The sequence below is a fragment of the Paenibacillus sp. 1-18 genome (assembly GCF_000520755.1).
Classification (GTDB): Bacteria; Bacillota; Bacilli; order Paenibacillales; family Paenibacillaceae; genus Paenibacillus; species Paenibacillus brasilensis.
This window is the reverse complement of sequence record NZ_ASSB01000324.1, coordinates 1-51977: the sequence shown is the minus strand read 5'-3', so window position 1 is coordinate 51977 and position 51977 is coordinate 1. Positions and strand designations below refer to the sequence as shown.

45 protein-coding genes and 3 pseudogenes are annotated in these 51977 nt (G+C 46.3%); 30 read left to right on the top strand and 18 right to left on the bottom strand.

The window, feature by feature from the left end:
* Both L693_RS0121030 and L693_RS0121025 read right to left on the bottom strand, forming a co-directional pair.
* A pseudogene (locus L693_RS0121030) lies at positions 1–572 on the bottom strand (ATP-dependent helicase); the annotation flags it as partial.
* Entirely contained in the window at positions 569–2224 is a 1656-nt protein-coding gene (locus L693_RS0121025) for an SWIM zinc finger family protein (protein WP_025719708.1), read from the bottom strand. The pseudogene L693_RS0121030 and the gene L693_RS0121025, both read right to left, overlap by 4 nt.
* A gap of 205 nt (positions 2225–2429) precedes the next feature.
* On the opposite strand from L693_RS0121025, the gene L693_RS32190 reads away from it, so the two are divergent.
* The 8 genes and pseudogenes from L693_RS32190 (at position 2430) to L693_RS32485 (ending at position 6858) form a co-directional block, all read left to right on the top strand.
* Positions 2430–2831: an alpha/beta hydrolase gene (locus tag L693_RS32190; RefSeq protein WP_331281099.1), complete on the top strand. Its 402-nt coding sequence runs from the start codon at positions 2430–2432 to the stop codon at positions 2829–2831.
* The gene (locus tag L693_RS32185; RefSeq protein WP_331281098.1) at positions 2798–3106 is read left to right on the top strand and encodes an alpha/beta hydrolase; all 309 of its coding nucleotides are present in this window, start codon (positions 2798–2800) and stop codon (positions 3104–3106) included. Before L693_RS32190 ends, L693_RS32185 begins: the two co-directional genes overlap by 34 nt.
* Positions 3107–3257: 151 nt before the next feature.
* Positions 3258–4396: pseudogene (locus L693_RS29510) on the top strand (IS630 family transposase).
* Between the two features lie 543 nt (positions 4397–4939).
* Entirely contained in the window at positions 4940–5176 is a 237-nt protein-coding gene (locus L693_RS0121005; protein WP_025719702.1) for a helix-turn-helix transcriptional regulator, read from the top strand.
* Positions 5166–5495, top strand: a complete 330-nt coding sequence (locus L693_RS0121000; RefSeq protein WP_025719700.1) for a hypothetical protein — start codon at positions 5166–5168, stop codon at positions 5493–5495. Before L693_RS0121005 ends, L693_RS0121000 begins: the two co-directional genes overlap by 11 nt.
* Before the next feature lie 15 nt (positions 5496–5510).
* Complete coding sequence (locus tag L693_RS0120995; protein WP_025719698.1) at positions 5511–5948, top strand: ATP-binding cassette domain-containing protein; 438 nt, start codon at positions 5511–5513, stop codon at positions 5946–5948.
* Between the two features lie 53 nt (positions 5949–6001).
* The gene (locus L693_RS0120990; protein WP_197030020.1) at positions 6002–6766 is read left to right on the top strand and encodes an IS3 family transposase; all 765 of its coding nucleotides are present in this window, start codon (positions 6002–6004) and stop codon (positions 6764–6766) included.
* Positions 6718–6858, top strand: coding sequence for an IS3 family transposase (locus L693_RS32485; protein ID WP_197030018.1), 141 nt, complete (start codon positions 6718–6720; stop codon positions 6856–6858). The genes L693_RS0120990 and L693_RS32485 overlap by 49 nt, the downstream gene beginning before the upstream one ends.
* A 74-nt stretch (positions 6859–6932) precedes the next feature.
* Here L693_RS32485 and pgmB read toward each other — a convergent pair whose 3' ends face one another.
* The 3 genes from pgmB to L693_RS0120975 all read right to left on the bottom strand — a co-directional run bounded on the left by pgmB (position 6933) and on the right by L693_RS0120975 (position 11062).
* Positions 6933–7592 (bottom strand): beta-phosphoglucomutase, encoded by a 660-nt coding sequence (gene pgmB, locus L693_RS0120985; RefSeq protein ID WP_025719696.1) that lies wholly within the window; start codon positions 7590–7592, stop codon positions 6933–6935.
* Positions 7593–7616: 24 nt separating this feature from the next.
* A complete protein-coding gene (locus tag L693_RS0120980; protein WP_025719694.1) occupies positions 7617–9899 on the bottom strand; it encodes a glycoside hydrolase family 65 protein in 2283 nt (760 codons plus the stop codon).
* Positions 9900–10039: 140 nt separating this feature from the next.
* Positions 10040–11062, bottom strand: coding sequence for a LacI family DNA-binding transcriptional regulator (locus tag L693_RS0120975; RefSeq protein WP_025719692.1), 1023 nt, complete (start codon positions 11060–11062; stop codon positions 10040–10042).
* A 243-nt stretch (positions 11063–11305) separates the two neighbouring features.
* Between L693_RS0120975 and L693_RS0120970 the strand changes: the two genes are divergently transcribed.
* Together L693_RS0120970 and L693_RS0120965 are read left to right on the top strand one after the other, a co-directional pair.
* A complete protein-coding gene (locus L693_RS0120970) occupies positions 11306–12970 on the top strand; it encodes a PTS transporter subunit IIBC (protein ID WP_025719690.1) in 1665 nt (554 codons plus the stop codon).
* 5 nt (positions 12971–12975) lie between these two features.
* Positions 12976–13797: an endonuclease/exonuclease/phosphatase family protein gene (locus L693_RS0120965; protein ID WP_025719688.1), complete on the top strand. Its 822-nt coding sequence runs from the start codon at positions 12976–12978 to the stop codon at positions 13795–13797.
* A gap of 563 nt (positions 13798–14360) precedes the next feature.
* Here the strand turns inward: L693_RS0120965 and L693_RS0120955 are convergent.
* Positions 14361–14858 carry a DinB family protein gene (locus tag L693_RS0120955; RefSeq protein ID WP_025719684.1) on the bottom strand — a complete coding sequence of 166 codons (498 nt, stop codon included), beginning with the start codon at positions 14856–14858 and terminating at the stop codon, positions 14361–14363.
* A gap of 311 nt (positions 14859–15169) precedes the next feature.
* On the opposite strand from L693_RS0120955, the gene L693_RS0120950 reads away from it, so the two are divergent.
* Together L693_RS0120950 and L693_RS0120945 are read left to right on the top strand one after the other, a co-directional pair.
* A complete protein-coding gene (locus L693_RS0120950; RefSeq protein ID WP_025719682.1) occupies positions 15170–16690 on the top strand; it encodes a monooxygenase in 1521 nt (506 codons plus the stop codon).
* A 76-nt stretch (positions 16691–16766) separates the two neighbouring features.
* Entirely contained in the window at positions 16767–17285 is a 519-nt protein-coding gene (locus tag L693_RS0120945) for a MarR family transcriptional regulator (RefSeq protein ID WP_025719680.1), read from the top strand.
* Between the two features lie 65 nt (positions 17286–17350).
* Here the strand turns inward: L693_RS0120945 and L693_RS0120940 are convergent, their stop codons facing one another.
* Both L693_RS0120940 and L693_RS0120935 read right to left on the bottom strand, forming a co-directional pair.
* Entirely contained in the window at positions 17351–18280 is a 930-nt protein-coding gene (locus L693_RS0120940) for a response regulator (RefSeq protein ID WP_025719678.1), read from the bottom strand.
* A 4-nt stretch (positions 18281–18284) separates the two neighbouring features.
* On the bottom strand, positions 18285–19589 hold the full coding sequence (locus L693_RS0120935) for a sensor histidine kinase (protein ID WP_025719676.1): 1305 nt from the start codon (positions 19587–19589) through the stop codon (positions 18285–18287).
* 210 nt (positions 19590–19799) lie between these two features.
* On the opposite strand from L693_RS0120935, the gene L693_RS0120930 reads away from it, so the two are divergent.
* Both L693_RS0120930 and L693_RS0120925 read left to right on the top strand, forming a co-directional pair.
* Positions 19800–21062, top strand: a complete 1263-nt coding sequence (locus tag L693_RS0120930; protein ID WP_025719674.1) for a cation:dicarboxylate symporter family transporter — start codon at positions 19800–19802, stop codon at positions 21060–21062.
* A 251-nt stretch (positions 21063–21313) separates the two neighbouring features.
* The gene (locus L693_RS0120925) at positions 21314–22825 is read left to right on the top strand and encodes a methyl-accepting chemotaxis protein (protein WP_025719672.1); all 1512 of its coding nucleotides are present in this window, start codon (positions 21314–21316) and stop codon (positions 22823–22825) included.
* A gap of 86 nt (positions 22826–22911) precedes the next feature.
* On the opposite strand, the gene L693_RS0120920 is transcribed toward L693_RS0120925, so the two are convergent.
* The 3 genes and pseudogenes from L693_RS0120920 to L693_RS31655 form a co-directional block, all read right to left on the bottom strand.
* A complete protein-coding gene (locus L693_RS0120920) occupies positions 22912–23319 on the bottom strand; it encodes a DUF2000 domain-containing protein (RefSeq protein WP_025719670.1) in 408 nt (135 codons plus the stop codon).
* Between the two features lie 15 nt (positions 23320–23334).
* Positions 23335–24111, bottom strand: coding sequence for an AraC family transcriptional regulator (locus tag L693_RS0120915; RefSeq protein WP_025719668.1), 777 nt, complete (start codon positions 24109–24111; stop codon positions 23335–23337).
* Positions 24112–24136: 25 nt separating this feature from the next.
* Positions 24137–24473: pseudogene (locus L693_RS31655) on the bottom strand (hypothetical protein).
* 270 nt (positions 24474–24743) lie between these two features.
* Between L693_RS31655 and L693_RS0120905 the strand changes: the two are divergent.
* Positions 24744–25301: a GNAT family N-acetyltransferase gene (locus L693_RS0120905; protein WP_025719666.1), complete on the top strand. Its 558-nt coding sequence runs from the start codon at positions 24744–24746 to the stop codon at positions 25299–25301.
* Positions 25302–25622: 321 nt separating this feature from the next.
* A complete protein-coding gene (gene ppdK / locus L693_RS0120900) occupies positions 25623–28295 on the top strand; it encodes a pyruvate, phosphate dikinase (RefSeq protein ID WP_025719665.1) in 2673 nt (890 codons plus the stop codon).
* Between the two features lie 64 nt (positions 28296–28359).
* Here the strand turns inward: ppdK and L693_RS0120895 are convergent, their stop codons facing one another.
* Entirely contained in the window at positions 28360–28986 is a 627-nt protein-coding gene (locus L693_RS0120895; RefSeq protein WP_025719662.1) for a hypothetical protein, read from the bottom strand.
* A gap of 453 nt (positions 28987–29439) precedes the next feature.
* Between L693_RS0120895 and L693_RS0120890 the strand changes: the two genes are divergently transcribed.
* The 6 genes from L693_RS0120890 to L693_RS0120865 all read left to right on the top strand — a co-directional run bounded on the left by L693_RS0120890 (position 29440) and on the right by L693_RS0120865 (position 36313).
* Entirely contained in the window at positions 29440–30354 is a 915-nt protein-coding gene (locus L693_RS0120890) for a copper amine oxidase N-terminal domain-containing protein (protein ID WP_025719660.1), read from the top strand.
* Positions 30355–30784: 430 nt separating this feature from the next.
* Positions 30785–31657 (top strand): copper amine oxidase N-terminal domain-containing protein, encoded by an 873-nt coding sequence (locus L693_RS0120885; RefSeq protein ID WP_049825242.1) that lies wholly within the window; start codon positions 30785–30787, stop codon positions 31655–31657.
* Positions 31658–32245: 588 nt separating this feature from the next.
* Positions 32246–33115: a protein tolB gene (locus L693_RS0120880; RefSeq protein ID WP_231503722.1), complete on the top strand. Its 870-nt coding sequence runs from the start codon at positions 32246–32248 to the stop codon at positions 33113–33115.
* Positions 33116–33339: 224 nt separating this feature from the next.
* Complete coding sequence (locus L693_RS0120875) at positions 33340–34638, top strand: ABC transporter substrate-binding protein (RefSeq protein WP_025719658.1); 1299 nt, start codon at positions 33340–33342, stop codon at positions 34636–34638.
* A gap of 60 nt (positions 34639–34698) precedes the next feature.
* A complete protein-coding gene (locus tag L693_RS0120870; protein ID WP_049825241.1) occupies positions 34699–35433 on the top strand; it encodes a carbohydrate ABC transporter permease in 735 nt (244 codons plus the stop codon).
* Positions 35423–36313: a carbohydrate ABC transporter permease gene (locus L693_RS0120865; RefSeq protein ID WP_025719655.1), complete on the top strand. Its 891-nt coding sequence runs from the start codon at positions 35423–35425 to the stop codon at positions 36311–36313. Before L693_RS0120870 ends, L693_RS0120865 begins: the two co-directional genes overlap by 11 nt.
* Here the strand turns inward: L693_RS0120865 and L693_RS0120860 are convergent.
* A complete protein-coding gene (locus L693_RS0120860; protein ID WP_025719653.1) occupies positions 36243–37100 on the bottom strand; it encodes a helix-turn-helix transcriptional regulator in 858 nt (285 codons plus the stop codon). The genes L693_RS0120865 and L693_RS0120860 overlap by 71 nt on opposite strands.
* Before the next feature lie 138 nt (positions 37101–37238).
* On the opposite strand from L693_RS0120860, the gene L693_RS0120855 reads away from it, so the two are divergent.
* Complete coding sequence (locus tag L693_RS0120855) at positions 37239–38519, top strand: Gfo/Idh/MocA family oxidoreductase (RefSeq protein ID WP_025719651.1); 1281 nt, start codon at positions 37239–37241, stop codon at positions 38517–38519.
* Positions 38520–38586: 67 nt separating this feature from the next.
* On the opposite strand, the gene L693_RS0120850 is transcribed toward L693_RS0120855, so the two are convergent.
* Entirely contained in the window at positions 38587–39426 is an 840-nt protein-coding gene (locus tag L693_RS0120850; RefSeq protein ID WP_025719649.1) for a carbonic anhydrase, read from the bottom strand.
* 214 nt (positions 39427–39640) lie between these two features.
* Between L693_RS0120850 and adhP the strand changes: the two genes are divergently transcribed.
* Positions 39641–40657 (top strand): alcohol dehydrogenase AdhP, encoded by a 1017-nt coding sequence (gene adhP, locus L693_RS0120845; protein WP_025719647.1) that lies wholly within the window; start codon positions 39641–39643, stop codon positions 40655–40657.
* Between the two features lie 112 nt (positions 40658–40769).
* Here adhP and L693_RS0120840 read toward each other — a convergent pair whose 3' ends face one another.
* A complete protein-coding gene (locus tag L693_RS0120840) occupies positions 40770–41135 on the bottom strand; it encodes a winged helix-turn-helix transcriptional regulator (protein ID WP_025719646.1) in 366 nt (121 codons plus the stop codon).
* Between the two features lie 150 nt (positions 41136–41285).
* On the opposite strand from L693_RS0120840, the gene L693_RS0120835 reads away from it, so the two are divergent.
* From L693_RS0120835 to L693_RS0120810, 5 genes are all read left to right on the top strand, one after another.
* Positions 41286–42482: an MFS transporter gene (locus L693_RS0120835; RefSeq protein WP_025719644.1), complete on the top strand. Its 1197-nt coding sequence runs from the start codon at positions 41286–41288 to the stop codon at positions 42480–42482.
* 31 nt (positions 42483–42513) lie between these two features.
* Positions 42514–43356: an aldo/keto reductase gene (locus L693_RS0120830; RefSeq protein ID WP_025719642.1), complete on the top strand. Its 843-nt coding sequence runs from the start codon at positions 42514–42516 to the stop codon at positions 43354–43356.
* A 168-nt stretch (positions 43357–43524) separates the two neighbouring features.
* A complete protein-coding gene (locus L693_RS0120820) occupies positions 43525–44547 on the top strand; it encodes a LacI family DNA-binding transcriptional regulator (RefSeq protein WP_025719640.1) in 1023 nt (340 codons plus the stop codon).
* A gap of 182 nt (positions 44548–44729) precedes the next feature.
* Positions 44730–46208 (top strand): glycoside hydrolase family 32 protein, encoded by a 1479-nt coding sequence (locus L693_RS0120815; RefSeq protein ID WP_025719639.1) that lies wholly within the window; start codon positions 44730–44732, stop codon positions 46206–46208.
* 64 nt (positions 46209–46272) lie between these two features.
* The gene (locus L693_RS0120810; protein WP_025719637.1) at positions 46273–47691 is read left to right on the top strand and encodes a sucrose-specific PTS transporter subunit IIBC; all 1419 of its coding nucleotides are present in this window, start codon (positions 46273–46275) and stop codon (positions 47689–47691) included.
* 170 nt (positions 47692–47861) lie between these two features.
* On the opposite strand, the gene L693_RS0120805 is transcribed toward L693_RS0120810, so the two are convergent.
* Positions 47862–48650 (bottom strand): helix-turn-helix domain-containing protein, encoded by a 789-nt coding sequence (locus L693_RS0120805; protein ID WP_025719633.1) that lies wholly within the window; start codon positions 48648–48650, stop codon positions 47862–47864.
* 201 nt (positions 48651–48851) lie between these two features.
* Between L693_RS0120805 and pyk the strand changes: the two genes are divergently transcribed.
* Entirely contained in the window at positions 48852–50267 is a 1416-nt protein-coding gene (gene pyk, locus L693_RS0120800; protein WP_025719631.1) for a pyruvate kinase, read from the top strand.
* A 78-nt stretch (positions 50268–50345) separates the two neighbouring features.
* On the opposite strand, the gene L693_RS0120795 is transcribed toward pyk, so the two are convergent.
* Together L693_RS0120795 and L693_RS0120790 are read right to left on the bottom strand one after the other, a co-directional pair.
* Complete coding sequence (locus L693_RS0120795) at positions 50346–50744, bottom strand: hypothetical protein (protein WP_025719629.1); 399 nt, start codon at positions 50742–50744, stop codon at positions 50346–50348.
* 240 nt (positions 50745–50984) lie between these two features.
* On the bottom strand, positions 50985–51977 hold a 993-nt coding region (locus L693_RS0120790), incomplete at its 5' end, for a GerAB/ArcD/ProY family transporter (protein ID WP_025719627.1).

Here is a 51977-nt window from a genome sequence, read left to right as displayed (position 1 = left end):
GCTTCGGTGTCGTACCAGCGCTGGAACACGGCAGCCGAGAACGCCGCTGCCACTCCTTCGCGCTCGTCTTTTTCCAAGCTGCTGAGAAGCTGGGCAAACTCTGCTAGCTGGGCGCTCTCCGGCGTTAATTCGGATGCCGGAGCCTCTGGTGAATCCAGCGTTCCCAGTGCTCCCAGTGCTTCTGCATCCCAAATCCATTGCAGCTTTCCTGCCTGGAATGCTGTGAAGCTGGGGACGTAGGCCTTCGCCTCAATGCAATGGGCGAGTAGAGGGATGGACCGAAGCCAAGGGGCATGGACCTCATCCCAGATCCATTCGATATGCTCCAGCAGCTCGCGTTTTGCCAGAAAAGGGATCACTTGCTCGGAGGGAAGGACGATAATATCATTGCCCTGAACTTGCTGCACCTCTAGCTCGGTACCATAAAAGGAAGCCTCATGCCAAGCAAACAAACGCTGCTTTAGGATTTGGCCGGAAATGCTATAGTTCATGGAAGAATCGCCATAGATCAGCGCGTCTCCATAAGCAGTTAATCGGATGTGTACCGTGATCGTTTCGGTATATTGGCTCATGATAACAAATTCCCTTTCCGCAATTCCTCCTGCAGCGCCCGAAGGCGGCTATGACGACTGGTGAAGCTGGTGAAAAACAGCTCCCAGCGCGACTCTTGCTTTATTTTCTTGTATAGCTTGGACAGCCGCTTCAATAGCTTGACTGCTGCTTTATAGCTGACCCTGTTTTTTTCCAGTACATATCGTTCTACCGCTTGATGGTAGTAGGGCAACAGCAGCTCTGGCGCGTTTTTTTCAATGGGCTGCAAAACGCTTACGCGAAAACTCAACGGCTCGCTGCGTATGCTCAGTTGATAGTCGATCCATTGCCGCCATTTTTCATGGGCAAGCAGTGTCTCTTCATACATTCCCCCGGCAAAAGGGAGCATGCCAACCAGTGTGTCCCACATTTCCGGTTCGGCTTCCGGAAGGTGCTGCAAGACCAGATTCCAATCCTGCATATAATCTTGCAAATGATCGTCCCGATGGCTATGAAGCAAGGGGCCGATATGCCGCAGTCCATCCTTGAGCCGCGACCAGTCTTGGGCTCCGCGGAGCGCGTGTAAGAATAAAAGCAGCTGGTTCGAAGAGATTTTCAATGGAAAAGCCTGTTCAGCCTCTTGGAGCATCGTCCAGGCCGCAGCATCCTGTGACTGGTACACGTGCATCCAGCTTTGGGCCAACATCCAGGGAAGTCGTGCCAAATTTGTACCCAGCTTCTCTTCAGCCGCCTGTAGATGCTCCAATTCCTCTGCATATATGTCGGAGTTTGACCGTTCAGGGCGCATCCAGCGTAGCCAAAACCAATAATAGGCGTCAGAAAAATAAGTACCATTACGCGATTCTGTCAGCATTTTTTGGCGTAAGTAGGCCAAGGTCTCTGCCATACGGGCTTCCTGCTTGGGTTCGCCGGTTAGTGCAAGAGGGCTCTCAAAATCACGCTCGATCGCTTCTTTTAGCTCATCTGCGGCGATTTGCGTGTAATACCCCATATAGAAATGGGTGGGGTAGCCCGCCATTGGGGATTGAGGCACCAGCTTTTCCAGCACACACAGATGAGCGTGCAGTTCATATAACTGCTGCATGTAGGGTGAAAGCGGCGGCTTCACGGCATAGATTGAGGCTAGGGCGCTTTGAACATATTGAGAATTCTGTGTATTCACAGGGTTGAGTGCGATGCACTGATCGAACAGATCATGCCACTCTAAAATGGGCATGTCCGGTATCCGGCTGGCTGTTTTACTGATTACGTTCCTGGTTGCTTCCTTGCGATCGGGTGACAGGCTTGACCGGGAAGGCGATGTGGTGCGTGTGCCTGCTTGTGCAGCCAACCGGGTAAAGCCTGCTGAACGGGCGTTCACCAACGCATGTACGGAACGATCCTGCTCATTCGTGTAATTCAGCAGTACGGCGATCATATGCTTGCAGTTGGTATGAACCGGGCACGTGCATCTGCTGGCAGCAAAAGCGCTCAAGTGGAGATCCACTTCGTAGAGCTCGCTTCCATCTACGACAGCTGCGATATGATCAGCATCAGGCATCACGAATTCTTTAACCCTTCCTTGCTTAAAATATTGAAAGCCTCGTTTGATCGTTACATCATTAAAATGGTCAGCTACGTTCTGGATAAGCTGCTGCCACTGTATATCATCCATAAGATAGGTTGGTTTCATATGCATTAGTCTCCTAAGAGAGAATAGTAATCCGATGACAGATTAACTCTTCCATTATATCAGTTCATGACCGTAAATTGAGGTGAAGAGAGCAGATGGAAAGTTTTCATGCGGGTTGACATGCTTTCTTTTAGAGAGTGAATTACTATTATGAATATAAAATAAATATTACTAATATATTAGTGTTGATGATCCTGTTTAGGGATTGTATGAGGAGGAAAACAATATTTCATCTTTATATAGCTACGATATTCACCTGTCCAGCCAGCTTGATCCCAACCGCACGTATCCGACCATTTTTACACTGCACGGTAAAGGGTCCAATGAACAAGACATATACGGAGTCGTGGAGCCGCTGTCGGAGGAACTTATTATTATCGGCATTCGTGGAGACCTGCCTATGGGCGGGGGATTTCAATATTATGAGCTGAAAAGTCTGGGTAATCCGCTGTGCGGGCAATTTGATCGGGCTATCGAGCAGCTTCAGGCATTCGTACATTATGCCACAGATAAGTATCCGGTTGATCCTGGAAAACGGTATTTCCTCGGGTTCCGTCAGGGAGCGATATTGTCATGTCGCTTGCACTTACGCTGGGAAACCAATTGAAGGGAATCGTGTCACTGAACGGCTATGTGCCTGATTTTGTGAAAACGGAATACGCGCTGCAAAGCACGAAGGACGTATCCGTATTTATTTCCCACGGCGAATATGATTCCGTATTTCCAGTGAAGATCGGCCATGAGGCGGCAGCGTATTTCCAGACCCGAACTTCTCACTGCACATTCAAAATATACCCAACAGATCACGGCGTTTCCCCCGACAACCAGCGGGATGTGCTCCAGTGGCTGCGTGAGGATGCAGGTGTTAGCCCAAAAGCTTAAATGTAACAGCAGGAATAGTGAGATGGATTTTCACACGTAAGTTAGTTCTTTTACTGCAACTCACTGATTCGAAGCCACTAGTACACTATCAGTTTAAAAAAAAAGTAAATTAATGGTAGGACAGAGTCAAAACCCAAAAGAGGTAATGACAATGAAAAACCAAAGGTATCGTGTAGAGTTAACGGAAACGGAACGAAAAACCTTACAATCTCTGGTTTCGAAAGGCGAAGCCACTGCCCGCTCCATCCGGCGTGCTCAGATTCTACTTTGGGCAGATGAACAGCATCCGGTTGGCAAGATGAAGGATATGGAGATCGCCAAGCAACTTTAAGTGCAAACCAATACTGTGCATCTGGTACGTAAAATGTTTGCGCAGCAAGGGCTACACGCTGCAATCGAAAGAAAAAAAGGTTGACCCCACCCAACCCACCCAAAATAACGGGTGAGCTCGAAGCTCAAATCATTGCCCTGAGTTGTAGCGAACCACCGGAAGGAAGAAGCCGCTGGTCGCTACGTCTTTTGGCGGACAAAGCCGTGGAACTGAAGTACATCGACAGCCTTTCCTACGACACGGTGGATCGTATTTAAAAAAACGAACTCAAGCCGCATCTTCGTAAGTGCTGGTGTATTCCACCAGAGAAGAACGCGGCATTTGTAGCGGCGATGGAGGATGTGTTGGAGGTCTACCGACTTCCTTACGATGCTGCATGTCCCGTGATCTGCATGGATGAGAAACCCTATCAACTACTGAATGAAGCCCGAGACCCCATTCCGATGAAACCTGCGAAACCAGAGCGCAGGGATGCGGAATACGTAAGACAGGGGACGTGCAGCATTTTTATTTTCACCGAACCATTAGCCGGGTGGCGACAGGTGGATGTACGCCCTCAGCGGACACGAGTGGAATGGGCACAGCAGATTCAGGAACTGCTGGATGTTCACTACAAAGAAGTGCCCAAAATCCGCCTGGTGATGGATAACCTGAATACGCACTCGATGGCTTCGCTGTATCAAGCGTTTGAACCCGAAACCGCTCATCGTTTAGCAAAGCGTTTGGAGATTCACTATACACCGAAACACGGAAGCTGGCTGAATATAGCTGAAATTGAACTTAGCGACATGACACGACAATGTTTAGGGCGCCGAATCCCATCCGTCTCCGAATGGGCTAGAGAACTCAGCGCGTGGGAACGTACACGAAATGAATCTCAAAAGGGCGTAGACTGGCAATTTTCAACGGCTGATGCCCGGATAAAACAAAAACGTTTATATCCACAATTTAAAGACTGATATTGTACTAGACGGTATCCGCTTTTAGCCCTAATGGATCTGGACATACTTTTACGTAAGAGGTGACAGTATGGAAGGATATAACAAGAGCAGCCATGCTGCATACGACATCAAGTATTACTTGATTCGCGTAACGAAATAAGGATACAAGGTATTAAGAGGTTCGCTGGCAGTGAGGACAAGAGAACTGATCCGGCAGGGCAGGGATGTAAAGCAAAGGGGATTGGTATCTTACAGGGAAATTACATTACGGTTAAGCGTATGGGCTTTCAGAAGAGCTTGAGTCTTGCGTAACAACTTTAGTCGGCGACACTCATGTCAAACTCGACCTGCTTTGAGCAGGTCGAGTTTAAGATGTCATCTTATTTCATATGTGTGAAAAATGTTCTCCTCTTCCTGGGGCTCTCCATTCATGTTTTTGTGGAAAGGTGTGAATTTTAACCCACAGTTTTTGGGATAATTAAAGTCACATATTATTTTATATAAGTTTACTTTACTTTTGTTAAAGAATAAATTACAATGATGATAAAGGGGTGATCTTTTTTGGGGGAAAAATCATATTCCATAGTAAATAAAGTGTATGAGTTCAGAGTATTAAAAAAGATGTCTCAAAGCGAACTTGCAGAAGTTGTTGGAGTATCGAAGCAGACCATATTTGTTATGGAAAAAAATAATTATTCTCCGTCTTTGCTTTTGGCTTATAAAATTGCAGATTATTTTGGAGTAAGTATTGAGGAAATTTTTATATTCAACAAAGGAGGTAAGGATAATGATGAATAGCTTGGATAATTGGTTGGGGATTGATAGAAATTTCAACATTTTTATTGGTATTGCCACTTTTTTAGGATTTGCGAGTGCTATTGTTTATACCTATTTTTTAGGCAAAATAGGAAAAAAAGATGAATATAGTATTCAGATTAGACTTAATGTGACCAATAAAATGTTCATAACTTTCATAATCATGTTCACCGCTTTTTTCTTGATAACGCCAAGTGAAATGGTGCACTTTAAGCAAATTTTATCTATGTGTTTTTCAATTACGTTCTTAGTTGGCGCTATATTTGCTGCATACTATTATGTAAGAGACTTCAGAAATTAAATAAGGGGGAATAACATGGATACGGCAATTGAAATAAAAAATCTGAATAAACAGTACCGAGATACTGTAGCCTTGGATAATGTATCCCTTCAAATTAATGAGGGAGACATTTATGGTCTGATCGGAAGAAATGGAGCCGGCAAATCTTCACTGCTTCGAATTCTGTGTGGTCAATCCACTCAATATTCAGGTGAAATAAAGTTTTTCGGTACAAAGCTGGAACAGGATTTTGATCAAAGGAAGAATATTGGTGCACTAATAGAATATCCCGCGTTCTACCCAGAATTAACAGGAAGACAAAATCTTGAATACTACAGAATTCAAAAGGGCATCCCTCAGAAAAGTTCTGTGGATAAAGTTCTTGAAAATTTAGATCTAGTTAAACTGGCAGATAGGAAAAACGCAATGCCTTCAGATCCCCAAAAGCCTGCTTCGGCCGTCTACTCCCTATAACTCTATTTACTTCTTCATTACTTGGCAATAAAAATTACGGAGCGAAGCTTAGTTTGCAGGAACACTACGAAGTGATTGAGGATCTGCGTCAAGTCCACGGGATTACGCGTTTGTTAGCCGTTGCCGGCTTACCCCGGGCTAATTACTACAAGTGGCGCCAGACACGTTCACAGCGAGCTGAAGTACAGGCACGAGACCACGAAATCAAGAAGCATATGATGGCCATCCATTTCGCTTATCCGTATTTCGGCTATCCCCGAATGCAGACAGCCTTAGAGGAAGCAGGCTATCTCGTGAATCACAAAAAAGTAGCCAGACTCATGAAAGAATTAACGATCCAGTCCGTCATTCGAAAGAAGCGAAATCGATCTAGTTATACTCCTTCTGTGGTCTATCCTAACCGATTGAAGCGTCATTTTCATGCAACGGCACCACAGCAAAAGATGGTTACAGATATTACGTATATCTCGGATGGTAAGCGATTCTATTATCTGTCCGTGATTCAGGATTTGTTTAACAATGAGATTATTTCCTGGAAATTATCGGAACGTAATGATGTTCAATTGGTGCTGGATACGGTAGAACAGTGGACACGAAAAAGAGACGTGTCTGGGGCCGTGCTCCACTCGGATCAGGGCTTCCAGTATACATCTCAAGCGTACAACACACGATTAGAGGCATTCGGCGTGAAAGGCAGTCACTCTCGCAAAGCAACCTACCTGGACAACGCGTGCATCGAATCCTTTTTTTCGCATCTAAGACAGAGAAGTTGTACCTTGATCAGTGTAAATCAGGAGATGAAATTCATCAAGCCGTAGAGGAATATAGTTACTTTTACAACTATCAGCGGTTTGAGGATAAACTCAAAAAGCGCGCCCCGATCGAATATCGGCACGCGCTTGCAGCTTAGTTTTTTTCATTTGTCTACTTGACAGGGGTATAACCACACCAGCCAATCAAATTCACTTTATAGGGCATCCCTTTTTAATCCCTGAAAAAATGCTCCTCCAGCATGTTCAGGGATAGCTCGGCTGTAGTGGCCACCACAACATCCGCACCCTGCATTTGCGAGGGTGTCCCTACACCAACCGCGAACATTCCGGCACCCTTGATTGCCTGAATGCCCGCCTGTGCGTCCTCTATGCCGATACAGTCCGCAGGCTGAACGCCCAGATTGGCTGCTCCCGTGAGGAAGATTTCCGGGTCCGGCTTGCCATGGCGGATGGCGGTAACATCCACAACACTGTCAAAATAGCGCGTCAGCTCAAGCCGTTCCAGAATAAACGCGGCATTTTTACTGGCAGAGGCCAGCGCTATGCCGATCCGCGCGTCCTGAAGCTCTGCCAGAAGCGCTTTAATGCCTGGAAGAACGTCCGCGGGAGTTAAAGCCGAGATGAGCCGCTGGTACTCGGTATTTTTTCGTGTGGCCAGTTCTCGCTTGCCTTCGTCTGAATAAGCATCGGACAGATTGCCGCGCGCCAGTATTTTGTCGAGCGATTCCGTGCGGCTGATCCCTTTGAGCTGCTCATTAAATTCCCGATCAAAAGGAATGTCTAACGCCGCCGCCAAGCTTCCCCATGCCTGAAAATGATATTCGGCGGTATCTGTAATCACGCCATCCAAGTCAAAAATCACTGCCTTCATTTGCTTTCCCCCTGTCTGCCCGGATTATGAAACACTGTTCGTCATTAACGGCTGCCCATTGGTTATGTGTGTCGGCTGTCCATACAGCTCCAGCGTCAGGGGTTCTCCGTCCAACAATGTAATGATGACTTCATTTTCCTGTACGAGAACACTTAGCAAGCGACCGCGATAATTGATTTTGAACGTATATTTGCTCCAGCCCTGTGGCAGGAAAGGGGAAAAGCTTAGTGTTTCACGATGCGTTCTCATTCCGGCAAAGCCCTGCACAATCGCCAGCCAGCTTCCAGTCATGGAGGTGATATGAAGTCCATCCTCGGTATCGTTATTATAGTTATCGAGGTCCAGACGTGCCGTACGTTTATACATCTCGACTGCTTTTTCCTCCATTTTAAGCTCGGCGGCCAGCACAGCATGAATGGATGGTGACAGACTGGATTCATGGACGGTCATTGGCTCGTAAAATGCAAAATTGCGTGCCTTTTCCTCCAGTGTGAACTGGTCGCCAAAGAAGTACAGTCCTTGCAGCACATCTGCCTGCTTAATGAAGCAGGAACGCAGGATTTTATCCCATGACCATTTCTGATTGAGTGGCAGATTGCTTGGATCAAGGGAAGATACAGGCCGCAAATCCTTATCCATAAAGGTATCGTGCTGTACGAAAATCCCCCGTTCCTCATCATAGGGATAATACATACGGTCGATGATATCCTGCCAATGCCCAAGCTCATCTTCTGTAACAGCCAGATGCTTCTGCTTCTCTGCCGAAATCTGCGGCAAGACGGATAACGTATATTTTAGAACCCATGCAGCCAGCGTATTGGTATACCAGTTGTTATTGACATTATTTTCATATTCGTTCGGCCCGGTAACCCCGTGGATCATATACTGCTGCCGGCTTTTGGAAAAATGAACCCGGTCAGCCCAGAAGCGGCTAATTTCGACCAGTACATCTATACCGTATTGGTGAAGATAGGACGAGTCGCCCGTATAATTCGTGTAATTGTAAATGGCATAGGCAATGGCCCCGTTACGGTGAATTTCCTCGAAGGTAATTTCCCATTCGTTATGGCATTCCACACCCGTAAAGGTGACCATGGGATACAATGCACCCCGGAGCCCTTGCTGGGCTGCGTTATGCTTTGCGCCATCCAGTTGATGATAGCGGTACAGCAGCAGATTTCGGGTCACACCGGGATCGGCAAGCGCCAGGTACATAGGTACGGCGTATGCTTCCGTGTCCCAATAGGTGGCACCGCCATATTTTTCACCCGTAAAGCCCTTCGGCCCGATATTCAGACGTGAATCTTCACCGTAGTACGTAGAGAATAGCTGGAAAATGTTGAAGCGTATTCCTTGCTGAGCCTCCGCGTCTCCCTCGATTTCAACATCTGCTTTATCCCAACGTTTATCCCAAGCTGCGATGTGCTCTTGCTTGAGTGCTGCGTAGCCCTTGTTCACAGCTTCCACGGCGATGCGTTCAGCTTGTGGGATCAGTGCGTCCTTCTCCATGTCTCGTGTGGTGGTAACAGCCACGATCTTTTGCAGCTGGATGCTGTCACCGGGAGCGACGATATATTGATAGTGCCGTGCCGCAAACAAAAAGCCCTCCTCTGTCGTTTGCAGCTCCTGTCCCTCGGTCACAATGCCCATGGTAGCGTTTACGGTAAAGCGCGGAACACCAAAGGGATTGTCTATCGTTGTTGTGGAGAGGCTGATGAATTCCTCTTGAACCTCGCGCGCCTCCTCCAGCCAGAAGACCTCATCATAGTTGGTGTCTTCATTTTTTGTATTGCCGTCCAGATAGGGGACAAGCTCAATCGTTAGAGGTTGTTCACTTATATTCGTTGCTTGGTAATCAATCAGGCATAGCTCGCGAGTGGTAATGCTTAAAAAACGCTCTGTAGTGATACGCACCTGACCGTTCACGGTACAGGCCCGCCGCAGGATACCCTGCTTCATATCCAGCTCCTGCACAAAATCACTGACGTGCGCGGTAAATAAATCTACCTCCTGCTGGTCCACGATCAGACCGATGCCGATAAAATTCATCGCATTGATGACCTTGCCAAAATATTCAGGGTAGCCATTTTTCCACCATCCGACCTTGGTCTTGTCGGGGAACCAGACACCGGAGATGTAAGTCCCCTGATGATGATCACCTGAATAAGCCTCTTCAAAATTGCCGCGCATGCCCATGTATCCGTTGCCTATGGACGTTATGCTTTCCTGTAATCGCATGTGTGTGGTATGTAGAGTGCGGGTTGTCAGTTTCCAGTTATCTACGTCAAATAATCGGTTATAAACCATGATTGCGTACCCCTCTCGGAAAATGAGATCGTTGCTTTAACGAAACCAATATATGAGCGAGTTCAGTATATAGTGCAACCGTTTGCCCTGTCAACGCAAAAAAAGCTGATTTTATGGATGTCCATAAAATCAGCTTTGGTTCATTCCTCGGAGGATGACAGTGCGCGGCAGGATTCGCGTTCTACGATTCTGTGGGGAACGATAATGTGTTTGGTCAATTCCTTGGGGTCTTCGATTTTCTCGATCAGGTTTTTGGCAGCCTGATAACCCAAAGTGAAGATGTCAATATCCACTGAAGTAAGCGAGGGGCTCATCAGCTCAGCCAGCATCAAATTATTAAAGCTCACCATGGATAGCTGCTCCGGCATGGATACGCCGAGCTGAGAAAGCATTTTCTGTACTGCCATGGCTACCAGGTCGTCGTTCACGATCATGGCGGTGGGCGGCGGCGAAACCTGCAATAATGCCTGCATATCCTCCAGACTAAAGGGCTCCCTAACCACATATTCGTCCGGTAGAGGCAAGCCGGCCTCTCGCAGCGCATCCTGATAGCCTCGGAGTCTTTCGATATTTACGATACGCTCATGATCTCCGCCAACATAGGCGATGTGCCGATGATTCAGTCCCGTCAAATAAGTGACCACATCCTTGGCGGCCTGGTAATTATCATTGTCTACATGGGTGGTTTCACTGACAAATTGCTGAGGCTTGCCGATGACGGTATAAGGTATTTTTTCTTTATGAAAATACTCCACGATGCTATCTTCTTGCTTGGAGTACAGGACAATGTAGCCGTCAACACGTCCTGTCCGCGTCATCAGCTTTACGCGGGATAGCAATTCATCGCTTGTTTTCCCAGTGACAATCGACAGTGTATAGTTGTGCTCATTTACCCATTCGCTGATACCGCGAAGGCTCTCCGGAAAGAACGGATTTTGAAAGATCGCCACATCCGATTCAGGCATAATAATGCCAATCGACTGTGTGACACGATTTGCCAGGCTTTGGGCTGAATAATTGGGCTCATAGCCAAGCGCCTTCATTTCCCTGCGAACACGTGCCTTGGTGGCCTCGCTGATTTTTGGGCTGTCTTGAATGACACGGGATACGGTGGAAGTAGCAACATTGGCACGCTTTGCGACATCTTTGATGGTTACTGCCATCGTCTTCGTCTCCTTTTGCTATCTCAAGCAGGAAATATTATGTTCTATCATACGATATTGCTCGAAAATCAACAAATTCGCGACTTTTTCCGAATAACATGTCGCCATTAGCGAAGATATTTACAAATTAGGGTATTGCCAATAGAAAGCGATATCATTATAATAATCGTGCAACCGATTGCATAATGTTTATAGGGTACGAACAACGCTGTACATACTATAAGGGATGGAGATTGAAGGAGCATGAAAAAACTTCTATCATTTGATTTTTGGCAAAAGCTTGGGAAAGCACTGCTTGTGGTTGTCGCCGTCATGCCAGCAGCCGGGATTATGATTTCGCTGGGTAAAGTAGTGGCGATGTTGGCTGGCGATATCCATTTCTGGTTAACTGTCGGCGGAGTCATGGAGAATCTGGGTTGGGGTATTATTAATAATTTGCACATTCTGTTTGCTGTGGCGATTGGCGGCTCCTGGGCTAAGGAACGGGCAGGCGGGGCTTTTGCTGCCTTGATTGCTTTTATCCTCATCAATATTTCAACAGGGACGATTTTGGGCGTGTCCTCGAAGATGCTGACACAGGAGGGGGCAACCACCCAGACTCTCTTTGGTGCAACCATTCCGGTCAGTGGTTATTTCACGTCTATTTTGGGCGCACCTGCACTGAATATGGGCGTGTTTGTTGGTATCATTTCCGGATTCGTCGGGGCAGTGGTATTTAACAAGTACTACAATTACCGCAAGCTGCCGGACGCTTTAGCCTTTTTTAACGGCAAGCGTTTTGTTCCTTTTGTCGTCATTTTATGGTCTGTTATCGTCAGCTTGATCATGTCTGCCATCTGGCCATTTGTTCAGGGGGGGATTAACCAGTTCGGCGTTTGGCTGGCGACTTCGGGAGAGTCAGCTCCTTTTGTAGCTCCATTTGTCTATGGTACACTGGAAAGGTTGTTAATCCCCTTTGGACTTCATCATATGCTGACCGTTCCTATTAACTATACTCAACTTGGTGGCGTTTACACGACACTCACAGGTTCTGGAGCTGGAAGCGTTGTTGCCGGGCAAGACCCTCTATGGCTGGCTTGGGCCAGTGATCTGAGTGTGCTTCATGGCACCGATCCGGCAGCCTATAATAAATTGCTGGAAGGCGTGACGCCTGCCCGCTTTAAGGTGGGGCAAATGATCGACGGTGCGGGAATTCTCATGGGACTGGCGGTGGCTATGTATCGCCGTGTAGACAAGGATAAGCGCGGCAAGTACAAGTCGATGATTTTTTCAGCAGCTGCAGCTGTTTTTTTGACCGGGGTGACAGAGCCGCTGGAATTCATGTTTATGTTTGTGGCGCCCCTGTTGTATGTGGTTTACGCTATTCTTACCGGAATTGCGTTCGGAATGGCCGACATTATACACTTGCGTTTACATTCGTTTGGTATGATTGAATTGCTGACCCGATTGCCGTTGTCTATCAAAGCAGGTTTGGTGCAGGACATTATCAATTTCGTGCTGACTTGTGTTGTGTTTGCGGTGGCAACCTACTTTATCGCTTATTTCATGATCGGTAAATTCCAAATGGCTACGCCGGGACGACTGGGGAACTATACAGATGAGGAGCCTCAGCAGGCTTCCGAAGCAGGAACTACGGAGACAGGGGGTGTGGCGGCTGCATTAACACAGAATCAACTGGCTGCCGATATCATCAAAACGCTTGGGGGAGAACAGAACATTGTCGAGGTGGATGCCTGCATGACCCGTCTGCGTGTAACGGTGAAAGACACGAATGCCGTCGGAGACGAAAAGATGTGGAAGGCGCTGGGTGCTCTGGGCTTGATTAAAGTAGACAATGGGGTTCAGGCGGTCTATGGACCGAAGGCCGATGTACTTAAATCAGATATACAAGACATACTCAACAGGTGATTAGTTTGAAGTTGTTAACCTTAAATGCACATGCTTGGATGGAAGAAAACCAGCTCGAAAAGCTAAAGCAACTGGCTGCTTTTATTGAAGAACAGCAGTTTGATGTCATTGCTTTGCAGGAAGTGAATCAGTCCATGGAAGAAGCGCCTTTGTCACCGGATGATTTGGGCTCTTACTATAGCGCCGATCCTGAAATAGTCATTAAGCGTGATAACTATGCTTATGTACTGAACGGGTTATTGTCCAATGCGTATCATTGGACGTGGGCGCCCGCACATATTGGCTTTGCCAAATACGACGAGGGTTTGGCGGTTTTGTCCAGGACACCGATTACAGATACGGTGAACGAATATGCTTCCTCGCTTCGCGATTATGACAATTACCGCTCGCGTAAAATTGTGGGCATTCAGACTGTCGTGGACGGGGTACCGGCATGGTTTGTCAGTGGCCACTATAACTGGTGGAATGATGAGGAATCTTTCCGTGGACTCTGGGATCGTACTACGGAAATATTGAACCCTTTGGCGCCCACTCCTGTTTTCATGATGGGAGATTTCAATAATGCTGCCGAAGTGCGTGGAGAAGGATATGACTATGTACTGCAATCCGGTTGGTTGGATACTTATTCGAACGCAGCAGTACGTGATGAGGGCCATACCGTCATCAAAGCCATTGCAGGCTGGGAAGGTAACGCGGAGCCGCTGCGGATTGACTATGTTTTCTCCAATCAGGCCGTGCAGGTTCGATCTTCAGCCGTTGTGTTGAACGGGAAGACGGGATCGGTTGTATCTGATCATTTTGGAGTTGCCGTGGAATTGGTGCTGTAAACAATAGGTAAAGTAATCACAGGTAAAGGAACAGGTCGCTTGTTTATCCAAGTGGCCTGTTTTTTTGAGGTTTGCGACCTTAATCGCATGAATATTGGATAACAATCGCAATAAACACCAAAATAATATTGTAATAAAAGGGGGCGTTTATGCTAAAACGTCCAAAGAGCGCACCTGCGATGATCGGAGAAACAATGGCCCCCAATTAAAATACTCATACGGAATGCAGATATCCCGAATTGCTCTACATAAGTCGCAAAGAGCGGAAGAATCATACTCCCACTCATGTTGGCAATAAGGCTAATAACAATCATACAGATGAGATTGCGATTTAAATATAAGTGCTTTTTCATATCATCGGAACCTCTCTTAACCTTGCATGATGGGAACCGTTGGTCGAATAGTCCTGATTACGCAAGAATGGCTGCAAATCAAGCTAGGATGAATATGAAGAAAGCAGGGCACAAGGGGAACGGGTTCCTCATAGGATACGCGGATGCATTCCCCGCTGTGCCTAAATATCGAGAGGCTTTTATCGTATAAAGCTACTGAGAGTATTTTCGTTATGCGGGAAAACCGCCTCCTGGTGGTGGCCAAGCCCCATAAATACGACGCAGCAGTACGATTTCGCCCAAGTGGTACGAGTTGTGAGAAGCAATATTCCGCAGCAGGCCCGCTTTTGTCTCGCCTGGGAAATGAGCTAGTGAATCATCCAGCTGCGCGGTTTCGGCAATCTGCACAGCCCGATCTACGCCCTGTAAAAATTCGTTAATGACAGCCTGCCATGCCTCTTCGCTTTGCGGTCCGGTCTCTTCGGGCCAGCTTTCCATGACATTGCCGGGAAGCTGAGGCTTCCGTCCTTCCAAATGCTCCAGCATAAATTGCTGCCAGTAGATCATATGCTTCAACAGTTGATAAATGCTGTAAGGTATTTCTGCATTTTTCTTCCCTGCCAGCTCGACATCAATGTCCGGTAATGCCCGGGCCACTCGAATATGTCCGCGTTCACCAACCAGCGATTTAACCAGTGCTTGGCCGAATAATTGGTTTGCATCTGACATGTATCATCATCCCTTCTATAGAGAGCCTATATCTGGCTTGCTCTCATTCATTTAACGATTATACAATTTAATTTCCAAAAATAAAAATTGCGAGTGTGTTTTGGGAGAGAGGAATAAACTTTTAAAAAAACAGTTGATAATTATTATCAATTTAATTAAAATAAAATTGTTTCAAGAGAAACAAAATATCATAGACAGATATGATTTTATATGGATGCGAAAATGTTATAGGGGAGATTTTCGTATGTATATATTGTTTCGAACGAAATGATTAGGTGGTGGGCATGAACTTATACAAAGGAGTGTGAAGCATGGATTATGAAGTGATTATCGTAGGCGGGGGTCCTGTTGGGATGTGGCTAGCTGCTGAGCTGGCCTTGGCTAAGGTAAGCGTTTGTGTAATAGAACGTTTAGAGGAGCCTGTTTCTCAATCACGCGCGCTTACGCTACATCCACGTACGCTTGAGATGTTTGATATACGTGGATTGAAGGAACGATTTATGGAGCATGGCAGACCTATAAGTACAGGACATTTTGCAATGCTGGATACTCGTTTAGATTTTTCGATGCTTGATAGTTCATCTAATTATACTTTGTTTATCCCACAGGTCATGACAGAGCAGGTGATCGAAGAGCATGCAAAAGCGATGGGAGTTGTCATCCGTCGTGGTGAGGAGGTGGTATCTGTACGGGAGCAGGATCAGGGTGTGGAAGTGGTCAGTGTACACGTGTCCGGCCCGCAGGCGAATGTATCGGTCATGACTGCGGCTTATGTCGTAGGAGCCGATGGGGCGGGCAGTATCGTACGGAAGCAGGCGGGCATTGCTTTTCCGGGCACAGATACCACTCTGACCGCCGTTTTAGGGGATGTAGAGCTGACTGTTCCTCCTGAGAATAGGGTGCGTTCCGAATACACAGAGCGCGGGGGAGCGATGATTGTCCCCGTTTCACCGGATGTTTATCGGATTGTTTTGACTACACCCCATTTGATGCGTGTCTCGAAAGACGTGCCTGTAACGCTGGAAGAAATTCAGACAGAACTGCGCAATGTATTGGGTACAGACCTTGGAGTATCCAATCCTCGCTGGCTATCCCGGTTCGGAAATGCTACGCGGCAGGCTGAAACATATCGCAAGGGGAGAATCCTGTTAGCGGGGGATGCTGCACATATTCATTTCCCGGCAGGAGGACAGGGGATGAATGTAGGCTTACAAGAAGCTGCAAATCTGGGATGGAAACTGGCAGGAGTGATTCGGGGTTGGGCTCCAGACACGTTACTCGATAGCTATCATGACGAACGGTACCCTGTTAACACGCAGCTTCTGCGGAATACGGAGATTCAGACTCACTTATTGGGCTTTACGTCTGCTGTATTGGCGCACCGTCAGCTACAGGAGGAATGGTTCCGTCATCCGGAAATCAATAGTTCCATGGCAGAGCAAGTGAGTGCATTGGATGTATGTTATCCGGCAGGTGAGGAGGTGCCACAGCATCCACTGAACGGGCAACGGTTTGCCGATTTTCCACTGCTGATGAATGATGGAACGAAATCGTATGCCTATGATCTCCTCCATGAGGGCCGTTTTGTACTGCTCCATCTGGCGCAGGATGCCAAAGTAGCGGGCGAGCTATGCAATACCCCGCTTGCGCACCTGTCATATGTGGAGGCTGTAACCGAGGAATTGCCCGTAGGCTGGAGCGATGTCCATACAGTGCTCATACGCCCGGATGGTTATATTGCATGGGCCATTTCCGTGGAAGCAACGAATGTGTTAAGTGCCATCGGGAAGGGCATCGCGCGCTGGTGTGGGGGAGAGCCGGTATTGCTATAACTATATTGTTTCCAGCGAAACAAACAGGGGTTATAATGAAGGGAGGAGTATGCCAAAGGAGTGACCATTTGTTTGTATGGAAAAAACCGCAGCAGTTCAGTATGTCTATGATTTGCTTATTAAGATGAATCACCAGCTGGAGCAGCATCAGCAGAGAGAGGGCTTGTCTTTTCTCGAAGAAATCCACGAGCATTTTGATGGGATAGCTTCACTCAATCTCACCGATGTCCATGTCATTGACTGTATCGGGAGACATGAGCCGATTAATGTGACGACATTAGCGGATCGGATTGAGCTGAGCAAAGGTACGGTATCGAAAGTCAGCACCAAGCTGATCAAGGCAGGCTGGATTCGCAGAGCCCAGCTTAACGACAATAAAAAAGAAATTTATCTTCGTCTAACCCCGCTGGGGAAAAAGCTCTTTCTCGTGCATGAACGGCTGCATGTTAAGGTACAGCATCAGTTATTTGAATTTTTAAGTCGCTACAGTTCGGAGGAATTGGATGTCTTGAAGCGTATGCTGTCCGATGGCATTGGCTTCTTGGAAGCTATGGAGTGGCAAGACAAGAATTTGGAGCCAAAGGACATGAAATAAGAGCGATTTGCACCTGTTTAATCCTCTGTGGTAGACACATGTGGGGGATACAGGTGCTTTTGCTTTTAGTGTAATAGTCGTTTGGCTTCCGTATAGAGCACTTGTACAAACTTTTTTGTATTAATTCGGGCTTGGGACAGAGAAGGCTCTACATTGTTTTGCAGCTCCAGCATTTTTTTGCGAATTTCCGTAAAATCAAAAAATTTGGACGCATAATTTTCGAATTTTGGATGGGTATAATCGGTCAATCCGAGCGATACGATATGGCTTAGTGTCTGGAATATCGCGCGGCGGACACGCTGCTCCGATGCCTTGATTTCCTTGCTTAGCTCTGCCGCAGAGGCCGAGGGTCCCAACCGTTTCAACGCTACATTAGCGAATATATCCTTGAGCGGCGGGAGCAGATGAGGCGATAGATTACCTGTTTCCTCCTCATACTGGTCCAGATATTCGAGCATGTCTAGCAAATCCATACTTCCCGCTTCGCCGATCATTCCCATTTCCGAGAGTAGAAACTGTCCGGAAGTCACAATGTTTCGAGTCGGTTCTAGCGTTGCTGATGGGCTGTTTGATGTGAACATCGACAACCCTTGCAGTGTGCGCTGGATATCTGTAATCGACTGCTGCATTCGCAGACGTTCGGCCACCTTATGAATGACCGCAATAATTTCCAATCGGTTCAAGGGCTTGGCAACATAGTATTCAATACCGAGCGAGTAGGCCTCGCCGATCATGTTTTTGGATTCAATTCGTGAAATCATAATGATTTTTCCACTGAATTGATCACCGAGCGCGCGCACCGTCTGAATGCCGTCACGAAGCGGCATCAGCAGGTCAATCAATAATACATCAATCCGGTTCAGCTCCAGCAGGCCACTATTCACATAGGAACCGTCCTCTGCTTCCCCGACGACCTCCCCCAGACCTTCGTCTTCAATGATGTCTGCCAACATAGAACGAATCCCTTGATCGTCATCTACAATATAAAAACGCATCGGACTATCTTCCTTTCTCCGTCAGTTTCCGTAAAGGCAATATGATTCTAAAAGTAGTCTGTACCCTATCTGTATCCTCTTCTTCACCCAGTTGAAGCTCAATCGTTCCTTCAAGGCTCTCCGCGACCTCGCGCACATAAAACAATCCCATGCCGGTCGAAGGCTGTCCTTCCTCATCATACTTGGTCGTGTACCCTGGTGTGAAGACCATTTCCCGTTTGCGCGGAGGAATACCTGGGCCGTTGTCGGTGACACTAAAGGATATTATATCCTCTTTTTCTGGCAAAAAGTGAATGGACACGTCAATCCTTCCGCTGTCTTTCATCGCTTCCACTGAATTGGATGTCAGGTTATTAATCAGTGTCAGAACTGTATAAACATGCAGCTTGGGCAATAAAGGATCGAAATTCAGCGTGAAACGGATGGACTTGCCCAGCGATTGGGCGTATTTGCTGTTCGTTCGGACGATCAGCTCGCCAAGCTCCTGCGAAGTCATATAATGCACTTCACTTTCGGAATCAATGAGCTTGGACAAACCGGCAAAAATCCGCTGGCTGTCTTTTTTAATCTCATGGACCTGTCCTGAAATACGAAGTGCCTGTCTAGCGTAATGGTCTCTATCCTTCAGAGATTCATCCTGCTGCAGCTCACGGTACAGCTCGTAGCTTTCACGGGTAATCTGCTCCGCGTGCGACAGGGTTTTGCCTAACTGGACGGACTCCTCATACAAGTCCGATACAAGGAGTAAAATTCGCTCAGTCTGCTGTCTTTGTGCCTCTTCATGCTGGACGGACTGGTTCAGGCGAATTATATTATAGAACCCAAGCACGAAGAAGCTGCGGATCATGGCCATGAGAGCGACCTTGCTGATCTTGATGATGTCCCAGAAATCGCCGTCAATGCTCCGCCGGATGCTAAGTTCCGCTACACTTGCGGCAACCTCAATCCCCACAGAAAGGATGCCTACGCGGAGTGCGCGGTAAGGCTCAGCATTAATGTTAAGAACCTGGAAGAGCAGACCGTAGACCATGTAATAAAAAAAGGTAGGTCCATGCAAAGTCAGCAACTCTTCAAAGGAAGACCCGGGCTGGAGGAAATGATTGAGTGAAATGCGAAAGACGACTACAGCTATTCCTGCAAGCACTCCCGATAATGCAGGCGGAATATGACGAATGGATAACAGAAAGAAAAAAAATACGGGCGTACCGAAGCTGAGACGAAATGTATTATCGAACGGGTGAATATTCAACTCACCTGCCAGTGGTACAAAGATAAGCATCAGCAGGAAAAGAAGTGTATTTAGTTTCATCCATATTCACCTCCGGGTATTTGTTTCAGAAAGGCAATGTAAGATAAATTCACAGGCTCATCATTAAAGTTTGTGAATTTATAGAAAAAAACAAATACATGTGTAGAAAACTGTCGGTTTTCATAGTTCAGATTGTAGTATAAATAACATCATTTGAATATTAAGAACAGCATACTGCAAAAATATACAACTCAGTCAGGGGGGCACAAAGTGAAAAAGATAAATTTGACAATGCAAATTTTTATCGGACTGGCTTTAGGTATTATTATTGGCGCCTTATTTTACGGCAATTCAGGGGTGGAAGTCTACTTAAAGCCGATCGGTGATATTTTCATCCGTCTGATCAAAATGATTGTCGTGCCGATTGTAATTTCAACGCTCGTTATTGGCGTAGCCGGCGTCGGAGATATTAAAAAGCTGGGCAAGCTCGGCGGAAAGTCTATTGTGTACTTTGAAATTGTGACGACCATTGCCATCCTTTTCGGATTGCTCGTTGCGAATCTGGTTCGTCCCGGGGAAGGCGTGGATATGTCCCACCTGGCTAAGAGTGATATCCATAAATATGTGGAGACGGCGGAAAGTACAGGCCACAACTTTATGGATACGATTGTCCATATTGTTCCTACTAATATTTTCCAAGCGCTGGGCGAAGGGGATATGCTGGCTATTATCTTTTTCTCCGTCTTGTTCGGACTAGGGGTAGCGGCGATTGGCAACAAGGGCAAGCCTGTGCTGAATTTCTTCGAAGGCGTAGCCGACGCTATGTTCTGGGTAACCAATCAGGTTATGCGCTTGGCTCCGTTCGGTGTATTTGCACTGATTGGAACGACAGTAGCCAAGTTTGGGCTGGCCTCATTGTGGCCGTTATTGAAGCTTGTTTTGTCGGTGTACGGCGCCATGCTGCTATTCATTGTGATTGTTTTTGGAATTATCGCCAAGCTTTGCGGTACTCGTCTTTGGACTATGGTCAAAATTTTGAAAAGCGAGCTGCTGCTTGCCTACTCAACGGCCAGCTCGGAAAGTGTCCTGCCCAAGATCATGGAGAAAATGGAGAAGTTCGGATGCCCGAAAGGAATTACTTCCTTTGTCATTCCGATAGGATATTCCTTTAATCAGGACGGTTCCACCTTGTATCAGGCGCTGGCTGCGATCTTCATCGCCCAGATGTATGGTATTAACCTGCCGATCACTACACAGATCACGCTGATGTTGGTGCTGATTATTTCTTCCAAAGGTATGGCAGGCGTACCGGGCGCTTCCTTTGTCGTTTTGCTCGCTACGCTGGGATCAGTGCACATTCCGCTGGAAGGCTTGGCCTTTATCGCTGGTATTGATCGTATTCTCGATATGGCGCGTACAGTAGTCAATGTATTAGGCAACTCGCTTGCCGCCGTGGTCATGTCCAAATGGGAAGGCGAATATGATAAGGAAAAAGGCGAGGAGTACGCTGCTTCCTTAAATAACAGTCAATAAGTTGAATGGTTGACTTACAGAACACTCTTGCGAAAGAATGCAGGGGTGTTCTTTTTTGTTGCATGTGCTTGCTAACCAGCTCTATTTTTCGACATATTTCGATTTTATTTTTATGAAAATATAGGTATATAGACTCGAAAAATAGTCCTTAATACCTAATTTATTTTGGTTTTATTTATAATGATTCCTAATAAAATTCCGATATTTAAATTATAGCTTTTTTATACTGGCTTAGAAGGGAAGATTCATAGATGATTTTCAAAAAAAATGAGACCCACTCACTGGCCCCTTTAGTAGAAGAAAGTCGCAAATTATCGCAAAGAATACAGCAGAAAGATTACTCTGCCGCAATACAACTATCCTCTGCATCCTCCGAGCTTCAAGAGATCGCAAGCAATGTAAACCAAGCGCTGGAGTCCATGAAAAATGATGCCAGGCATGTTGACATCCGTTTGAAGCTTGTTACCAAGGCCATCGAAATTGGTTTGTGGGACATGGAGGTGATTGCGGGTGATCCCGTCAATCCAAGTAATACATTCACATGGTCAGAAGAATTCCGTGCAATGCTGGGATATCAGAGCGAAAAGGACTTCCCGGATGTATTGGACAGCTGGGCATCCCGTCTGCACCCCGAAGATCATGACTCGGCATTGGCAGCTTTGTCCAATCATTTACTGGACTATACGGGAACGACTCCTTATGACGTGCAGTATCGCTTGAAGCTGAAGCATGGAGAATACCGCTGGTTCCGGGCCACCGGAACGACGATTCGCGATCAGCAGGGAGTACCGCTTCGTATTGCCGGGGCTTTATTGGACGTGCACGACCAAAAGCTTAAGTCTGAAGAATTGGAGGCCATGGTTACAAGATACGATCTCATCAATCGTGTGTTGGTTGAGGCTCCGTATGATATCATTTTGGCTGATAGCGATATAGAGAACCCGGATAATAAGTTTTGGTGGTCCCCGCAATTCCGTCGCACATTGGGCTTTACAGATGAGCAGGATTTCCCGAGTGTGCTTAGTAGCTGGAGTTCACGCTTGCATCCAGATGACGTTGAAATAGCGTTTAAAGCTTTGACCGACCATTTGAACGATTTTACTGATCGTACTCCCTATGAAGTAACTTGCCGCTTGCAGAATAAAAATGGAGAATATCGCTGGTATTATAATAGTGGGGGAAGCATACGTGACAGTAAGGGAGTGCCAATTCGCATGGCAGGTACCATCCGTGATGTAACGTTGGAGAAACAAAAGCGGGCCGTTGCGGACGAGCTCACACTCAAAATACAGCATCTCTCCGATTCCATTGCGGAAATGGTGAACGGTGTCAATTCAGTTAGCAACCAGGCGCAGGAGCTGGCTACGGCTCAAGAGCAATCGACTGAGGCGGCGAATCAGGCCAAAGTCAGTGCAGAAGAGACGCAGAACATCTCCAACTTCATTAAAGAGATTGCCAATCAAACGAATCTGCTCGGTCTGAACGCTGCCATTGAGGCCTCGCGTGCGGGTGATCAGGGGCGCGGCTTTGCCGTGGTTGCAGATGAAGTGAGAAAGCTTGCCATTCACAGTGCTGATGCGACCGGAAATATCGAGACCAGCCTGGACGAAATGAAGCTGCTCATCGAGCGGATTCTGCATAACATCGGCAACATGTCTACGTTGACGCAGACACAGGCCGCGCTAACGCAGCAGGTGAATGCAGCTACGGACGAGATTAACAGCATGTCCAAAGCATTGCTTGATTTTGCAAGAACGATGTAAGGGTGTGTGCAGGAGTAAGACCGGGCTTTAGGCTCGGTCTCTTTACTGTTTTTGGAAGATCCATAAAATTCTCCTGAGCTGCTCATCTAATCATGTAGACTAAGTCCTTTTGTTAACCTATTAATATGATTTTTCTTGCCTATCATACCCATACCTACAAGGTTTAAGTCATCCGTTCTATACTCTGCAACCTTCGCACGATTGTCTTCATCATTATAAGTCTTAAAGAGCTCTTCGGTATAGATCGTCATATTAACGTCTTTAGTAAGGGCCTTTCTTAGGATATCTTTTAACTCTTGGCCACTTGCAGAATAAATCATAATCGGTTGCTGTGACATTGGCAAATAAGCTACTCCATCACCATCAATATAAGATTCACCAATCATATTTTGAGTACCGCCAATTCCAGTCATTAAAAATGCTGTAACATTGAGTTTTTGCCATGTTAAGAGGTCATCTCTAAGTATAACTACAATTTTGGTATCCAATTCCATTGTAAAAACTCCTCCTCAATTTAAATGTGACATAAATTCAAATGCAGTTGTTCCATATATGCTTTTAAAGTGCTTATTTAAATGTGCTAAATCAACAAAACCACATTCAGCTACTGCCGAATAGATATCTTTGTTTTTTTCTATTAACTGCTTTGCACGTTCTATCTTGCAGTTAAGAAAGTATTGGTATGGTGAAATCCCAGTATTAGCCTTGAATAATCTGATAAACTTAAATTTTGACATCTCAAGTTCTTTGCAGATGTCGTCAAGTTTTAGGACACTTTCTAATTTGAATTGAATTATATCCTTCGCTTTTTTAATTAAATCGTTATCTTTCTTATCGTTTATACAAAGATTCGTTTGGAAAAGACTATCTGTGAGGGATAAAAGTAATTCATTACACAAAGCCTCATCTTTTCCGCTTAATATTGCATTAGAAAGATTTAATATTCTTTGTTCAAGTCTATGATTATACACAATAGGTGTAGAAAAACGTACTATATCTTTTTTCTCAAGAATCTCTAAAAACAATGGTGGCTCAATATATAACATAACATAATCAATACCTGTCTTATCATAAGCCATTCCGTCATGTGCCTGTTCCGGATTGAAAAGCATAACACCATTTTGATAGGATGATTGCAAACTGCCATCCAAGTTATACTGTTGAATACCACGTAATGTTACACCGATTGCATATTCCCTGTGAGCGTGCCTTTTATACATAAAATCAGTAAAACTGGCTGACAACGCGATAATACCTGCCGATTTTTTATATATAAATTTATCCATATAGTTCACCTCTTGATTGGTTCACCTACATCCATACCACTATTGCAGTATAAACTAAAAATAATGCCATAATTGCATGAACAGTCTTTTTATGCTTCTGTAAAAACTCCTTGAACAATGTACCGAAAAGAAGCCTTCCCATTATTTGCATAACAATTAGAATTCTTGGTATTACCGTTATAAGCACAGTATTCAACATAGCAGAAAAAACAAGTAATAAACCAAAAGCAACAGTTGCTCCATATATATTTCATTGCCTTTTTTGTCTCAAAAGTATGCACTGTGGTTAATATGATGAGATTAGTAGGTCCAGGTGTAAATGTAACGATAAGGCAGTATATCAAAAAAGATGTAATATTCATGCGCACACTCCTGTTAAAGTATTCTCATAAAATATACATCTTGATATTAAAGGCATATAGTATATTATTGCAGGATTATTCCACTTCTTACGCAAGGCAGCCAAAAGAAAGAAGACGAATTCCAGTTCAATAAGGATGCTGACAACCCATGATCCTTGACGGTTACAAAATGTTTCTTAAGCTGGTGTACCTCCACCAAGGGCTGGAGCTCACGGGTTCTCTTTTTTTATGATATAGTTCTTATACATAATGAGAGAGTTGAGGTGCAGCATGACATCATTGACTATTGTCCAATCATCCGTCAAACCAGGATTAGTAGCTTTTCAGGCAATCGCTAAAGATCAGGAAGAGGTTCAGGAGTTAATTTTAAAGACGGCCAGATGGCTGCATAGCCAAGGCTCCACGCAATGGGGGAATCTACTCAAAGGGAAAGATGACCACAACCTGGGAGGGGCTATTGCACGTGGAGAAGTCATTGTTTTCCGGACATCAGAGGATCATGCATTGGCGGGTGCAGTGATCCTGCAACAGCGGCCCAGTGCCTGGGACTGTAGGTTGTGGGGGTTAGACGATGATGATACCGTGGAAGGAACCTCAGTATATTTGCATCGTCTGGTTGTAGATCGGGATAGAGCCGGGAAGGGATTGGGCCGTGAACTGATGCAATGGATTGAACAAGGCATCCGTTTCACAGGCAAGGATCGAATTCGGTTAGATTGTATTGCAGGGAATGACAAGCTTAGTCAGTTTTACCAACAATGCGGCTATACGTATAAGGGTGAAACAGACGGCTATAATATTTTTGAAAAGATGCTAACAGAGGCATAGGAAAAATTAAGCCTGAACTGAGCAAAGGGGCTGTCCCAGAGGTCATCCAAGATGACGGTGGGGCGGCCTCTTTTACTTTAGTCTCTTAGGTTAGTTATGGCTTCACGGCATAGAATCATTTTTAAAACCAATATTCGTTTATTGACGAATTAAAATATCTTATAAATAAGTCCATGCATTGATTAAAACATCATTAATGAATGTCATTAGCATATATTACGTCATATATGTTGAAATAACCTCCTGATATGTGTTACAACTTTAGATAGACATATTGATCCATTCAGGCATGTATCTCGATAAGTGGAGGGAATGAATTCAATGCTAAAAAGAGTGTACTCATTTAACGAAGGTAAGTTGGGAATGAAAGCGCTACTAGGAGGAAAAGGCGCCAATCTCGCGGAAATGACGACACTGGGTCTTCCGATCCCTCCCGGCTTTACGGTGACTACCGAGGCGTGTCGAGCCTACTTTACTTCCGGCGGCAAGCTCCCGGAGGGCTTATTGGGGGAAATTGTAATTGCTCTGCACGACGTTGAGGAAGCCCAGTCGGCTATATTCGGGGATACGGAGCGGCCTTTGCTGGTATCTGTCCGTTCAGGCTCGGTAACCTCGATGCCCGGTATGATGGATACGATTCTGAATCTGGGTCTGAATGATGAAACCGTGCGTGGATTGGCAAAACAGACAGGAAATGAAACCTTCGCCTATGACTGTTACCGCAGGTTTATTCAAATGTTTGGCGAGGTCGTGCTAGGTATAGACGCCATCCATTTTGAACAGCTGCAGGAGCAAAATAAGCTAACCAACAGGCGTGCCAATGACCAGGAGGTTAGCGCAGGAGAATGGAAGGAATTGATCGCAAATTACAAAGAACTTGTCGTAGAGCGGAGCAGCCAGCCGTTTCCACAGGATGTGTATCAGCAATTGCACCTGGCGGTAGAGGCTGTATTCCGCAGTTGGAACAATATGCGTGCCAAGGTGTACCGCAAGGCTTACGGCATTCCGGATGAACAAGGAACAGCAGTGAACATTCAGGCGATGGTGTTTGGCAATCTTGGCAATGACAGTGGAACCGGGGTGCTGTTCACCCGCAATCCTTCCACAGGCGCAAACGAATTGTATGGCGAGTATATGGTAAACGCCCAGGGCGAGGATGTTGTTGCCGGCGTGCGAACACCCAATCCGATTGCCCAGCTTCTGGAGGAGCAGCCGCTAGTTTATGATCGTCTGGAGGAGCTGGCTTCCTTGCTGGAGCGTCATTACCGGGATATGCAGGATATCGAATTCACGATTGAAAAAGGTAATTTGTATCTGCTACAGACACGCAGCGGCAAAAGAACAGCGCAAGCGGCTGTAAAAATAGCAGTAGATTTGGTGGAGGAAGGGATTATCAGCCAAGAGGAGGCGATCCAACGGATCGAGCCGTCCCACATGGATCAACTGCTGCATCGCTCCATTGATACTTCCACACCGCTGGTTGCGATTGCCCAAGGTCTGCCTGCCTCGCCCGGCGCAGCAAGTGGGCGGATTGTATTTGACGCAGATACGGCAGAGAACTGGACGAAGGATGGGCAGAAGGTCATCCTGGTCAGTGTGGAAACCTCACCCGACGATGTTCATGGAATCATTGCCGCCGAAGGAGTGCTAACAAGTCGTGGAGGGATGACCAGTCACGCTGCTGTGGTTGCAAGAGGAATGGGGAAACCCTGCATTTGCGGCTGTGAAGCGCTGAGCATTGATCTGGACCGTCGGAGCGTTAGCATCGGTAACCTGACCTTTCAGGAAGGGGATAATATCTCGATTGATTCGACCTCCGGGCAGGTGTACCAAGGCAGTCTGTCGCTGAGCGAGCCGGCCATCACACCGGAGCTGCTGAAGCTGCTGGAGATTGCGGATGGAATTCGGACATTGAAGGTCTACACCAACGCGGATACGCCACTCGATGCAGTCAAAGCCCGAGAGTTTGGAGCCGAAGGCATCGGGCTTTGTCGGACGGAGCATATGTTTTTCTCGGGCAATCGTCTGCCTATCGTTCAGGCGATGATTTTGGCTGATGATCAGGAGGAGCGGATGCTTCATTTGAATCGTCTGCTCAAAATGCAACAATTTGACTTTGAGGCTATGTTTAGTGCGATGGATGGTTTACCGATGACGATTCGCCTGCTGGACCCGCCGTTACATGAGTTCCTGCCGAATCTGGAACAGCTTCAAGAGCGACAGCGGGAGCTTGAGCTTTCCGGCGACCATACCGAGGAGCTCAAACGTCTTAAAAACACCATCTCCAAGGTACACGAACTGCGAGAAATCAACCCTATGCTCGGTCTACGCGGTGTTCGGCTGGGCATTCTATTTCCAGAGATATACGACATGCAGATTGAAGCAATCTTTAAGGCTGCGGAAGCAGCATTGCGCAAGGGTGTAGATGTAAGACCGGGGATTATGATTCCGCTGGTTGGCCACTCCAATGAACTCAAGCAAATGAGAGAGCTGGTGGATAAGGTAGCCGTTCAGGTGCTTAGCGAGGAATTTAAAGGGTTCAGGTATCGGGTGGGCACCATGATTGAGGTGCCAAGAGCCGCCCTCCTGGCAGATAGCGTGGCTCAATACGCTGACTTTTTCTCCTTTGGAACCAACGATCTGACACAAATGACCTTTGGTTACAGTCGCGATGATGCCGAAGGCAAATTCCTCGGCTCCTATATGGAAAAAAATATTTTGGAAGCGAACCCTTTTCAGGTGTTGGATCAGGATGGCGTAGGCAAGCTGATCGAATGGGCTGTTGCCAAAGGCAGAGCCAAGAAACCTTTTCTGGAGACAGGTATCTGTGGTGAGCATGGCGGGGATCGTGAGTCTATTCTCTTTTGTCACCGCAGCGGATTGGACTATGTCAGTTGCTCACCATACCGGGTGCCATTCGCTCGCATTGCTGCTGCCCAAGCAACCTTGCTTGTCAGAGCGGAGCAGCCTGTGGGAGCGTTGTCCGCATTGTAGTTGATGCATTTTAATAGTATATTGAAAGCGGCCTTCGTCCTGAATTTAATTGGACTGAGGCCGTTTAATTTTTCCTATAACTTCTCGTTTTTGTAAAAGCCGATGTAGCCCTGAATGTCTGCTTGAAGTTACTCAACGTTACGTAGGAACCCAAAACGCGCGGAACAGTTGTAGACAAACTTGAAGTCCAAGCTTTGTACTGTGTACCCGCAGTGTCCATGCGAAGCTGCGGAGAAGAGTAAGTGGCTTGACTGAATGTGTTAAAGCCACTGTCTTCCACACCATGTACCAGCTTTACTGTATTGTAAGTGCTCAATCGCTTCAATGCGTCAGCCGTTGCGGTAACTTCGGTAGCCCAGTCGATAGGCTTGCTATTAATATACAATGTTGCTTTTTTGGTGCCGTGGTTGTAAACGAGTTTCATATCAACTGTTTGTCCTGGACTCAGAAAAGATACAGGTTTGGAACGTACGTCTTCTTTATCTGCGTTAACGACACCGTTGATGAATACTTTGAAGCCTACACCAGCTTTGTAGGAAATACCAGCTTCAATTGCGGATTTACCAATTCCCATGTACCAGTCAACATATCCATCGTTAACATGAATACTGGAAGGGATAGTAAGCTTTGCTGTCAATCCTGTGTAATTGGCTGAGGTAGTCTCTGCAACGATTCCTGCGTGTCTGTTCATATTAATATCTACTCTTTATATTGTTTTTTGAGAAGTTTTTTTACTGTTTTCTCTTCTCATATATATAGGAGTTTTTTTAATATGTTTTACAACCGCACTTCTAAACTTTGTTGACTCTAACTCGAGATAAGTGGTTGATTTCCCAAATAAAAGTTTTCTAGAGATTTAGACACCATAGTCAGTTTAAGAGTGTTACAGATTTAAATTGTTGTTTTAACTATTCACATGTGAACTTCAAGAGCAAAACGATTCCCTACAAGCAAAAGGCAGTTGCCTTTGTCTATTTATACTTACAAAACATCATCCAATTATGCAGTGCCCCATATATGAAATATGATTATGAAGATAGATTGGAAATAACTATCTCAAATTTATTAAATTTTCTAATACATGTAATTTTTTTGGTATAATATACGTCTGAATATACACAATACTATTAAGGAGACTAAAATTATGAATACATTTACCAAAGCGGCTCTAGCATCTGCAATATCTTTTAGCATGCTTGCCAGCGGTGTTTCTGGGGTTTCTGCGGCAGCTTCCAAGTCAATTATTGTGCAAGTGAATAACAAGCCTGTGTCAGGGGATGTAGAGCCATATATTGAAAATGGTTCCACATTGGTGGCATTGAATATGTTAAGATCGCTCCCTAGTGTAACGATCAACTGGAACAACACTTCTAAAACAGTAACTGTAGATAATAACGGAATAAAATCAACACTGGCAGCTGGTAAAAAGGAGGCGATGGTAGGTGGTAAAAAAGTAACGCTGTCTACCTCTTCTGTAATGAAAAATGGTCGTGTTATGGTACCGTTGCGTTTCATTGCAGATGCATCTGGATCTGAAGTGTACTGGAATGCTCCAGATCGTACGGTTTATGTAGCTAAACCGACAGAAAATATGCTGAAAGAAATCCAATCCAGCGATATTTCTGTAGCTCGTCATGGTGCATATGATCTTCCACGTATTGCGAAAGTTGTTGTACTGCAAGGTGAAGAAGGGGATAGTATGGATTACATTCGCTACTTCCCAAAAAACCAATCCAGCGAATTTTTCGAACAACATATGGACATTGTGAATTACTATCGTATCATTGATACACATGTAGAACTGCTCTGGTCTGCAAGAATGAATCTGCAACAGGAAGCTAAAAATGCAAGTCTGCCGTTCATCACCAACAAAATTATTGAACAAAACGGCAAAATGCCAACGATCCCAAAAGGCGTTGTTTATTATAACTATAGCGTTCCGGGCGGCACCACGTACGGGACTATTGATAAAGCCGGTAAAAAAACTCGTCTGGGTGAAGCGACTGAAGATCAAGCTAAGCAAATGTTTTTCTCTATTCCAGAAGAAGAACAACTATAAAAGAAAATTGTCAGAAAAAACTCACAATATGAGTTCTCAATGAGTTCTCAGATTGCCGAGAAACCCACTTTCTTCGAGATGTGGGGTTTCTCTTAGCCTCAATCTAACTTCAGCCACGTAAGAGGGGCTTCCTCTGATGGATCGTAGTGCGGCTTGACCAAGAGGATTAGTTGGTTCGTTCACATCCTTTTCTTACTGTCTCCCAAAATTTCATGTCGCCGCCTTTCAATAGTTTGGAGAGTGGGTACATGGGGACGGATAAGGTATGAAGCTTACTGGTATTAACCCTGTAATTGGCCGTTCGGCTTGGCAAAGAAAAATACTGTGAATAGTCCTATTGCGGGACGTCCCTTTATTTTGCATGTGGATTCAAAACCATAAGCAACGGCTTTTAATTAGTGAATTACGAATTAGTTGGAGGTAGTTAGGTATGAAAAAAATCTTTCTTTCATCTATGCTTACTTTAGGTATGCTCTTAACATTTGCTATTCCGCTTTCTGCGGCACCGTCGATTCAATTAGTTATCAATAGCGAGGTGGTACATTCAGATGCTCCACCCGTTTCTGTCGCAGGGAGAACTATGGTTTCTTTAGCTTCTTTGAAGCCGCTTAAGCTTAATTTAGTCTGGAATGCTGGCCAGAAGACGGTGACTGTCAATGCTCCTGGGGTGAAAGAAAAGCTTGTACTGATGATCGGTCAAAAAGAAGCTTCTTATGGAGAAAAAACGCTTACTTTGGATGTGCCTGCTCAATTGAACAAGAATCGCGTTGTTGTGCCTTTGCGCTTTATCAGCGAAGCCTTTAAAGCAGAGGTGGAGTGGAAAGCGGACAAAAATACTGTCATTATCCGGAGTGCTGATCAAGTAGAAACATATAAGAAGCTGTATCAAGGTACGGATTTGGTGGCGGCACGTAAAATCGCTGTAGACCTTCCTTCGAATGATGAAAATACGCTTCATAATACCGAGGAGGGTGTTTATTATCAGTATATCTTTCCTGAAGGAGAAGCATTGAGATATTATTATGTTGTTGGGAATTTATATACTTACTATGAAATTAAGGATGATGTTAAACATCTAGTTTGGGAAGGTGTAGAAGAAGATTCGAGGAAGAAAATGAAAGAAAAAGGAAAGCGTCCACCGGAAGACAAAACACAATATTATTTTTTACAAGAACGTGTGGATCATAGTGTCACATATGGTAAAGTGGGGACCAAGAAGCCAGTAACGCAAGCTTTGCCTAAAAATACTACGGGATTAGCGGATATTATTGTACCTATTTCCGGAGAAGTAAGGAAAGATTAAATGAAATAGATTATTCACTTCAATTTGGACGTCCTGAGCAATAAGGACGTCTTTTATTTATGTTTTCCTTTTAAGTTTTCTGATCCGTAAGCTTCAGGAGTCGAAAGGCTGAAGAACAAACAGGACAAGAGCGGGGAAACAGGCTCATGCTACTGGCTCTAAGGCGGCAAGAGCGGCCACCTAAGAGCCAGTACGCACCGCTGGGCCGCTACTCACGCCGATAACTAGAGCGCCTACGCCGGGAGAAAGCGCCCGGCCAAGGCGCTCTACGTTCCTGTCGTTCCTTTCACGCAGCCCACGGAGCGAAGGACTTTGAGATCAGGGAGGGCAAAAAAACGGCACGAGGGCTGTTTTTCGCTGCTTCCGCATATGCTAGATTATGTATTCAAATTACATAAAAAGGATTATATATGGTAAAATATATAAATGGGTCCAATACAATTCTATTTTAGACAGAAAGGAAAGAGGTGACTGATTTTAAAGTAGATTACTTGATTATGTGTTCGATGATTAGTGCTTCACCTTTATTAGATTACGTATCCAGGGGAACGTAGGGATAACGGCACGCTGTATATTAAGGAGGAAATTATGAAATTCGTGAAGATTATGACTGTAGGTGCGATAGTAGTGTTGGCGATTTCAGGGTGTAGTGGTAAGGCAAGTTCAAATCAACAACTGCCTCAGAACGAAGTGAATAATATTGGGGTAAACAACACAAAGGAAGGTGTAAAAAAAGTAGACGGAAAAGCAACTATAGAAACATCTAAAGCAACTGACAAAAAGGTGAATTCCGTAGATTATTCACAGTATTATAATAACCAAGACAAATCTAAGGTTGTAGTTTTGGGAAAACAGATTGTATGGAAAAATAAAGACGTTACTTTTACCGCAAAATTAACCAAGGCTAAGGGGAAAGAAACCGCCGAAGCCAATGAAGTTGTGGATTCCATGAAAATAAAAAGTAAGCGCGGAGAGCAACTCGTTAAGCTCAACCCACGACCTTTGAGAGTTAACTCACTTTCTTTATCCAAAAGCAACCAGGTAGCTCTTGATGTAAGCGATCATGAGGGGAGTAGACTTGTTCTAATTAATTTATCCGATGGGACTCAAACTATTGTAAATATGTTTGAGATGAATAGTGACGGAGCGGGGAGTGAAAAGATTGATGCATATAACTGGTCACCAGATGGGAAAAAGATTGCGTTTGGAATCGGTGATCTAGGTTCAAGTTATATCGGAGTATACGATGTTGAGCATAAGAGCTATACGCATGTGTCCGATAAGGATTTTACACTGATCTCCTCTATAGTTTGGCATAAAGATGGGAAAAGCTTTGACTTTGTGAGTAAAGGTGACGATTCTCCACAAGCAGTACTCTATACTTACTCAGAAACAAAAAAATCTATTTTAAAGAAGGGTTCTTTATCTAAGAAGATGAACAGAAGCTATCTCAATTAACACCGAAATTTTGATTGGGCATACAAGGGAGGGCCTCCCAGGCTTCCTTCTTCGTTTTGCATTATATTTTAGACACATATCCTGTCAAGGAGAAAAAAATTTATCTATAAATGATATTGGGGATATCGCGTCTCTGCTTTCTACATATGATGATAGGGAACAATTTGTAAGCGTTTCAATTCAGGGTGACATATAACTATGTGAGGCTACAGGAGGCGATAGAGATGGACAATTACATGAGCTGGATAAAAATTGGTTTTTTTCTCAGCGTTCTGTTTTTACTTGCAGCAGCATGCAGTAGCTCTCCCAAGCTGGAGAACACGGAAGGTAAAAAAGTGCGGCTGACCATGCAGGTCTGGGGGAATCCGGCGGAGCTGAAGGTGTACCAGCGGGCACTGGACGCATTTGAAAAGGAGAATCCGAATATTGAGGTGAAGCTGGTACCTGTACCGGGAGACCAATATGAGCAAAAGCTGCTGACACAGCTTCAAGGAAGTCGCGGACCGGATGTGTTTTATTCGTATGAACCAACGATTGCACGTTTGATTGGGGCGAAGCAGGTACAGCCTTTGGGTGGATTTTTAAAAAGTGATGCCAGTGATGTGAAAGCCGAGGATTTTCCGGAAGGATTATGGGGCCCGGCGAAGCGTGATGGGGAAATCTACGGGGTCACTCCTGACTCGAATCCGATGGTGATGTATTACAACAAAAAAGTCTTTAAAGAAGCAGGTGTGAAAACACCGCAGGAATATTATGACGAAGGCAAATGGAACTGGAATGCGTTTGAGGAAGTCACATCAAAGCTGAAGGCTGCCGGAAAGCAAGGCTATATTGCGGAAAACTGGTGGGCTCACTGGTATTCATGGGTGTGGTCGAATGGCGGCCGGATTTTTGATGAACAAGGCAAGTACGTACTAGATCACAATGAAAAGGGGCAGGAAGCCTTCCGCTTCATGTACGATATGGTTCACAAGGGAAATGCGGTATACCTCGGTTCGCTTCCCAAGGGGCAAGGGGCAGATGCGATGTTCATGTCCAATCAGGTCGGTATGCTGGCGGCGGGAAGATGGCTGGAGCCCTTGTTCAGTCAAAATAAAAGCCTCGACTTTGATTATATTTACTGGCCTTCCAACACAGGCAAAAATGAGCCTGTCGCCATACCGGTTGCCTATGTAGCTGTAAACAAAAATAGTCCGCATGTGCAAGAGGCCATGAAGCTGGCAGCATTCTACGTCTCTGTGAAGGGACAGGAGGCTCGACTCGTTGAAGGCGGGAATGCCATGGGGACGCTTGCCGCCGCAGATGAGAGCATTATGAAAAAGGCGACGATTGAGCATTCCAACTATTTGACCGAAGGAAGCAACAAAGGGCATGCGCATGGCTCTGCTCTGGCCTATGATGACCAGGTACCGGGATTAAACTCGGATATCACGGAGACCATCGACTTGATGTTCCTGGGCAAGCAGGATGCTGCGGCAACGATCGAGAAGCTGAATCAGATCATAACCAAGGCGGTCAAGTAGGCACAGAATACAAGCCGTGACCGGGGAGGAAGGTGACCAGATGCAGAAAAGCATCAAGCGCTGTGGGGCTGCCTTTTCATTGGCCCCCAGTTTCTGGGTCTGATATGTTTTTCACTGCTGCCCTTGCTGTATGCGTTTTACTTAAGCTTTGTGAATTGGGATGGCTTTGGCGTGCCTGTATTTGCCGGTTTGGATAATTTCAGAGGCCAATTAGCTGATCCTGATTTCTGGAAGGCACTGATTAATACAGTGTACTATATGGTGCTGGTTATCCCGGCGGGGATAGCGCTGGCCCTGCTCGTAGCCATTGTGCTCAATAAAGTGAAGGGCAAAGAGATCTACCGTTTGTTCTTTTTTATGCCTGTGGTAACCAGCTCCGTATCGGTCGGGGTCATCTGGATGTGGATACTGAACGGCGAGTTTGGTATTTTCAATCATCTGCTGCGAGCCATTGGCATTATAGGCCCCATGTGGCTTACCGATACGCATTGGGTGATCCCGTCGATTGCTCTACTTAGCATTTGGTTGGGGCTGGGGTATAATATGGTCATTTTTCTGGCAGGACTCCAGGGCATCTCCAAAAGCTATTACGAGGCAGCAGAGATTGACGGAGCCAGCAAGCTTCAGCAGTTAAGGTACATTACACTGCCGTTATTGTCACCGACCACCTTTTTTGTCACCATCATGATGGTGATTAGCTCCTTTCAGGTGTTCGATCAGGCGTTCGTCATCATTCTTGTATTTACCCTGCTGCAATTTAAGATGCAGAAGAGGTGGGTGCACTATGGAGATTAGTTACAGAGGCAGGGTGATCCTGCGCCATATGTTGCTCGCTGTCGGCTCTCTGATCATGTTTTTTCCATTCCTGTGGACCGTCCTCAGTTCCTTAAAGGATATTTCTCAAATTTTTGTCGTCCCGCCCCAATGGATTCCCGATCCGTTTGTCTGGAGCAATTATCCGGCTTCGCTGGAGGCTATGCCCTTCGTGCAGGCGTACATGAACAGCTTTTATATTACGGTCATTATCGTGACAGCAACGCTGATTAGTGCATCTATGGCGGCATATGCTTTTGCCAAAATCCGTTTTCCGGGTTCCAATATACTGTTTATCTTGTTCCTCGCTACGATGATGGTGCCGAAGCAGGTGACGATGATTCCGCTGTACTTGGTGATGGATCGAATTGGATGGCTGGATACGCATTGGTCGCTGATCGTACCTGGAGCCCTGTTTAATGCATTTGCGGTGTTTCTGCTGCGCCAGTTCGTGATGGGGATTCCACGCGATCTAGAGGAAGCAGCGGTCATGGACGGGGCGGGGTATATCCGTATTTATTGGAGCGTCATTCTGCTACTGATTCGTCCGGCATTGGCGGCGATCGGAATTTTCACCTTTTTGGGGGCCTGGAACAGCTTCCTCGATCCGCTCATTTATCTCAATACACCGGAGAAATTTACAGTTCCGCTTTTGCTTAACAATTTCAAAGGGCTGTATACGGCAGACTGGTCACTGATGATGGCGGGGACTACCATTTCCGTCGTTCTGGTGCTGATCGTCTATATCATCGCCCAAAAGCAAATTATTGAAGGCATTACCTTAACTGGAATCAAGGGGGAGGGGCGTTTCCCTGCTCCTTTTTGTGTTTTTTTCGATACTGTAACGGGGGATGTCCGGTGAATTGCTTGAATATACGACCAAAGTGAGCGATGCTGTCAAAACCCGTTTTTTCAGCAATGGAAGTCACTTTCCAGTTTGTTTCTCTCAAATACGCACGAGCCTGCTGGACCCGCACATCCTGAAGATATTCTACTAAGGTAAAACCTGTTGTCTGCTTGAAAATACGGCACAAATACGTGCTGCTAATATAAAAATGCCCTGCCAGCTGATCCAGCGACAGTCTCTCGGCATAGTGGGCATGCAGGTATTCAATGATCGAATATACGCGCTGCTGCTTCTCACTGCATTCCGGTGCAATGGTATCGACAGTGGCCGATTGTATGCGCCGGATGCGGACAAGGAGCTGGATTAGCAAGCTCTGGAGATATAGTTGGCGGTAGGCATGTTCTTGGTGATATTCATCCAGCATCTGCCGGAACAGATGCTCCAGCTCGCGCTGTTTTTCCGCAGACGGGCGAAGCAAAAAGCTTTTTTCAGGCAAAAGCAGGTGGCTCTGATCGCCGGATGGAGTGACAGACGTGGACGAGGCTACAAACGCTTCATCAAAATTGATCAAAATCCGTTCATGGATGCCGTTCCCCTTGTTACTCGTACGGTGAAAATCATGTTTGCTGATCCAGATCAGATCGCCCTTCTGTAGCGCGTATACCCGCTGATTAATGTAGTAGTATCGCTCTCCTGCCAGCAGATAGTAGATTTCATGCGCTTGGTGGACATGGTCGGCAGACATGCTAAACGGCATCGTCCGTAGCGCTTGCTCGATGGCAAAACGGGGTGTGGCAATCATATCGACAGTCTCCTTTAATAAAAGAATGCACGAGGATAATATATGTATACTTTATGAGAAAATTAACAATAAACGCAGAGATTTTGCTCTTTCTATTACTATAAAATAAAAGCAATTCATGTAAAGGGTGTGAACCAATTGGCTAAAATCAAATATGCACTTGTAGGCACCGGAGGTCGGGCCGAATTTTTCTACGGTGAGATTGTTACCGTTTTCAAAGATACCTCGGAGCTGATCGCGTTCTGTGACGTCAATCAGACGAGAATGGATTATGCCAATCGGCTGTTGCAGGAGAAGTACGACCATGAGCCGATTCCGACCTATAAAGCCCATGAATTTGACCGGATGATCGCGGAAACAAAGCCGGATATCGTGATCGTCACGACCATTGACCGGGTACATCATCGGTATATTATCCGGGCGATGGAGCTGGGCTGCGATGTCATTTCCGAGAAGCCGATGACGGTGGACGAGGACAAATGCCAGGATATTCTGGACGCTATAGACCGCACGGGACGGAAGCTGCGCGTCACTTTTAACTACCGTTATGCGCCGCATAATACGAAAATCCGCGAGATTATTATGGACGGGACACTCGGTGATATCTTGTCGGTCAATTTTGAATGGCTGCTGAACACACAGCATGGTGCGGATTATTTCCGCCGGTGGCACCGGCGCAATAGCGGCGATCTGTTGGTGCATAAATCGACGCATCATTTTGACCTGATGAACTTCTGGCTCGGCTCCAAGCCAGAGACGGTATATGCGATGGGCGACCTGAAATTTTACGGCCGGGAAAATGCCGAGCAGCGTGGCGTGACGGAGTTCTACCAACGAGCTTACGGCAGCAAGGTGGCGGAAAATGACCCTTTTGCGTTGCATCTGGACCGCAACGAGCATCTGAAAAGCATGTATCTGGATGCCGAGCATGAGGATGGTTATGTGCGGGATCAAAGCGTATTTGGCGACAATATCAGCATCGAGGATACGCTCAGTGTCATGGTGAAGTACAAGAACAAGGCGGTGATGAACTACTCGCTGAATGCTTACATGCCTTGGGAGGGCTTTATCATCGTATTTAACGGCACCAAGGGACGGATGGAGGTTCGGGTATCCGAGCAATCCTACGTTAATTCTGGCGGCAGCAAGGCAGACGAGGGGGCGTTAAAAGAGAAGACCATCACGATTTATCCTCACTTTGCAGCACCTTATGAGGTCGAAGTAGAGGAAGGCGTAGGGGGGCATGGCGGAGGAGATCCGGTCATGCTGCGCGATATTTTTGATAAGCCGGCAGAAGATCGTTTTCAACGTGCAGCTTCACATATTGACGGCGCATGGTCCATTTTAACAGGTATTGCCGCCAATCGCTCTATTCGTACAGGGCAGCCGGTGAAGGTGGAAGAGTTGGTGCGCTTGTAGCGGAGCGCAACTATAATGATCAAGGAGACCCCTCTGTATTTGCAGATCAACAGAGGGGTCTTCTTTTTTATTGATGATCCGTAGTCAGTTTACGGGCACCCAGTTGTTGCACAGGGCGATGGTTATCGGGAAAGAGGGCAGCGAATTGACTGATTTGGTCTGCCGACATTTCAATAGGCTGCTCCAGCACAGTCCAGTTCACATGCTCTGTGCATGGCGGGGTGGTCAGTGATCCGTTGTAGCGGACCGAGTGCAGATCCTTCGGCAGAAGAGTAGCGAGATTCAGTTCTCCCTCCAGAGCTTCTTCTTGGGAAACATCTTTTGGCAGCTTGGACCAAATACGGCTGAAAGCTTTATTTTCCTTGCCGCCTTGAATGAGTACGCCTAAGACGGCGGTGCTGCCGTTGTCGCTCTGATGAACAAAATGAAGCTCCATATCGGCATTTTTACCATCTATTTGGTGTTCGCTGGGATGATGAAAGTGAAACTGCTTTAAAGTGAACTTGGTACCGTCCAGTACTATATAATTGCTGGGGCTGGCTGCATTGATTTGAACGGTATGCCCATTATTCAGAATGGATACCTTCGTATTGGCATAGTGAACCTGTATCGGCTGCTGCGTTTGCGAAGCTTCCATACGAGTGTGTTCTATGTTGACAGGGGATTGCTCGTGGCCGTTACCACAAGCGGCAAAATCCTTTTCCAGCTCTCCCCAATGTTCGGGTCCCTCATCTCCCTCATAGGACCAGTGCGGAGTTTTCTGAACAACCGCATGTACATTGTTAGCTGCCGGAGCTGAGGTGCTGGTGGAACTAGAAGTCGCGGGCTGAGGATTGCATCCTGTTACCCACACGACTAAGAAAATCGCGAGCGTGCTGGATAAGCACCCTTTCCAGTTTTTTTTCATGTTCTTTGTCCTTCTTCCAGATAGATTATGTGAAACTTTTTACATTGTAAATTATTGTACAAAGCTCCTACAAGGGTACAAGGGCTTAGGAAGGAGATTTTTTCGATTAAATACCTTTGAGTGAAATATGTGTTTGTTATCTTTGGGCAAAAATTACTATAATAATGAAGTGTATATTACAAAAAATACTTCCATATACCAAAGGAGAGATCACATGAAAGCAGCAGTTGTTACAAAAGACAAGAGAGTAAGTATTGAAGAGAAACCTTTGCGCCCCCTAAAGCATGGAGAAGCATTAGTCCAAGTGGAATATTGCGGGGTTTGCCACACAGATTTACATGTAAAAAATGCAGATTTCGGTGATGTCACAGGCAGAGTTTTGGGGCATGAAGGCATTGGAAAAGTTATTGAATTAGGTGAAGGAGTAACCAGTCTCAAAATGGGTGATCGCGTTAGTATTGCCTGGATGTTCGAAAGCTGCGGTCACTGCGAATATTGCCTGACCGGGCGGGAAACGCTGTGCCGTGAAGTTAAAAATGCCGGATACACGGTAGACGGTGCAATGGCAGAACAATGTATTGTCACAGCTGACTACGCGGTCAAAGTACCTGATAATCTTGACCCTGCCGCTGCAAGCAGTGTAACTTGCGCAGGCGTTACAACCTATAAAGCAGTAAAAGTAAGTGATATCAGACCAGGGCAATGGATCGGTATCTTCGGCATTGGCGGCTTGGGTAACCTGGCTGTACAATACGCAAAAAATGTATTCAATGCTAAAGTTGTAGCCTTTGACATCAGTGATGAAAAACTTGAGCTGGCCAAAAAAATCGGTGCCGACTATGTCGTTAACAGTCTGAAAGAAGATCCGGTCGCCCGGGCCAAGGAGTTAACGGACGGCGCTGGTCTGGATGCAACTGTGGTTACTGCTGTTGCCAAAACACCTTTCAACCAGGCAATCGACGTTGTGAAGGCTGGCGCGCGCGTGGTAGCTGTAGGCCTTCCAACCGATAAGATGGATCTGGACATTCCACGTCTGGTTCTAGACGGCATTCAAGTGATCGGCTCCTTGGTCGGCACTCGTGAAGACCTTAAAGAAGCGTTCCAATTCGCTGCAGAAGGTAAAGTCGTCCCTCTTGTACAAAAACGTCCGATTGAAGATATTAATCATATCTTCGAGGAGATGGAGAATGGCAAAATCCAAGGGCGCATGGTCATTGATTTCACGAAATAAAATGATGTCGATCATAGCTCCGTAAATACAGATTGGAATGGAGCGTTCCAAGCGCGTAAGCACCTGCCGATGTATTGCAGGTGCTTTTTTCTATGAACCGCTCCTCTTTACTTTACAGCTTGTTCAAAATGTTATCCTCCAGCACAGCGGATTTATCCCCGTATTCTTTAATAATATGCTTTTCTCCCCAGGCACACAGAGCATCCAGAATGCTTGTCAGACTACATCCATATTCGCTCAGCTCGTACTCCACTCTAGGAGGGACCTGATTGTAGCTGATTCGATTGACAATGCCGTCCTGTTCCAGTTCCCGAAGCTGCTGAGTCAGCATTTTTTGTGTGATGGAAGGCATCAGCCGCTTCAATTCACTTGTCCGCATCTTTCCATGTGTCAAATGACAGAGAATCACACACTTCCATTTTCCCCCGATTACTTCTAACGTTGCCTCAACTGAGATATTGTATTTTTTCTGTCCCATTGCTGATCCCTCCGTGTACTTCACCTCGTGTTATACATAGGGTACTTTTTGGTACCTATATTACTAAAAAGTACGTACTGTTCATAATTGCTTGAGTAATTCATAATAACATCTGCTGGTCGAAGATTTCTATAGATAGGGGTGAAAAACATGTCGTCAGATCAAAAACGAAGTATTTGGCCGCTGCTGGCTTTAGCCATAAGCGCCTTTGCGATAGGAACGACCGAGTTCATCAGCGTGGGACTGCTTCCCCTGATCGCTGAGGACTTGCATATACCCGTAACCATGTCTGCGCTCACTGTAACGTTGTACGCATTGGGGGTGACGATTGGCGCGCCTGTGCTGACCTCGCTAACATCAAATGTTCCCCGGAAAACGCTGCTGCTGTGGATCATGATTGTATTTGTAATAGGCAACAGCCTTGCTGCCGTCTCCAGTGGAATTATCTTGCTACTGATTGCACGCGTCATCTCGGCATTTTCTCACGGGGTGTTCATGTCCATCGGCTCCACCATCGCAGCCGACCTTGTGCCGGATGATCGACGCGCCAGTGCTATTTCTATCATGTTTTCCGGGCTGACCGTAGCCACGGTCACGGGTGTCCCTTTGGGTACCTATGTTGGGCAGCAATGGGGCTGGAGGGCGGCCTTCATGGCGATTGTAGTCGTGGGCATAGTGGCACTTGTCGCCAATCTGATTCTGCTGCCGTCTACTCTGCGCAAAGGGAACAAGACTCCTTTCCGTGAGCAGGTCAAACTGGTTACCAACGGTCGCCTGCTGCTCGCATTTATCATTACAGCCTTGGGGTATGGAGGCACGTTTGTCGTGTTTACTTATTTATCTCCATTACTTCACGACATAACCGGCTTTAAGCCCAATACCGTAACATTTATTCTTTTGCTGTATGGAATTGCGATTGCCATCGGGAATGTTATGGGTGGAAAAGCTGCAAACCGCAAGCCGCTTTCAGCTTTATTTTACATGTTCATGATTCAGGCTGTTGTCCTGTTCCTTCTGCTGTTTACTGTACCTTTTAAAGCAGCAGGACTGATTACAATCTTTTTTATGGGTTTACTAGCATTTATGAACGTGCCTGGTCTACAGGTATATGTAGTCATGTTGGCCGAACGTTTTGCGCCCAAGGCTGTAGATGTTGCCTCCGCCGTCAATATTGCTGCCTTTAACGCAGGGATTGCGATGGGAGCATATGTAGGCGGACTTGTGACTGACTCGCTGGGTCTCATTCATACGACCTGGATCGGCGCCATTATGGTTTTCATGGCCGTTCTGCTCACAGGCTGGAGTCGGATGCTTGAAAAAAGGGATACAACCGCCTTGACAGGCTAAAACTTTTTAAAAATAGAGAGGAAGATATAGAATGACTCAAAACTTGCAAAGCACAACAACCTTGCACAACGGAGTTCATATGCCTTGGTTTGGCATCGGAGTATTTAAAGTAGAGGAAGGCTCGGAGCTGGTCGATGCTATAAAGGCTGCTGTAAAGCATGGCTACCGCAGTATAGATACAGCTGCAATCTATGCGAATGAAAGAAGTGTAGGACAGGCCATTCAGGAAGCCCTTCAGGAGAATAGCCTGTCGAGAGAAGAGTTGTTTGTCACATCCAAAGTGTGGAATGCCGATCTGGGCTATGAGGAGACACGGGCGGCCTATGAGGCAAGCCTGGATAAGCTGGGTTTGGATTATCTGGATCTTTATCTGATTCATTGGCCGGTCCAAGGGAAGTATAAGGAGGCCTGGAGAGCTTTGGAGTCCTTGTATAAGGAAGGACGGATCAAGGCGATCGGAGTCAGCAACTTCCAGATTCATCATTTGGAGGACCTTATGAAGGATGCCGAAATAAAGCCTATGGTCAACCAGGTGGAATTCCACCCACAATTAACACAAGCCGAGCTGCTGCAATTCTGTCAAAAAAACAACATTCAAATGGAAGCCTGGTCCCCGCTCATGCAGGGACAACTGCTTGATCATCCGGTGCTGCAAGACATAGCAGGCAAGTATGGCAAATCGGTGGCACAAGTGATTTTACGCTGGGATGTACAGCAGGGAGTTGTCACCATTCCCAAGTCTACCAAGGCACATCGGATTATTGAAAATGCCGACATCTTTGATTTTGAATTAACAAATGAGGATATGGATCGAATTCAGGCGTTAAATGCCAATCTTCGGGTAGGTCCTGATCCAGATAACTTCGACTTTTAAATTCAGTTTTGATAAGACGCCGTTTCTTTCTTCGTTGAAAGGAGCGGCGTTTTTGTCCATGATGAGCATGGAGCCACAGCATTCCAACCCCGCCATATGCTATGATAGGGTTATGGAAAAAGAGACGGTTTGGAAGCTTATGAGAATGAAAACACTCCGGAGGGCCTCATGAATAAGACAATTGCAGATATAGCCCACATGGCCGGTGTGGCCAAAAGCACGGTATCCCGTTATTTGAATGGCGGGTCTGTCAGTGTGGATACGAAGCGTAAAATTGAACAGGTAGTCAAGGCCACGGGTTATGTGCCCAATACCTTTGCCCAGAGCCTGAAGGCGAAGCGGACCAACATCATCGGAACCGTTGTGCCACGCCTGGATTCCTTTGCGACATCTCATACGCTGATGGGGATTGATGAGGAGCTGCGTTCCCGGCATTATCAGATGCTGATCTCCAATACGAGCCAGGATGTAAAGCGTGAAATAGAAGCGCTTTATGACCTGGGGCGACAAAAGATTTCCGGCATCATTTTGCTGGCTGCTCAAATTACGGACGACCATCTGACCGCGATTCGCGACATTCGTATTCCGGTTTTGCTGGTGGGCCAGCAGCACGAGCAGATTCATAGCCTGATCCATGATGACTACCATGCAGGATATGATATCGGTGCTTATGTTCTTTCGCAGGGACACCGTGAAATTGCCTATGTCGGTGTTACGGAAAAGGATGCTGCAGTTGGCGTACAGCGCAAAGAAGGTTTTAAGCAGGCTGTTCGGGATGCATTGCCTGAGGGGTCTCATACGGACGATGCGTTGCAGGCTGCCGGGTATGATATCAGATACTATGAAACCGGATTTAAAATGTCCGATGCACGGATTGCTGCTTCTGCTATTTTAGATCAGTTCAAGCCTTCGTTAATGGTGTGTGCGACGGATAATATTGCGCTTGGCGTGATCAATGCGGCTTACTCCAGAGGGATTGCCATCCCGTCGGATTTATCGGTGACCGGCTTTGGGGGGTACGATATTACGGCGGTCATCCATCCTGCGCTGACAACCGTTCAATATCCGTATATGGAGGCTGGACGTGTAGCGGCACAAAATATTATGCGGCTGGTAGAGCATAAACCGGTAGAGCTAGTGACGGTCATGAATTATTCTCTTATTGAAAGAGAAAGCGTTGACAAACGCTGAATAAGTGGATTATAATTTCTACGAAACCGGTTCCATGATACTCGGGTACAAATGGAATCGGTTGCAAATCCATGGATAAGTTATTTTTTTAATTGAAATGGAACCGGTTTCCTATATATATTTTTCATCATACTGGAACCGGTTCCTGTTACGCAAGTTTCTAATAAGAATGAGGTACATCTATGAAAATGACAAACGAACAGAAGTATCGGCTTATTGAACAGGCAGAACCAGGTGAGATAGCCAGCCTGGAGGAGAAAGTCAAGCAGTGCCATTGGAGGCAAACATTTCACATTCAGCCACCGACAGGCCTGCTTAATGACCCCAATGGCTTTTCCTATTACAAGGGTGAATACCATTTGTTCTATCAGTGGTTCCCTTTGGGAACCGATCATGGAATGAAATACTGGTATCACTTGAAGTCCAAAGATCTGGTAGCATGGGACAGTGCGGGAGTCGGTATTACACCAGGGGATACCTTTGATTCACACGGGGCTTACTCAGGCAGCGCGCTGGAGCATGATGGCAAGTTGTATATGATGTATACGGGAAATACACGGGATGAAAACTGGATCAGACATCCTTATCAATGCATGGCTGTTATGGATGAGAACGGTCTCATTACTAAATGGGAGCAGCCTGTCATTTCAAGTGTACCAGAAGGGTACACAGACCATTATCGTGATCCTAAGCTATGGAAGGATGGCGATAGCTTTTACTGTGTAATTGGTGCCCAGAGAACGAATTCAACAGGCTGCATCGTCCTTTATAGATCAACAGATCTTCACTCGTGGCAGTTTGAGGGAGAGCTCCGCACAGGGCTGGAGTCGTTTGGCTACATGTGGGAATGCCCGGATTATTTTGAACTGGATGGCTCGGGTGTACTGGTCTTTTCTCCTCAAGGCCTGGAGCCTTCCGGGGATGAGTACCACAATATTTATCAATCGGGGTACGTCATCGGCAAGCCGTTGAATATCGAGACAAGGGCATTGGAGCATGGGACGTTCCACGAGCTTGATAGAGGCTTTGACTTCTATGCGCCGCAAACGATGGTTGATCCGCAGGGACGGCGTATTATGGTGGCATGGATGGGAATGCCGGATATTGACTATCCGACAGACCCGAACGGATGGGCTCATTGCCTGACACTGCCGAGGGAGCTTATCCTTCATGAGGGTAAACTGTTGCAGAAGCCGATCCCCGAGCTGACTTCACTGCGTAGAAAGCGTGAGGATCGGGTAGCAGATACATTATCGTCAGAGAAAAAGACCTATGAGGGCTTCACGGGCACGTCCTACGAGCTGATTTGTGAGGTTGACCTTTTGAGCGCCAAGACGTTTGGTATTGAATTCCGTGCGAGTGCGACTGAGAGAACGGTAATTAAATATGATGCCGTCAGCCGTAAGCTTGTACTGGACCGTTCGCAATCGGGTGAGCCTGTTGCGGCTTCGTATGGTGAGGTACGGCAGTGTGCATGGGATAAAGACCATATCAAGCTTCATTTGTTTGTAGATACGTCTTCAGTTGAGATTTTCGTCAATGATGGGGAAGAAGTGTTCACCAGTCGTATTTTTCCGCACCCAGAGAGTGACGAAATACACTTTTTTGCCGACAAGGGAGAGGCATTCTTCCAAGCGGTGAAATGGGATATTACAGAGTAGGCTAGTCATCAAGTGGATCGTTAATCAGCAATAACATAACGGAATAAACGAGAGGATGAACATCATGGCGGAAAACCGGGAAATTGCCAAAGAAGTGATTCAAGCGATTGGTGGGGAGGAAAATATTGCGTCCTTTGCTCACTGTGCGACACGTCTGCGGATTATGGTGCATGACAAGGATAAGATTGATCAGAAGAAGGTTGAGGAGATCGACAAGGTCAAGGGTGCTTACTTTAATTCAGGTCAATATCAGATTATTTTTGGTACGGGTACGGTCAATCGGATTTTTGAAGAGGTTGAAAAGCTTGGCATGTCTGGATCTTCCAAAGAAGAGGTGAAAAGTCAGGCGACAAAAGAAGGAAACGTCTTCCAACGCTCCATTCGTACCTTTGGCGACGTGTTTGTACCGATTATTCCTGTGCTGGTCGCTACAGGGCTGTTCATGGGACTGCGTGGCTTGCTCACACAGCCGCAAATTCTCGCTCTGCTGGGCATGACCCCACAGGACATTTCACCCAATTTTCTATTGTATACTCAGGTATTAACGGATACAGCCTTTGCTTTTCTGCCTGCGCTGGTCGCCTGGTCAGCCTTTAGAGTATTCGGCGGCAGCCCGGTGCTGGGGATCATTCTCGGTCTGATGCTGGTGAACCCAGCCCTGCCCAACGCTTATAGTGTTGCCGAAGGCTCAGCTAAAGCCTTGACGATGTTCGGATTCATTCCTGTGGTAGGCTATCAGGGCTCGGTATTGCCGGCCTTCTTCGTGGGCCTGATCGGAGCCAAGCTGGAGCGGGCGCTGCGCAAACGGGTGCCTGAAGCGCTGGATCTGATTCTTACACCGTTTTTAACACTGTTGATCATGATTACACTCGGGCTGTTTGCCATCGGTCCGATTTTCCATTCCTTGGAAGAATGGGTGCTGCACGGAACAACGTTTGTGCTTGATTTGCCTTTCGGTATTGCAGGGATCGTCATCGGCTTCTTGCATCAAATTATCGTCGTTACGGGTGTGCATCATATATTTAATTTTCTGGAAATTCAACTGCTCGAAAAGAATGGCGTGAACGCATTCAATGCGATCATTACCTGCGCGATGGCTGCCCAAGGTGCCGCTTGTCTGGCGGTTGGACTGAAAACGAAGAATGCCAAGCTGAAAGCATTGGCACTTCCATCCTCGCTGTCTGCTTTTCTGGGAATCACTGAGCCGGCTATTTTCGGTGTTAACCTGAGATATATGAAGCCTTTTATTATGGGACTAGTCGGTGGGGCTGTTGGCGGTTTCATCGCCTCTATCTTCCATTTGGCGGCTACAGGTATGGCCATTACGGTTATTCCGGGCACGCTGCTGTATATGAACCATCAGCTTCCGCTTTACATTTTAGCGAACCTGGCTGCTATGGCTGTAGCGTTTGTCCTGACCTGGATGTTCGGCTATAACGATAAAATGCTGGAGGAAGTCAAAACCGCAGGTTCCTCCAGCTAACACCAACTAGGTGCAGAAATAAGAACGCATACGCGTATGAATGAACTGTAACGGTCGCCCTACTTTGGAGCACTCTTCGGTCCTTGTTGTAAAAGGGCCGCTAGAGAAGGCTTCTCAGGTAGGGTGACCGTTTTTTATGATATATTTGCTCTGTTCCAGTGGCTATTGGGCTAGATGATCGAAGAGCGTTCATCCAGAAATTCGGACGGGCAGCAGCCTGTTAGCCGTTTGAAGATTCGATGAAAATAGGAAACATCACTATAACCGACATACTCTGAAATTTCACGAATCGTCAGCCGGGACTCAGTCAGCATGTAGATGGCCGTTTTAATGCGTTGTGTATGTACATGCTCGCTAATGGTTTGGCGTGTAACCTCACGAAGCAGTGTGGCAGCATAGTTGGGTGTTTTGCGGATGACGTCGCCAAGTTCCTCTTTCGTCACTTTTTCCCGATAATGATTTTGGATATACTGCTTCATATACTCCACAAGCCGTTCTTTATCGCTGGAAATGACGCCTTTATCCCATTCCTGATTGATATAAATCATCGCCTCGGTCAACAGGCAGTCAGCCATCAGCGTATAGTAGCTTGGGCGCTCAGTCCATTGGTAATACACCGACTTGACCCGTTCATGCAGCATATCGTAGCATCCGAGCTTGATCGACAGCGGCTTGTTCGTGTTCAGTATGGGAAGTACGTCATCCGTACATGTTTTGCGGCAGTGTATCACATACTTGGTATGAAAAAGCGTAGGAATACTTTTGCCATAGTAAGGCAGATGTCCGGGCAGAATCAGAGCCTCACCCTTGCCGAGAATAATCTTGCAATCGTTCACCCAATATACACATTTTCCAAAGGTGACCAAAATGAACATGTAGTCCACATTATCGTTAGCTGGACCAGCCTTCTCGTACCAGTCCACGCCATGGTCCTGTCGCACGTTCGTGATTGTAATCATGAAGTCACTCTCCATGTCTTAAAGATTCATTGTACTGTACTATAATACAGTCATCATACTATAGTTCATAGTCTTGTCACACCGATATAGATAAAATAAAGTCATAAAAGTTTAAATAGATAGAGCAGCAAAGTGGAGTGGAATAGAACCATACTGGAATTACTACCAAAAAGTAAAGACATTCAGGAGGATGACATTTCTATGCTTAAAACGAAAATTATTTGTACTATGGGACCTGCCTGTGACTCCATTCAGTTATTAAAAGAAATGATTCAGGCCGGTATGACAGTAGCTCGCTTGAACATGGCTCACGGGGAGCTCGAAGATCACGTTAAACGTATTGAAAATGTGCGACAGGCTGCCAAGGAACTGGGAACCTTTATTCCTGTCATGATGGATATCAAGGGACCTGAAATTCGGATCGGCAAGCTGAAAGAAGCATCCTGTCTGCTGAAACCAGGCAGCCAGCTGATTCTGACAACAGAAGAGATTTTGGGGGATGAGCACCGTATTTCGGTGAATTACCCTGATATGCCAAAGGACATCAAACCAGGCGATCGTATTTTGATTGACGACGGTTTGGTTGATCTGACTGTAACTTCTGTTGAGGGTACTGAAATGATTTGTAATATTGTAAGCGGCGGTGTTTTGAAGCCGAGAAAAGGTGTGAATCTGCCAGGGATTCATACGACTCTTCCAGGCGTAACGGAGCGCGATGTGAAGCACATCCAATTTGGGGTGGAGCAGCGTATCGAGCTGATTGCGGCTTCTTTTGTGCGTAAGGGCGACGATATCCGTGAAATCCGTGAGATTTTGAAAGGACATCAAGCTGAGCATGTGCAAATTTATTCCAAGATTGAAAATGCCGAGGGCATGGAAAACCTGGATGATATTATCGAAGCTTCGGATGGTATTATGGTAGCCCGTGGCGATTTGGGTGTAGAAGTGCCGATTCAAGACGTGCCTGTGATGCAAAAAGAAATGATCGACAAGTGTAATCTGGTCGGCAAGCCGGTCATCGTAGCTACACACATGCTGGAATCCATGCAGGTTAACCCGCGTCCGACGAGAGCCGAAGTCAGTGACGTATTTAATGCGGTAATGCAAGGAGCCGATGTAGTGATGCTGTCGGGCGAATCTGCCGCAGGTAAATACCCTGTCGAGTCCGTTCGCACGATGGCTGCGGTAGCTGCCAGAGCGGAATCACAGTTTGATTACCAGGAGCAGTTCGATAAGCGTAGAGCACGCCAAAGCACGAACATCACCGAAGTGATCAGTCAGGGCGCGGTTAGCTCCTCTCTTGAGCTGGATGCCAAGGCGATCATTACCTCGACTGCCAGCGGATTCACGGCGCGAATGGTGTCCAAATATCGTCCGAAGGCTCCGATTATTGCGGTTACCCCGAACAGTACGGTATTTGCCAAAATTTGTCTGTTATCCGGGGTATTCCCGGTCAAAGGGGATAAAGTAGCGACGACGGATGAAATGTTCGAATCCTCGATCCGCAATGCCCTGAACGCAGGGTATATCCAAAAAGGGGATACCATCGTACTGTCAGCGGGCGTTCCTGTTGCAGAGGTTGGTGCGACGAACCTGATCAGAGTACATCAAGTATAGGCTAAATAGATCAAAAAGAGGCGCTGATTCCCCTTGGGTTCAGCGCCTCTTTTTATATCCTGTCGTGTCCCAGACTTCTTACAGCCCGAACACACTTTTAGCAACGACCTGTGTTAATTCTGCCTTATGAGCTTGGTATTGCTCAAGCGTAATGCTCTTATTGGCCAGTCGTTGATCGAGCTGCTCCGTTAGCTGAGCTACCTGCAAGTCAACGACAGCCTGAGCGTCCCGTTGATGGCTCGAGGCAATATCCGCCAAGGTTTGACCGTTATATAGTGCATCATACAGTTGCTCATCCGAGGATAAACCCAGGGTATCCAGCAGTTCGTCATCCTTGGATGCTTCACTATCCTGTACCTGCAGGGCTCTCTCCGGAGCCAATGCAGCAGCATTAGCCCGACTTCCCCATGTAGAGGACTGCCCAATCGACAACGCCAGCAACAGTGTGCAGATGACCATCATTCGTTTTCGATTCATAAGTGTAGATCTCCTTTTGTTCATTAAATTCTGACAGGGTGTGAATGGTATATGGATATCCAACGGGAATCATGTTTATGCCTGTAGACCATCCGGCTTATGTAGTTACCAGATCGGTTAAATACATCATACACGCCCAATCTTAGCGCCAGCTTAATACTCGTTTAAAATAAACTAAATGAGGACGTTATAAACAGGTAACGTCAAAAAAATTCACAGATGACGTATGAAGGGTGCACTTTACTCTTTGGATCCTGTTTTTTCCTTTGACCACATTTTTCGTATTCCATGTATACAGAGCAGTAGCACAGGCAAAAGAAGGCCTACAGATAAGACATAAGGTGTCCATATTTTCGCATCCCAGGATTGCTGGTAAGGTACATTTGGGTATATGATCACTGACATGACGACCAGGATCACCCCGAGAGGGGAAACCAGCGGACGATAGTCTTTCAAATTAAAGATTTGGGTAATGGCTATCATAATGGAGTATAGGTACAGGACCAGCCTGAAAAAGAGGGAAATAAACCACAGGGCGGCCATAACTGCTTCAATACGCTGAAGGAAGTTTCCAATATTGATTTTTTTGGCTAATAAATAGCTCGGGTAAATATTTCTTGCCGTAAATCCAGGGCCAAAAACCAGAATTGCCAATGTAACGAGCAGAACCAGAGTCAATCCGCCAATCAGGCTTCCTATTAGAAAGGCCTTACGTGCTTGATCGGGATGATCTACAAAAGGAAAAATCATTAACAAAACCATATGAGACAGAAATGCAATACTTATGAAGGATAAGACAGCAGGCCAGATGGGCCCCCATCCCATCTCCAGCATGGGTTGAGCGTTCTCCAGCTTAATATTAGATACTACCAAAACGACAAAAGCCGTATAAAGCAGGATGAATAAGGGAAACAACAGCTCGGCCGAACGGGCTAGCGTTTCAAGTCCAAGACGCACCCCCATCAATACAATGAGCGCAAAAAGGATATTGACCGCTTGAACCGGCGTTTCCGGTATCATTTGAGTCGTCAGAAAACTCCCCGAATCATACAACACCGCAGCAGGCCCACTCAGAAAAAATGTAATGACAAACAGAAGAGCAACGGACTTCCCTAACCACTTGCCGAGCAGAGTTTCCATGATTTCAATCAGGGTCATTTGTGGATACAGGATGGTAATCGTATTGTACAGCCATATCAAAAGCAGCCCCGCCCCTACACCGACGAATGACGC

What these genes read in the sequence shown, in the direction of transcription:
- L693_RS0121025 (WP_025719708.1), bottom strand. Translation starts at nt 2,224, where the DNA reads ATGAAACCAACCTATCTTATGGATGATATACAGTGGCAGCAGCTTATC.
- L693_RS32185 (WP_331281098.1), top strand. Translation starts at nt 2,798, where the DNA reads ATGTCGCTTGCACTTACGCTGGGAAACCAATTGAAGGGAATCGTGTCA.
- L693_RS0121000 (WP_025719700.1), top strand. Translation starts at nt 5,166, where the DNA reads ATGATGAATAGCTTGGATAATTGGTTGGGGATTGATAGAAATTTCAAC.
- L693_RS0120995 (WP_025719698.1), top strand. Translation starts at nt 5,511, where the DNA reads ATGGATACGGCAATTGAAATAAAAAATCTGAATAAACAGTACCGAGAT.
- pgmB (WP_025719696.1), bottom strand. Translation starts at nt 7,592, where the DNA reads ATGAAGGCAGTGATTTTTGACTTGGATGGCGTGATTACAGATACCGCC.
- L693_RS0120980 (WP_025719694.1), bottom strand. Translation starts at nt 9,899, where the DNA reads ATGGTTTATAACCGATTATTTGACGTAGATAACTGGAAACTGACAACC.
- L693_RS0120975 (WP_025719692.1), bottom strand. Translation starts at nt 11,062, where the DNA reads ATGGCAGTAACCATCAAAGATGTCGCAAAGCGTGCCAATGTTGCTACT.
- L693_RS0120970 (WP_025719690.1), top strand. Translation starts at nt 11,306, where the DNA reads ATGAAAAAACTTCTATCATTTGATTTTTGGCAAAAGCTTGGGAAAGCA.
- L693_RS0120955 (WP_025719684.1), bottom strand. Translation starts at nt 14,858, where the DNA reads ATGTCAGATGCAAACCAATTATTCGGCCAAGCACTGGTTAAATCGCTG.
- L693_RS0120950 (WP_025719682.1), top strand. Translation starts at nt 15,170, where the DNA reads ATGGATTATGAAGTGATTATCGTAGGCGGGGGTCCTGTTGGGATGTGG.
- L693_RS0120945 (WP_025719680.1), top strand. Translation starts at nt 16,767, where the DNA reads ATGGAAAAAACCGCAGCAGTTCAGTATGTCTATGATTTGCTTATTAAG.
- L693_RS0120940 (WP_025719678.1), bottom strand. Translation starts at nt 18,280, where the DNA reads ATGCGTTTTTATATTGTAGATGACGATCAAGGGATTCGTTCTATGTTG.
- L693_RS0120935 (WP_025719676.1), bottom strand. Translation starts at nt 19,589, where the DNA reads ATGAAACTAAATACACTTCTTTTCCTGCTGATGCTTATCTTTGTACCA.
- L693_RS0120925 (WP_025719672.1), top strand. Translation starts at nt 21,314, where the DNA reads ATGATTTTCAAAAAAAATGAGACCCACTCACTGGCCCCTTTAGTAGAA.
- L693_RS0120920 (WP_025719670.1), bottom strand. Translation starts at nt 23,319, where the DNA reads ATGGAATTGGATACCAAAATTGTAGTTATACTTAGAGATGACCTCTTA.
- L693_RS0120915 (WP_025719668.1), bottom strand. Translation starts at nt 24,111, where the DNA reads ATGGATAAATTTATATATAAAAAATCGGCAGGTATTATCGCGTTGTCA.
- L693_RS0120905 (WP_025719666.1), top strand. Translation starts at nt 24,744, where the DNA reads ATGACATCATTGACTATTGTCCAATCATCCGTCAAACCAGGATTAGTA.
- ppdK (WP_025719665.1), top strand. Translation starts at nt 25,623, where the DNA reads ATGCTAAAAAGAGTGTACTCATTTAACGAAGGTAAGTTGGGAATGAAA.
- L693_RS0120895 (WP_025719662.1), bottom strand. Translation starts at nt 28,986, where the DNA reads ATGAACAGACACGCAGGAATCGTTGCAGAGACTACCTCAGCCAATTAC.
- L693_RS0120890 (WP_025719660.1), top strand. Translation starts at nt 29,440, where the DNA reads ATGAATACATTTACCAAAGCGGCTCTAGCATCTGCAATATCTTTTAGC.
- L693_RS0120885 (WP_049825242.1), top strand. Translation starts at nt 30,785, where the DNA reads ATGAAAAAAATCTTTCTTTCATCTATGCTTACTTTAGGTATGCTCTTA.
- L693_RS0120880 (WP_231503722.1), top strand. Translation starts at nt 32,246, where the DNA reads ATGAAATTCGTGAAGATTATGACTGTAGGTGCGATAGTAGTGTTGGCG.
- L693_RS0120875 (WP_025719658.1), top strand. Translation starts at nt 33,340, where the DNA reads ATGGACAATTACATGAGCTGGATAAAAATTGGTTTTTTTCTCAGCGTT.
- L693_RS0120865 (WP_025719655.1), top strand. Translation starts at nt 35,423, where the DNA reads ATGGAGATTAGTTACAGAGGCAGGGTGATCCTGCGCCATATGTTGCTC.
- L693_RS0120860 (WP_025719653.1), bottom strand. Translation starts at nt 37,100, where the DNA reads ATGATTGCCACACCCCGTTTTGCCATCGAGCAAGCGCTACGGACGATG.
- L693_RS0120850 (WP_025719649.1), bottom strand. Translation starts at nt 39,426, where the DNA reads ATGAAAAAAAACTGGAAAGGGTGCTTATCCAGCACGCTCGCGATTTTC.
- adhP (WP_025719647.1), top strand. Translation starts at nt 39,641, where the DNA reads ATGAAAGCAGCAGTTGTTACAAAAGACAAGAGAGTAAGTATTGAAGAG.
- L693_RS0120840 (WP_025719646.1), bottom strand. Translation starts at nt 41,135, where the DNA reads ATGGGACAGAAAAAATACAATATCTCAGTTGAGGCAACGTTAGAAGTA.
- L693_RS0120835 (WP_025719644.1), top strand. Translation starts at nt 41,286, where the DNA reads ATGTCGTCAGATCAAAAACGAAGTATTTGGCCGCTGCTGGCTTTAGCC.
- L693_RS0120830 (WP_025719642.1), top strand. Translation starts at nt 42,514, where the DNA reads ATGACTCAAAACTTGCAAAGCACAACAACCTTGCACAACGGAGTTCAT.
- L693_RS0120820 (WP_025719640.1), top strand. Translation starts at nt 43,525, where the DNA reads ATGAATAAGACAATTGCAGATATAGCCCACATGGCCGGTGTGGCCAAA.
- L693_RS0120815 (WP_025719639.1), top strand. Translation starts at nt 44,730, where the DNA reads ATGAAAATGACAAACGAACAGAAGTATCGGCTTATTGAACAGGCAGAA.
- L693_RS0120810 (WP_025719637.1), top strand. Translation starts at nt 46,273, where the DNA reads ATGGCGGAAAACCGGGAAATTGCCAAAGAAGTGATTCAAGCGATTGGT.
- L693_RS0120805 (WP_025719633.1), bottom strand. Translation starts at nt 48,650, where the DNA reads ATGATTACAATCACGAACGTGCGACAGGACCATGGCGTGGACTGGTAC.
- pyk (WP_025719631.1), top strand. Translation starts at nt 48,852, where the DNA reads ATGCTTAAAACGAAAATTATTTGTACTATGGGACCTGCCTGTGACTCC.
- L693_RS0120795 (WP_025719629.1), bottom strand. Translation starts at nt 50,744, where the DNA reads ATGAATCGAAAACGAATGATGGTCATCTGCACACTGTTGCTGGCGTTG.